This window comes from Kribbella steppae (assembly GCF_004342025.1).
Taxonomy (GTDB): Bacteria; Actinomycetota; Actinomycetes; order Propionibacteriales; family Kribbellaceae; genus Kribbella; species Kribbella steppae.
The window spans coordinates 1-57,671 of record NZ_SLWN01000011.1 but is presented as its reverse complement, the minus strand read 5'-3'; the positions used below and the strand labels follow the sequence as shown (position 1 = coordinate 57,671).

General features: G+C 68.0%; 50 protein-coding genes (1 of these 50 running past the window's edge). 34 read left to right on the top strand and 16 right to left on the bottom strand.

The genetic code is table 11. The features are described 5' to 3' along the window. Positions 1 to 305, bottom strand: the start of a protein-coding gene (locus tag EV652_RS29455) for an amidohydrolase family protein (protein ID WP_132212534.1). The gene continues 1,210 nt to the left of window position 1, outside the view; 305 of the gene's 1,515 nt are visible here — the first part of the coding sequence; the start codon lies at positions 303 to 305; the stop codon falls past the left edge of the window. A 101-nt stretch (positions 306 to 406) separates the two neighbouring features. Between EV652_RS29455 and miaB the strand changes: the two genes are divergently transcribed. Together miaB and EV652_RS29445 are read left to right on the top strand one after the other, a co-directional pair. Then, positions 407 to 1,879, top strand: a complete 1,473-nt coding sequence (gene miaB / locus EV652_RS29450) for a tRNA (N6-isopentenyl adenosine(37)-C2)-methylthiotransferase MiaB (protein WP_132212533.1) — start codon at positions 407 to 409, stop codon at positions 1,877 to 1,879. Further along, on the top strand, positions 1,876 to 2,568 hold the full coding sequence (locus EV652_RS29445) for a phosphotransferase (RefSeq protein WP_132212532.1): 693 nt from the start codon (positions 1,876 to 1,878) through the stop codon (positions 2,566 to 2,568). Before miaB ends, EV652_RS29445 begins: the two co-directional genes overlap by 4 nt. A gap of 108 nt (positions 2,569 to 2,676) precedes the next feature. On the opposite strand, the gene EV652_RS29440 is transcribed toward EV652_RS29445, so the two are convergent. Continuing rightward, on the bottom strand, positions 2,677 to 4,521 hold the full coding sequence (locus tag EV652_RS29440; protein WP_242002084.1) for a LamG-like jellyroll fold domain-containing protein: 1,845 nt from the start codon (positions 4,519 to 4,521) through the stop codon (positions 2,677 to 2,679). A 76-nt stretch (positions 4,522 to 4,597) separates the two neighbouring features. After that, positions 4,598 to 5,047 carry an NUDIX hydrolase gene (locus tag EV652_RS29435; RefSeq protein WP_132212531.1) on the bottom strand — a complete coding sequence of 150 codons (450 nt, stop codon included), beginning with the start codon at positions 5,045 to 5,047 and terminating at the stop codon, positions 4,598 to 4,600. Between the two features lie 144 nt (positions 5,048 to 5,191). Between EV652_RS29435 and EV652_RS29430 the strand changes: the two genes are divergently transcribed. Both EV652_RS29430 and EV652_RS29425 read left to right on the top strand, forming a co-directional pair. Beyond that, positions 5,192 to 5,773, top strand: a complete 582-nt coding sequence (locus EV652_RS29430; protein WP_132212530.1) for a dihydrofolate reductase family protein — start codon at positions 5,192 to 5,194, stop codon at positions 5,771 to 5,773. A gap of 50 nt (positions 5,774 to 5,823) precedes the next feature. Continuing rightward, the gene (locus tag EV652_RS29425) at positions 5,824 to 6,627 is read left to right on the top strand and encodes a hypothetical protein (RefSeq protein WP_132212529.1); all 804 of its coding nucleotides are present in this window, start codon (positions 5,824 to 5,826) and stop codon (positions 6,625 to 6,627) included. Positions 6,628 to 6,843: 216 nt separating this feature from the next. Here EV652_RS29425 and EV652_RS29420 read toward each other — a convergent pair whose 3' ends face one another. Both EV652_RS29420 and EV652_RS29415 read right to left on the bottom strand, forming a co-directional pair. Further along, positions 6,844 to 7,089 carry an antitoxin gene (locus EV652_RS29420; protein WP_132212528.1) on the bottom strand — a complete coding sequence of 82 codons (246 nt, stop codon included), beginning with the start codon at positions 7,087 to 7,089 and terminating at the stop codon, positions 6,844 to 6,846. A 107-nt stretch (positions 7,090 to 7,196) separates the two neighbouring features. Next, positions 7,197 to 7,436 carry a hypothetical protein gene (locus tag EV652_RS29415; RefSeq protein ID WP_132212527.1) on the bottom strand — a complete coding sequence of 80 codons (240 nt, stop codon included), beginning with the start codon at positions 7,434 to 7,436 and terminating at the stop codon, positions 7,197 to 7,199. 124 nt (positions 7,437 to 7,560) lie between these two features. On the opposite strand from EV652_RS29415, the gene miaA reads away from it, so the two are divergent. The 4 genes from miaA (at position 7,561) to ggt (ending at position 11,682) form a co-directional block, all read left to right on the top strand. Further along, complete coding sequence (gene miaA, locus EV652_RS29410) at positions 7,561 to 8,544, top strand: tRNA (adenosine(37)-N6)-dimethylallyltransferase MiaA (protein ID WP_132212526.1); 984 nt, start codon at positions 7,561 to 7,563, stop codon at positions 8,542 to 8,544. After that, the gene (locus tag EV652_RS29405; RefSeq protein ID WP_132212525.1) at positions 8,531 to 9,046 is read left to right on the top strand and encodes a sigma-70 family RNA polymerase sigma factor; all 516 of its coding nucleotides are present in this window, start codon (positions 8,531 to 8,533) and stop codon (positions 9,044 to 9,046) included. Before miaA ends, EV652_RS29405 begins: the two co-directional genes overlap by 14 nt. Positions 9,047 to 9,048: 2 nt before the next feature. Further along, positions 9,049 to 9,765 (top strand): hypothetical protein, encoded by a 717-nt coding sequence (locus tag EV652_RS29400; protein ID WP_132212524.1) that lies wholly within the window; start codon positions 9,049 to 9,051, stop codon positions 9,763 to 9,765. A 93-nt stretch (positions 9,766 to 9,858) separates the two neighbouring features. Further along, positions 9,859 to 11,682, top strand: a complete 1,824-nt coding sequence (ggt, locus tag EV652_RS29395) for a gamma-glutamyltransferase (RefSeq protein ID WP_132212523.1) — start codon at positions 9,859 to 9,861, stop codon at positions 11,680 to 11,682. Here the strand turns inward: ggt and EV652_RS29390 are convergent. Further along, positions 11,679 to 12,776, bottom strand: coding sequence for a M20/M25/M40 family metallo-hydrolase (locus EV652_RS29390; protein WP_132212522.1), 1,098 nt, complete (start codon positions 12,774 to 12,776; stop codon positions 11,679 to 11,681). The two genes, ggt and EV652_RS29390, sit on opposite strands and share 4 nt — an antisense overlap. A 106-nt stretch (positions 12,777 to 12,882) precedes the next feature. Between EV652_RS29390 and EV652_RS29385 the strand changes: the two genes are divergently transcribed. Genes EV652_RS29385 through EV652_RS29370 form a run of 4 tightly spaced genes read left to right on the top strand, consistent with a single transcriptional unit; the run spans position 12,883 to position 16,941 of the window. Beyond that, entirely contained in the window at positions 12,883 to 13,602 is a 720-nt protein-coding gene (locus tag EV652_RS29385) for a GNAT family N-acetyltransferase (RefSeq protein ID WP_132212521.1), read from the top strand. Then, positions 13,595 to 14,245: a MurR/RpiR family transcriptional regulator gene (locus EV652_RS29380; RefSeq protein WP_132212520.1), complete on the top strand. Its 651-nt coding sequence runs from the start codon at positions 13,595 to 13,597 to the stop codon at positions 14,243 to 14,245. Before EV652_RS29385 ends, EV652_RS29380 begins: the two co-directional genes overlap by 8 nt. Continuing rightward, complete coding sequence (gene menC, locus EV652_RS29375) at positions 14,235 to 15,356, top strand: o-succinylbenzoate synthase (RefSeq protein ID WP_132212519.1); 1,122 nt, start codon at positions 14,235 to 14,237, stop codon at positions 15,354 to 15,356. The genes EV652_RS29380 and menC overlap by 11 nt, the downstream gene beginning before the upstream one ends. Positions 15,357 to 15,375: 19 nt before the next feature. Beyond that, complete coding sequence (locus EV652_RS29370) at positions 15,376 to 16,941, top strand: N-acyl-D-amino-acid deacylase family protein (RefSeq protein WP_132212518.1); 1,566 nt, start codon at positions 15,376 to 15,378, stop codon at positions 16,939 to 16,941. On the opposite strand, the gene EV652_RS29365 is transcribed toward EV652_RS29370, so the two are convergent. Further along, positions 16,928 to 17,191: a hypothetical protein gene (locus EV652_RS29365; RefSeq protein ID WP_132212517.1), complete on the bottom strand. Its 264-nt coding sequence runs from the start codon at positions 17,189 to 17,191 to the stop codon at positions 16,928 to 16,930. The genes EV652_RS29370 and EV652_RS29365 overlap by 14 nt on opposite strands. Before the next feature lie 22 nt (positions 17,192 to 17,213). On the opposite strand from EV652_RS29365, the gene dapF reads away from it, so the two are divergent. Continuing rightward, positions 17,214 to 18,062 (top strand): diaminopimelate epimerase, encoded by an 849-nt coding sequence (gene dapF / locus EV652_RS29360; RefSeq protein ID WP_132212516.1) that lies wholly within the window; start codon positions 17,214 to 17,216, stop codon positions 18,060 to 18,062. Positions 18,063 to 18,145: 83 nt separating this feature from the next. Further along, positions 18,146 to 19,639, top strand: coding sequence for a GTPase HflX (gene hflX, locus EV652_RS29355; RefSeq protein ID WP_132212515.1), 1,494 nt, complete (start codon positions 18,146 to 18,148; stop codon positions 19,637 to 19,639). 170 nt (positions 19,640 to 19,809) lie between these two features. Here the strand turns inward: hflX and EV652_RS29350 are convergent, their stop codons facing one another. Continuing rightward, a complete protein-coding gene (locus EV652_RS29350) occupies positions 19,810 to 22,176 on the bottom strand; it encodes an immune inhibitor A domain-containing protein (protein ID WP_132212514.1) in 2,367 nt (788 codons plus the stop codon). Between the two features lie 207 nt (positions 22,177 to 22,383). Between EV652_RS29350 and macS the strand changes: the two genes are divergently transcribed. Together macS and EV652_RS29340 are read left to right on the top strand one after the other, a co-directional pair. Continuing rightward, positions 22,384 to 23,508, top strand: coding sequence for a MacS family sensor histidine kinase (macS, locus tag EV652_RS29345; RefSeq protein WP_132212513.1), 1,125 nt, complete (start codon positions 22,384 to 22,386; stop codon positions 23,506 to 23,508). A gap of 43 nt (positions 23,509 to 23,551) precedes the next feature. Beyond that, positions 23,552 to 24,190, top strand: coding sequence for a response regulator (locus tag EV652_RS29340; RefSeq protein WP_132212512.1), 639 nt, complete (start codon positions 23,552 to 23,554; stop codon positions 24,188 to 24,190). Between the two features lie 24 nt (positions 24,191 to 24,214). Here EV652_RS29340 and EV652_RS29335 read toward each other — a convergent pair whose 3' ends face one another. Continuing rightward, positions 24,215 to 25,408, bottom strand: coding sequence for a S8 family peptidase (locus EV652_RS29335; protein ID WP_242002083.1), 1,194 nt, complete (start codon positions 25,406 to 25,408; stop codon positions 24,215 to 24,217). A gap of 262 nt (positions 25,409 to 25,670) precedes the next feature. Between EV652_RS29335 and secD the strand changes: the two genes are divergently transcribed. The 3 genes from secD (at position 25,671) to ligD (ending at position 31,009) form a co-directional block, all read left to right on the top strand. After that, positions 25,671 to 27,971: a protein translocase subunit SecD gene (gene secD, locus EV652_RS29330; RefSeq protein WP_132212511.1), complete on the top strand. Its 2,301-nt coding sequence runs from the start codon at positions 25,671 to 25,673 to the stop codon at positions 27,969 to 27,971. Between the two features lie 63 nt (positions 27,972 to 28,034). Continuing rightward, positions 28,035 to 30,032, top strand: coding sequence for an ATP-dependent DNA helicase (locus EV652_RS29325; RefSeq protein ID WP_132212510.1), 1,998 nt, complete (start codon positions 28,035 to 28,037; stop codon positions 30,030 to 30,032). Then, positions 30,029 to 31,009 (top strand): non-homologous end-joining DNA ligase, encoded by a 981-nt coding sequence (gene ligD / locus EV652_RS29320; protein WP_132212509.1) that lies wholly within the window; start codon positions 30,029 to 30,031, stop codon positions 31,007 to 31,009. Before EV652_RS29325 ends, ligD begins: the two co-directional genes overlap by 4 nt. 232 nt (positions 31,010 to 31,241) lie before the next feature. Here the strand turns inward: ligD and EV652_RS29315 are convergent, their stop codons facing one another. Then, entirely contained in the window at positions 31,242 to 31,751 is a 510-nt protein-coding gene (locus tag EV652_RS29315; RefSeq protein WP_132212508.1) for a glutathione peroxidase, read from the bottom strand. A 48-nt stretch (positions 31,752 to 31,799) separates the two neighbouring features. After that, entirely contained in the window at positions 31,800 to 32,591 is a 792-nt protein-coding gene (gene lexA, locus EV652_RS29310) for a transcriptional repressor LexA (protein WP_132212507.1), read from the bottom strand. A 391-nt stretch (positions 32,592 to 32,982) separates the two neighbouring features. Here lexA and EV652_RS29305 point away from each other — a divergent pair, with 391 nt between their 5' ends. Beyond that, positions 32,983 to 33,492: a LysM peptidoglycan-binding domain-containing protein gene (locus EV652_RS29305; protein WP_132212506.1), complete on the top strand. Its 510-nt coding sequence runs from the start codon at positions 32,983 to 32,985 to the stop codon at positions 33,490 to 33,492. A 12-nt stretch (positions 33,493 to 33,504) separates the two neighbouring features. Here the strand turns inward: EV652_RS29305 and ubiG are convergent, their stop codons facing one another. Both ubiG and EV652_RS29295 read right to left on the bottom strand, forming a co-directional pair. Further along, positions 33,505 to 34,281, bottom strand: a complete 777-nt coding sequence (gene ubiG / locus EV652_RS29300) for a bifunctional 2-polyprenyl-6-hydroxyphenol methylase/3-demethylubiquinol 3-O-methyltransferase UbiG (RefSeq protein WP_132212505.1) — start codon at positions 34,279 to 34,281, stop codon at positions 33,505 to 33,507. Positions 34,282 to 34,315: 34 nt separating this feature from the next. Continuing rightward, positions 34,316 to 34,885 carry a GNAT family N-acetyltransferase gene (locus EV652_RS29295; protein ID WP_242002082.1) on the bottom strand — a complete coding sequence of 190 codons (570 nt, stop codon included), beginning with the start codon at positions 34,883 to 34,885 and terminating at the stop codon, positions 34,316 to 34,318. 83 nt (positions 34,886 to 34,968) lie between these two features. Here EV652_RS29295 and EV652_RS29290 point away from each other — a divergent pair, with 83 nt between their 5' ends. Beyond that, positions 34,969 to 35,580: a TetR/AcrR family transcriptional regulator gene (locus tag EV652_RS29290; protein ID WP_132212503.1), complete on the top strand. Its 612-nt coding sequence runs from the start codon at positions 34,969 to 34,971 to the stop codon at positions 35,578 to 35,580. On the opposite strand, the gene EV652_RS29285 is transcribed toward EV652_RS29290, so the two are convergent. Beyond that, positions 35,573 to 36,523: a nucleoside hydrolase gene (locus tag EV652_RS29285; protein ID WP_132212502.1), complete on the bottom strand. Its 951-nt coding sequence runs from the start codon at positions 36,521 to 36,523 to the stop codon at positions 35,573 to 35,575. The two genes, EV652_RS29290 and EV652_RS29285, sit on opposite strands and share 8 nt — an antisense overlap. Positions 36,524 to 36,635: 112 nt before the next feature. On the opposite strand from EV652_RS29285, the gene EV652_RS29280 reads away from it, so the two are divergent. Beyond that, a complete protein-coding gene (locus EV652_RS29280) occupies positions 36,636 to 38,507 on the top strand; it encodes a glycerophosphodiester phosphodiesterase (protein ID WP_242002081.1) in 1,872 nt (623 codons plus the stop codon). 140 nt (positions 38,508 to 38,647) lie between these two features. On the opposite strand, the gene EV652_RS29275 is transcribed toward EV652_RS29280, so the two are convergent. Further along, positions 38,648 to 39,331: a GntR family transcriptional regulator gene (locus EV652_RS29275; RefSeq protein WP_199238461.1), complete on the bottom strand. Its 684-nt coding sequence runs from the start codon at positions 39,329 to 39,331 to the stop codon at positions 38,648 to 38,650. A gap of 494 nt (positions 39,332 to 39,825) precedes the next feature. Here EV652_RS29275 and EV652_RS29270 point away from each other — a divergent pair, with 494 nt between their 5' ends. The 11 genes from EV652_RS29270 (at position 39,826) to EV652_RS29220 (ending at position 55,226) form a co-directional block, all read left to right on the top strand. Continuing rightward, a complete protein-coding gene (locus EV652_RS29270) occupies positions 39,826 to 40,986 on the top strand; it encodes an extracellular solute-binding protein (RefSeq protein WP_132212501.1) in 1,161 nt (386 codons plus the stop codon). Continuing rightward, positions 40,983 to 41,900, top strand: a complete 918-nt coding sequence (locus EV652_RS29265) for a carbohydrate ABC transporter permease (protein WP_132212500.1) — start codon at positions 40,983 to 40,985, stop codon at positions 41,898 to 41,900. Before EV652_RS29270 ends, EV652_RS29265 begins: the two co-directional genes overlap by 4 nt. An 88-nt stretch (positions 41,901 to 41,988) precedes the next feature. Next, on the top strand, positions 41,989 to 42,861 hold the full coding sequence (locus tag EV652_RS29260; protein WP_158441273.1) for a carbohydrate ABC transporter permease: 873 nt from the start codon (positions 41,989 to 41,991) through the stop codon (positions 42,859 to 42,861). Between the two features lies 1 nt (position 42,862). After that, complete coding sequence (locus tag EV652_RS29255) at positions 42,863 to 44,590, top strand: GH39 family glycosyl hydrolase (RefSeq protein ID WP_132212498.1); 1,728 nt, start codon at positions 42,863 to 42,865, stop codon at positions 44,588 to 44,590. Next, positions 44,590 to 45,975: an NAD-dependent succinate-semialdehyde dehydrogenase gene (locus tag EV652_RS29250; RefSeq protein ID WP_132212497.1), complete on the top strand. Its 1,386-nt coding sequence runs from the start codon at positions 44,590 to 44,592 to the stop codon at positions 45,973 to 45,975. Before EV652_RS29255 ends, EV652_RS29250 begins: the two co-directional genes overlap by 1 nt. After that, a complete protein-coding gene (locus EV652_RS29245) occupies positions 45,972 to 46,892 on the top strand; it encodes a dihydrodipicolinate synthase family protein (RefSeq protein WP_132212496.1) in 921 nt (306 codons plus the stop codon). The genes EV652_RS29250 and EV652_RS29245 overlap by 4 nt, the downstream gene beginning before the upstream one ends. Next, on the top strand, positions 46,889 to 48,574 hold the full coding sequence (locus tag EV652_RS29240) for a dihydroxy-acid dehydratase (RefSeq protein WP_132212495.1): 1,686 nt from the start codon (positions 46,889 to 46,891) through the stop codon (positions 48,572 to 48,574). The genes EV652_RS29245 and EV652_RS29240 overlap by 4 nt, the downstream gene beginning before the upstream one ends. A 269-nt stretch (positions 48,575 to 48,843) precedes the next feature. After that, entirely contained in the window at positions 48,844 to 49,338 is a 495-nt protein-coding gene (gene nrdR, locus EV652_RS29235; RefSeq protein ID WP_132212494.1) for a transcriptional regulator NrdR, read from the top strand. A 118-nt stretch (positions 49,339 to 49,456) separates the two neighbouring features. After that, complete coding sequence (locus EV652_RS29230; RefSeq protein WP_132212493.1) at positions 49,457 to 52,348, top strand: vitamin B12-dependent ribonucleotide reductase; 2,892 nt, start codon at positions 49,457 to 49,459, stop codon at positions 52,346 to 52,348. Between the two features lie 114 nt (positions 52,349 to 52,462). Then, positions 52,463 to 54,091 (top strand): response regulator transcription factor, encoded by a 1,629-nt coding sequence (locus tag EV652_RS29225; RefSeq protein ID WP_132212492.1) that lies wholly within the window; start codon positions 52,463 to 52,465, stop codon positions 54,089 to 54,091. A gap of 64 nt (positions 54,092 to 54,155) precedes the next feature. Beyond that, on the top strand, positions 54,156 to 55,226 hold the full coding sequence (locus tag EV652_RS29220) for a class I SAM-dependent methyltransferase (protein WP_132212491.1): 1,071 nt from the start codon (positions 54,156 to 54,158) through the stop codon (positions 55,224 to 55,226). Between the two features lie 626 nt (positions 55,227 to 55,852). Here EV652_RS29220 and EV652_RS29215 read toward each other — a convergent pair. Next, the gene (locus EV652_RS29215) at positions 55,853 to 56,824 is read right to left on the bottom strand and encodes a phosphotransferase (RefSeq protein WP_242002111.1); all 972 of its coding nucleotides are present in this window, start codon (positions 56,822 to 56,824) and stop codon (positions 55,853 to 55,855) included. 520 nt (positions 56,825 to 57,344) lie between these two features. On the opposite strand from EV652_RS29215, the gene EV652_RS45870 reads away from it, so the two are divergent. Beyond that, positions 57,345 to 57,467, top strand: coding sequence for a hypothetical protein (locus tag EV652_RS45870; RefSeq protein ID WP_255512644.1), 123 nt, complete (start codon positions 57,345 to 57,347; stop codon positions 57,465 to 57,467). Positions 57,468 to 57,671: the final 204 nt, after the last annotated feature.

Here is a 57,671-nt window from a genome sequence, read left to right as displayed (position 1 = left end):
TGGACGTGCATGTCGGAGAGACCGGGGATGACGAACTTCCCGGCCAGGTCGAGTTCGACGGCCCCGCGCGGGACCGGGAGGTGGCGGCCGACGCCGATGATCCGGTCGCCGCTGATCAGGACGGTCTGGTGGCGGTCCCGGCGGCCGGTCGCGACGTCGATGACGGTGACCTTGGTGAGCGCGGTGAGGGGTGTCGCACCGACGGCCGCGAGCGGCCTGACCAGGCCGGTGCTGACGGAGCCCCCGGCGATGACAGCGGCACCGGCGGCGGTACGGGCGAGGAACTGACGACGAGAACTGTTCATGCCCTTCACTATTCTCGTCGCGCCGCCGCGGGTCAGGGGGTGCAGGCCGCGCATCCCAGGTAGGGGAATGTCTACCGCGGCACGTACTCTAGGTGGCTGTCATGCGTACTTATGAGGTCCGCACCTACGGGTGCCAGATGAACGTCCACGACTCCGAGCGGCTGCGCGGGCTGCTGGAGGACGCGGGCTATGTCCGCGCGCCCGAGGGCGACCAGGCCGACGTGGTCGTCTTCAACACCTGCGCGGTCCGGGAGAACGCCGACAACAAGCTGTACGGCAACCTCGGCCACCTGGCGCCGGTGAAGGCCAAGAACCCCGGGATGCAGATCGCCGTCGGCGGCTGCCTGGCGCAGAAGGACAAGGCCAGCATCACCAAGAAGGCGCCCTGGGTGGACGTCGTCTTCGGGACCCACAACATCGGTTCGCTGCCGGTGCTGCTGGAGCGGGCCAGGGTGCAGAAGGAGTCGCAGGTCGAGATCCTCGAGTCGCTCGAGGTGTTCCCGTCCACGCTGCCGACCCGGCGCGAGTCGCCGTACTCGGCCTGGGTGTCGATCAGCGTCGGCTGCAACAACACCTGCACGTTCTGCATCGTCCCGGCGCTGCGCGGCCGCGAGAAGGACCGTCGGCCGGGCGACGTACTGGCCGAGGTCGAGGCACTGGTCGCCGAGGGCGTGCTCGAGGTGACCCTGCTCGGTCAGAACGTGAACTCGTACGGCGTCGAATTCGGCGACCGCTACGCCTTCGGCAAACTGCTCCGCGCCTGCGGCACGATCGACGGACTCGAGCGGGTCCGGTTCACCTCGCCGCACCCGCGGGACTTCACCGCGGACGTGATCGAGGCGATGGCCGAGACGCCGAACGTGATGCCCTCGCTGCACATGCCGCTGCAGTCCGGCTCAGACCGGATCTTGAAGTCGATGCGCCGGTCCTACCGCCGAGACCGCTACCTCAAGATCATCGAGGACGTCCGTACGGCGATGCCGGACGCGGCGATCACCACCGACATCATCGTCGGCTTCCCGGGGGAGACCGAGGAGGACTTCCAGGGCACGCTCGACGTGGTCCGGCAGGCGCGCTTCGCGGGTGCGTTCACCTTCCAGTACTCCAAGCGCCCGGGCACGCCGGCGGAGTCGATGGAGGAGCAGGTCCCGCGCCACGTCGTACAGGATCGGTACGAGCGGTTGGTCGCGTTGCAGGACGAGATGGCCTGGGAGGAGAACAAGAAGATCGTCGGGCGGTCGCTCGAGGTGCTCGTGGCCGAGGGGGAGGGGCGCAAGGACGCCGCCACCCACCGGCTGAGCGGGCGGGCTCGCGACAACCGGCTGGTCCACTTCGCCCTTCCCGAGGGGGTCGAGGCGCCGCGACCGGGTGACCTGGCAACGGTCGAGGTCACCTACGGCGCCCCGCACCACCTGGTCGCGGATGTCTTCGGGTCGGTACGGCGTACGCGCGCCGGCGACGCGTGGGAAGCGGCGCAGGGCCAACCGGCGTCGACGCCCGGCGTGATGCTCGGCATGCCCACCATCGGCGCCCAACCGCTCGAGCCGGCAGTCGGCGGCTGCCAGGTCGGGTGACCGACCGGCCGGCCGCTGAGCGCGCGCCTCTCCTTCCCCCTGACGCGCAGCCGTTCGCGGCGGGGCGGGATGCGGATGTTTACGCGCTCGACGACTCCTGGGTGCTGCGGCGCTACCGCAACGGGCACCCGGTGCGCGACGAGGCCGACTTCATGCGTCACGTCGCGAAGTTCGACTATCCCGTGCCGGCGGTGCGCGAGGTTTCCGGCCCGGACATGGTCATCCAGCGACTCGACGGGCCGACGCTCGGGGACGCCGCCATGGCCGGTGACCTCAACGCGACCGAGGTCGGCGAGATCCACGCCGATCTGCACCGCCGCCTGCAGGCGATCCCCGCGCCCAGCGGTACGCCGGGCCAGGTCGTCGTCCACGGCGATCTGCACCCGCTCAACGTGATCGCGACCGCCGACGGACCGGTCGTCATCGACTGGCGCAACGCCGAGGAAGGCACGCCGGAGTTCGACATCGCGATGACCGCGATCATCTTCGCCCAGGTCGCGCTCGACCCGTCGTTCGAAGCCCTGACTCCGCTTCTGCGCGAAGCCCTCGGTGCCTACCTCGCCAACTCCATCGACCCCACGCCGGGTCTCGCCGACGCCCTCGCCGTACGCGGGCGCAACGTCACCCTCACCCCCGAGGAGCTGGCCCTCCTGCCGGCGCAGGAAGACCTGATCCGCTCGTATCTCTGACGGTTGGGGGACCGAAGGACAGGAGGTCCTCGCCTCGCCGGACCGGAGCCAGGCCGGCCTGCGCTCAGGCTTGGCACGAAGGGGGCACTACCTCCTGTCCTTCGGTACCTAGGCGTTCAGGAACTGCGACGGTTTCAGGGCGCGCGTGACGATACGGAGTTCGCCGATGTGGCCGGCGAAGGCTTGCTCGATGACGTTGTCGTAGTGGTTGGCGGCGACTAGCCACGGTTTGCCGGCGGTCGCGAGTCCGTTGGACGGGGTCGCCGGGTTGCGGAGCAGCGGTGACGAGTCGACGTACAGGGTGGAGTGCCGTCCGTCGTTGACCACCGCGAGGTGGAACCACTGGCCGGCGACCCGCTCGTGGCCCCAGTTGGTGAAGGTGTCGTTGCGGTCCAGCGGATACACCGCCCACTGCAGTTGGCGGCCGCCGGAGAAGGCGAGGTTGACGACCGGCTCGGACGGGTCGCTGCCGGTCTTCCCCGCGTCCGCGCCGGTGCCCATCCGGCTGAGCAGTCCCTGCCAGGCGTGGTCGGCGCCGTCGTCGGTCAGCTTCACGAACGCCTCGATCGTGTAGCCCTTGCTGAATGTCATCGCGTTGAGCGGCGCGTTGTCCGCCGTACGCAGGTAGCCGCCACGGGCCGGCTTCTTGCCGCCGGCAAACAACCAGCTGGCGTGCCCAGGCTGGTCCGGGTGGTACTCCGCCGAGGCGCTGATCCCGTCCTCGGACAGCAGCACCCGCGTCAGGTGGTTGCCCTGACCCGAGTGATCGGTCACCTGGTCCGACAGCGGTCCGTCGAATCTCCAGTACGCCGCTGTGCCCGGAACGACGAGCTGCTTGGCCGGCCGGGCCGGGCGGACCGGGATCGGGGCGAACCCGGCGAACCGCTGATCGAAGTCGATCGGCACGCTGAACCGGTTGGTGTCGTCGGTCAGCTCGATCTCACCCTCGGCCAGCTCACTGCGCCGGGCCGGGTCCTGGTCGAGGATCCACGGTGCGATCGTCTCGACGTCGATCGTGTTCCGGGCCAGGTCGAAGTGGTAGAGCCGGATCATCGCCGATCCGCCGTAGTACCGGTCCTGGTAGTTGGTCAGGTGCAGGTGCACGTCGTTGCCGGCGGCATTCTTCCGGACCACCCGGCCGGGCGGCCAGAAGTGCCCGTTCAGGGTGAGGAAGATCTGGTCGTTGTCCTCCACCAACTGGTCCCAGACCCGGTTGCCGTGGTCGGTGAAGTACGCCACCGGGTTGCCGTGGTCGGCGTTCACGAGTTCGTGTGTGGTGAGGATGGCGGGCAGCCGCGGGTGGGCCGCGATCACCCCGCGGGCCCAGGCGAAACTCGCGTCGGACGGTCGCCAGTCCATTGCCAGTAGCAACCACTGTCGGCCGGCCGCGCGGAACACGTGGTAGCTGTTGTAGCCGTTCTGGGTGGAGCCGCCGTACGTCGACATCCGGCGGAACCGCTGCGGCCCGAAGGTCCGCAGGTACGCCGAGTCGCCGCGAGTGTCGTCCTTGGACGCGTCGACGTCGTGGTTGCCGGCCAGCACGCTGTACGGCATCCGGGCCCGGTCGAGGACCGTGAACACCGGGTCGGCCTGGGCGAACTCGGACGCCAGCGCGTTCTCCACCACGTCACCGAGATGCGCGGTGAAGACGATGTTCTCGGCCGACTGCTGGTCGATCAGGTACTCGAAGCTCGCGATCAAGGGCGTCGCATCACCACGATCCAGGTCGAACAGATATTGCGTGTCCGGTACGACGGCCAGCGTGAAGCGCGGGTGTTCGGTATCGGCTCGTGTTGTGGTGGCGGCCGCAGTCGAGTCCGCCGCGGCCTTCCCGGCACTCAGCACGCCTGGTGCGATCACCGCGCCGGCGCCGAGTGCGCCCGCTTGCAGCAGCCGCCGCCGACTCGTTCCGTCGTACCGCTCGTCCATCCCGCCTCCAGAGCTCGCTGACACAGCAGGAAACTCTAAAGCGGTTCAGCTCATCGGTCGATGAACCCGAGAAGAACCCTGGGCGGCGCGGGAGGGCTGGTCAGAAGCCGTGGGCGATCACGGCGGGAAGCCCACCGCCGTACAGCCCGGCCAGAACGCGCGCCTCATGCGGCACCACAGGATCAGGCAGTTTGTCGAGCGCGAACCAGTCGAGGGCATCAGCCTTCCCCGGCTCCATCAGCCGCGGCTCGCCACTCCACCTCGACGCGGTGAAGAAGAAGTCCACCCGCTCGTCGATCGGATCCCCGTTCCCACCGGTCCGATGCATCGCGGTGACCGGCACCAGGTCAGCCGGATCGATCTCCACCCCAACCTCTTCCCGCGCCTCCCGGATCGCCGCCCCGAACACCGACTCATCCTTCTCCACATGCCCCGCCGGCACCGCCCAGTGCCCGTCCATGTAGCCGGTGTTGGCCCGCAGCAACATCAACACCTCATCCCCCCGCCGCAACACCACGTATGCCGCCGGAACCACCCGAAACCGATCCATACAGGCACCCTAGTAACCCCCACCGACAACAGAAGGTCCTCGGGAGAAAACCGGGAGGCGGTGTCGGATCAGGGTCGAGGTGTTCGTAGCAGGGGTAAGGGGGCGCCCATGAGGGGGCGCCCCACCGTACGCAAGGAGGCCATCATGACCGCGACCTACACCTTCGACATCTTCTCCAGCCTCGACGGCTTCGGCTCGTACGACGGTGGCGACTGGGGCGGCTACTGGGGTAAAGCTGGGCCTGAGTTTCTCGACCGCCGCCTCGCCTTGTACGGGGAGGAGCAGCGGATGGTCCTCGGGGCCAACACCTATCGGCAATTCGTGCAGGTGCTCGGCCCGAGCGCCGCGGAGTCCAAGGTGGACGACCCGGTGAACACCCGGATGATGAGCCTGCCGACGACCGTGGTGTCGAGCACACTCGAAGGACCGCTCGACTGGTCGAACGCGACCCTCGCGAGCGGCGACGCCGTCGACATCGTCGCCCGGCTGAAGGAGGAGTCCGAGGTGCCGTTGCGCTCGCACGGCAGCCTGTCGCTGAACCGGGCGCTGATGGCCGCCGGTCTGGTCGACCGCGTCCAGGTGACGCTCTTCCCGGTGATCACCGGACAGACCGGAGTGGACCCGATCTTCCAGGGTGCGGCCGACTTCGACCTCGAGCTGATCGAGAGCCGCACGCTCGACGGCCACACCCAAGAGCTCATCTACCGGCCCACCCTGCACAGCTAAGGCGGGTACGGTTTGGGCAGCCAGGTCGACCGCTCGAGCGGAGGTGACTGATGGCGGCGGATGCGGTCAGGTTGACGACGCGGGAACTGTCGATGCGCACGTTTCCCGACTTCGAGCAGTTCTTCTCTCAGGTCCACGGTTGTGCCTGCACCCTCTACTTCTTCGGTCGGCATCTGACTCCGCTTGCGGGTACGGCGAAGGAGCGAGCTGATCGCCTGGGGGCTCCAGACCGATCCCAGAAGCAGTTCCCGCACCAGGAGTGGATGCGCGCCCAGCAGTTGAGCGCGGTCAAGGAACTGGTTCGGAGCTGGCAGGCGCACGGGATCCTGGTGTACGCCGACGGCGAGCCGGTCGGCTGGTGTCACTTCGGTCGCGCGGACGAAGTACCGCTTGAGTGCGATCACAAGATTCCGGAGCAGATGTTCGCCCGGCATCCCTCGTCGCAGTGGCGGATCACCTGCCTGACAACTCTGATGACGTACCGCAGACAGGGCGTGGCCGGCACGGGGTTGGCTGCGGCGGTCGCGGCGATCCGGAAACACGGCGGAGGCTGGATCGGGGCGACACCGATGGCCTTCCCGCACCACGATCCCATGGTGGGAAAGCTGCGCAAGACATTCGGCCACCGGTCGCCGGAAGTGCTGGATTACCTCCAGCAGAACTGGCCGAGCAAGGAGATCCCGGGCATCGGACGGGTCAACGCATGCCCGGCGACCACCCGCACGCTGGGACATATGGGGACGATGTCGATGTTCGAGAAGCTCGGCTTCAAGGCAACCGGCCGCGACGAACTCCGCAGCTCCGACGACCCGCGCAATCCGTGGGGCTTCGTCGTGATGCGCCTCAAGGTCTGAACCGCCGTACGGGTGATTCGTGGGCTAGAGGCTGGTGGTCGCGGGCAGCGTGTCCGGAGGCCGGCGCTCGGATCGGAACAGGCTGCGCAGTCGTTCGAGGTCCACTTCGGGCAGGTGAACGTCAACCAGGTCGTAGGTCTCTTCGACCAGGCTGCGGGCTGCCGGAACATGCTGAAGGGCCGCGAGCTGGTGCTCGCGGCCCTTCAGGTGTGGTGCTCAGGCGGGGCGGTTCGGGTTGTCCGGGATGTCGTCGTTCTGGCCGTCGAGGCCGTCCAGGCCCTGCTTGGCCTTGTCGACACCCTGGTCGATCTTGTCGCCGTACTTGCCGCCCGTCTTCTCGTCGACGAAGTCACCGGCCTTGTCCAGACCCTCGCCAACCTTGTCGCCGTGCTGGTCGACCAGGTCGCCGGCCTTGCCCTTCAGGTCCTCGGCCTTGCCCTTGAACTTGTCGAAGATGCCCATCTCGGGGCTCCCATTCCTGCGTAGTTGAGTGCTTACAGACAGCTAACGGTGATCTTCGCACCTGGTACGCCGAAACTGTGGGATCCCCGCCGTGCCATAGGACGGGCTCAGACGCCCGACCCTGGCTCGGACTCTACGTCCCCACCGGACTCGATGTCGCCACCCGACTCCACATCTCCACCGGACTCGACATCCCCGCCGGACTCCACGTCACCGCCGGACTCCACATCCCCACCGCTGCGCTCGACGTCCCCACCACTGCGCTTCACGGCCGCGATGTCCTCGTCCTGCCCCAGGCCGACAGCGTCCTTGGCCGCGTCGGAGCCTTCCTCGAACGGATTCGTCACTTGTTTCATCCTCCCGTATGAGTGTTGCGATCTGCAGCGTTCCTACCGAACATCCCGGGTCATCCACAAGGTCAGTGCCACCCTCTTGTCCGAGACTTCATGGGGAGCCTGCCAGACTGGAGCGATGGCCGAACCACTCGTCGTCGCGGTCGTCGGCCCGACCGCGGCCGGCAAATCCGACCTGTCCGTTGCCCTGTGCAAGCGCCTGAACGGCGAAGTGGTCAACGCCGACGCGATGCAGGTCTACCGCGGCATGGACATCGGTACGGCGAAGATCGGCACGGCTGAACGCCACGGCGTACCGCATCACCTGCTCGACATCCTCGACGTGACCGAGACGGCGACCGTGGCCGAGTTCCAGCAGTTGGCCAGAGCAGCGATCGACGACTGCATCGGCCGTCAGGTGGTCCCGGTCCTTGCCGGCGGTTCGGCGCTGTACGTCCGGGCCATCCTCGACGACTTCGTCTTTCCCGGCACCGACGCGAAAGTCCGGGAGCGGCTCGAGAACGAACTCGAGGAGATCGGGTCCGGGGCCTTGCACCAGAAGCTGGCCGAGGTTGATCCGGCCGCGGCCGCGCAGATCCTGCCGAGCAACGGGCGGCGGATCGTCCGGGCGCTGGAGGTCATCGAGATCACCGGTGGTCCGTATGTCGCGACCCTGCCCGAGCATCACTACGTCTACCCGGGTGCGGTGCAGATCGGTCTCGACGTACCGCGGCCGGAGCTGGACGAGCGGATCGGCCGCCGGGTGGACCGGATGTTCGACGCGGGTTTCGTCGCCGAGGTGCGAGATCTGCTGAACAAGGGTTTGCTTGAGGGGAAGACGGCCAACCGTGCCCTCGGCTACTCGCAGGTGATCGCGTTGCTCGACGGTGAGATCAGTGAGCAGGAGGCGCGGGAGCGGACCGCGCAGTCCACCCGCCGCTTCGCTCGGCGGCAGGACTCGTGGTTCCGTAAGGACCAACGCATCACTTGGCTGCAGTACGACGACCCCGATCTGGTGGAGAAGGCACTTTCAGTGATAGCCGAAGGCAACCGACGGGGGATCGGTGGCGTAGTCGGGGTGGAAGAAGGCGTAGGCCTGGGGGCCGTCGATGCGAGGGGGTGACCGTGAGGCCGAGTTCCGCGAGTACCTGCTCGCGGACCGAACCCGACTGATGAGGACGGCACTGCTGCTCACCGCGGGTGACGCGCACACCGCGGAGGACCTGGTTCAGATCGCCTGCACCCGGGTGTACGTGCACTGGCACCGGATCCGCCACGAGGGCGCCGGGCCGTATGCGCACCGCATCCTGGTCAACGCGTTCCTGGACGAGCGCCGCCGGGCCGGCCGCCATCCGGAGGTGGTGACCGCGGAGACGCTTGAGCCGAGGCTCACCGACGAGGTGGACCCGGTCGACACCCTCGCGGTCCGGCGGGCCCTGCTGGAGCTCGCGCCGCGGCAGCGCGCCGTACTCGTCCTGCGGTACTTCCAGGATCTCGACGTGGCCAGTTGCGCGCGGATCCTGGAGTGCACCGAGGGCACCGTGAAGAGCCAGACCGCCAAGGCCTTGAAACGACTGAAGGATCTGATGAGCGAGGAAGCGGATCCTGCGACGGGGAGTAGCTAGAAGTGGACGAGGTTAGGAAGCTGCTGGAGGGGTTCGCCGACCAGGCGGCCGACGGACTCCCGGCTGCGGACATCGACGCGGATGTCGCCCGCGGCCGGCGTGCCCTGCGCCGGATCAAGCGGCGCCGCCGGGTGACCGGTGTGCTGTGCGTCGCCGCGGTGTCGGCCGCCGTACTCGCGATCGGCGACCAGGTGAAGTGGTGGAACAACGGCAGCAGCGAGGTCGCGTCCGGCGAGGGTGAGAAGACCGCGGCGACGACCACGGCCGAGTCTGCGGTGCCGACCACGGCCGAGTCCGCGGTGCCGACGCCGATGATCGCCGAGGGCAGCGAGCCGACCTCGACCTACGCCGGCATGCTGGTCGAGCTGGTGTCGAACCGGCAGCCGTGGAACACTATCGGCTGCTCACTCACCCCGAAGGGCTGGACCGCGGAGACCCCGATCGCCGAGGACCGCGTGGTGCTGTCCAGACCGACGGTGCGGACGGCGGACGTGGCCACCAAGGTGGTGCTGCAGGCGGCGCCGGCAGCGAAGAGCCTGCGGGCGGTCCGGGTCACCGACGCGGGCGGCAAGGCGTTCCACATCGGCACGTTGAACGGCCGCCTCGCAGGTCAGGTGAAGCTCGAGGACCAGTGGCTCCTGGTCGAGCTCCCGGCCGGCACCCTGGACTGGAACGACGGACTTCTGCAGCGCTTCATGGCGTCCTGCACCGTCAACTAGCCGCGCCAGAACTGGCATAACGGCCGACTTCGGGATAGGCAAGGGCATAGACACCACCTAGTCCCTGTACGTCGACGCCCGCGGGAGTATCCGGTGACACCGAAGAAGCTGGTCGCATCCCTGTCTGCTGGTGCGCTTGTCCTGTCCGCCCTGACGGCGAGTACGGCGGCCGCGCATCCATCACAGCCGCCGGTCAAGACTTCGACCTCGATCGGGTTCGGCGGCGCCGTCTCCTCGGTCGACCCGGAGGCGACGAAGGTCGGTTTGGACGTCCTGCGACGTGGCGGCAACGCGGTCGACGCCGCGGTGGCCACCGCGGCCGCGCTCGGGGTGACCGAGCCGTACTCCGCGGGGATCGGTGGCGGCGGGTACTTCGTCTACTACGACGCCAAGAAGCGCAAGGTGTCCACGCTCGACGGTCGCGAGACCGCGCCCGCGGGGATGCGGATCGACTCGTTCGTCGACCCTGCGACCGGCCAGCCCTATCCCTTCGCGCAGTTGGTGACGTCCGGGCTGTCGGTCGGCGTACCGGGAACGCTGGCGACGTGGGACTCTGCGCTGCGGCGGTGGGGTTCGCTGTCACTCGGGAAGGCCCTCAAGCCGGCCGCGGAGCTGGCTGATCGTGGGTTCGTGGTCGACCAGACCTTCCGACTTCAGACGCTCGACAACAAGGCCCGGTTCGCCCAGATCGTGCCGACCGCCAAGCTGTTCCTGCCCAATGGCGACGCGCCGCTGGTCGGCTCGGTGTTCAAGAACCCTGAGCTCGCCGATACCTACCAACTGATCGGGAAGAAGGGCCCGTCGGTGTTCTACGACGGACCGCTCGCGGCGGAGATGGCGGCGACGGCGCAGAACCCGCCCAAGACGGCGAACGCCGTGCTGCCGGTGTTCCCCGGTCTCCTCACCACCAGCGATCTGGCGAAGTACAAGGTGATCAAGCGGGATCCGACCAAGGTCCGGTACGACGGTCTGGACGTCTACGGCATGGCGCCGTCGTCGTCGGGTGGGACCACGGTCGGGGAGGCGCTGAACATCCTCACGCCGCAGCACATCGGGCAGATGACGACTCCGCAGGCACTGCACACCTACCTCGAGGCGTCGGCCCTGGCCTTCGCCGATCGCGGTGCGTACGTCGGGGACCCGGCGTTCGTGAATGTCCCGACGAAGGAACTGCTGTCGCCCGGCTTCGGCGCCGAGCGCTCCTGCCTGATCAAGCCCACCACGGTTCTGACCAAACCGGTGCTGGCGGGCTCGCCGGACGGGTCGTACTCAGCTTGTCCGCCGGGCGTAGCGACCGCCGAGCGGCCGGACAGCGAGGGTCTGTCGACGACGCACCTGGTCGCGGCGGACAAGTGGGGCAACGTCGTGTCCTACACACTGACGATCGAGCAGACCGGCGGCAGCGGCATCACGGTCCCCGGCCGTGGCTTCCTGCTGAACAACGAGCTGACCGACTTCACCGCGGCTCCCAACCCCAACGACCCGAACCGGATCGAGGCGGGCAAGCGGCCGCGGTCGTCGATGTCGCCGACGATCGTGCTGCGCGGCGGCAAGCCGTTCCTGGCCCTCGGTTCGCCGGGTGGCTCGACCATCATCACCACCGTCCTGCAGACGCTGACGAACCGGCTCGACCGCGGCATGACCCTGCCTGAGGCAGTTGCCGCGCCGCGCGCCTCCCAGCGCAACACGCCGGCCGTGACGGCCGAGCAGGCTTTCATCGATACGCCGGCCGCAGCCGAGCTGACGGTGCTGGGACATACCTTCGTTGCAGCGGGCGCGCCAGGCACTTCGGCCGCCGAGATCGGTGCGGTCGCGGCCCTGGAGTTCCTGCCCGGCGGAGCGATCCTGGCAGCGGCCGAGCCGACGCGTCGAGGCGGTGGATCCGCAGGAACTGTGAAGCAGGTCTACCCGCGCTAGAGCGTGGTGATGATCGCGGCGACCAGGGCTGCCCGTTCGGCCAGGCTCGCCGCGATCACCTGCTCGTGGACAGCGTGGGCGCCCTTGCCCCGCGGTCCTAAACCATCGAGGGTCGGGACGCCCAGCCAGCCGGTCAGATTGGTGTCGGCGGCACCTGACGCCGCCGCACCGCCGACCTCGTGACCCACAGAACGACCGGCCTCTGCGACCTTGGCCAGCAGCAGGTCGGCAGCCTCGGACGGTTGCCAGGCCGGCCGATTCGACATCACGGACACCTCCAGTACGGCGTCACGTCGTACCGGCTGGAGGCCTTTCACGGCATCGAGCACGGCCCGTTCCGTTTCCGGATCGACGAACCGGAAGCCGAGGTCGGCCGACGCATTCCCGGGTACGACGTTCGTCCGCCCGCCACCCGTGATCGTGCCGACGTTGCACAGCACGTCGTCGTACTCCGAGACCAGTGCGCGAACGGCGATCAGTTGATCGAGGAGTTCGTCGATCGCGGAGACGCCGGTGCCGGGGTCGAGGGCCGCATGCGCCTCGCGGCCGGTGACCTCGATCCGGACCCGGCTGCTGCCGCGGCGGGACGTCTTCAGGTCGCCGTTCGGATGCGGCGGCTCCAGACCGAACGCGGCGACCACGCCGGCCGACTCGGCCGTCACGAGCTCACGCGCTGACGGGGAACCGACCTCCTCGTCAGCAACGACAACAACCCGCACCGGACGGTGGTCGAGGCCGGCGACCTGCTCGAGGGCCGTCTCCAGGACGACGAGGCCGCCCTTCATGTCGAAGACGCCGGGGCCGTGGATCACGCCGTCCTGTTCGCGCCACGGCATCGCGTCCTGCAGTTGGCCGATCGGCCAAACCGTGTCATGGTGCGCAAGGAAGAGCAGTGGTGCCTCGGCGGCGCGTGGACCGCGGCCGGGGAAGTCGGCGACGACGTGGTCGCCGGTCGGCGCCGGTACGCGTCGGGCGGTGCCGCCGAGCTCGCCGTACCGGCTGAGGAGGCGGTCGGCGAAGGCGTTCAGCGCGTCCACCGCACCCGTCGGGGTCTCGTCCTCGACGTATTCACGCAGCCGATCGATCATTCTCATGGATAGTCAACGTATCATCATCTGGTCGTCGATTGACTGCCTCTGTCCACGAGGGATTTACTCGACACAGCATCAAGATCCGTTACGTATCTTTGAGGGGTTTGCCGTGAGGTTCCGTCCTGTCACGCTCACCACCGCGGAGCGGTTCGCGGAGGCAGCCGTGCTGTATCGCACGGTGTTCGGCTACCAGGACCCGGACTACGCCCTGAACCCGCGGCTGCTCGGCGCTCTGGTGAGCAACGGCGGCTCGGTCGTCGGCGTCCTGGACGAGGACGATCGGCTCGTCGCCTTCGCGTACGGCTTCTGCGGCACCGACCGGCGCGGCTATTACCACTACTCGCAGTCGGCCGTGGTCGCCGCGGATCAACAGGGTCACGGACTGGGGCGTCTGCTCAAGCAGACCCAGCGCGAGGTGGCGCTCAGTCACGGCATGACCCGGATGCGCTGGACCTACGATCCGTTCCAGATCCGCAACGGGCATTTCAACCTCGACGTGCTCGGCGCGCGCGGCCGGTGGTACGCGCCGGACATGTACGGACCGGGCGGCGACCGGCTGATTGTCGAATGGGACCTGCGTGCCGAGCCGCCGGAGCACGAGGACGTCGAGCTGGACCTGTCCGAGGCGGACTGGGGAGTCCTCGGTGGCGCAGGTGACCGTCCGTGGCTGGCTCTGCCGTCCGATCCCACCGCCGTCACGACCGAGGTCGCCGAGCGGGTACGCCAGGGGTTCGCCGATCTGCTCGGCAAAGGGCTGGCTGCCGAGTCGTGCCGCCGGTTGCCGAACGGGACGGCGGTCTACCTCTTCGGGACGGTGGGCGATGTCTGAGGACCTGACGGTCCGCAACCGCGAGCTGGCCAGTCCGCACGAGCGGTACGACGCCCGCCTGCAGCGACGCTCGTCGACGCTGTTGCAGCGCCGCGTGGTCGAGCAGGAGCGGGCCTCGATCGAGGCGGCCCTCGATCAGATCCTGGCCGACGACTCGATCGCCCAGGCGGCGGCCCGGATCGTGGCTGCCCGCCGGCGCTTCATCGCCGGCTCGGCCAAGTCGTTCTCGTACGCGTCGCTGCTCGCCTTCGATCTCAGCGCCGGCCTGTCCCACGTGACGCTGATCGACGGCACGGTGGTGCGCGGCGTCGACGTCCTGTCCGACGTCCGGTCGAGCGACCTGATGGTGGCGTTCTCGCTGCGCCGGTACCGCCGCGACACGGTCGAGCTCGCCCGCCGGTTCGTCGAGGCCGGCGGCGAACTGGTCGCGGTCACCGACTTCGAGGACGCGCCGTTGGCGAAGATCGCGGACCAGTGCATCTACGTCGCGACCGGCAGCGCGTCGTACGTCGACTCGCCGACCGTGGTGGCCTCCGTGCTGCACGTACTGGCGACCCTGACCACGGCGAGTGCCAAGGGCGCCCGCCGGCGGCTCGGCGAGCGCGACCGGTTGAACACGGAGCTGGGACTGTATGTCAACTGAGCTGAAGGTCACCGCCGCCCGGTTGCATCGGGTCAGACTGCCGCTCGTGCACGCTTTCCGCACCAGCTCGCACCAAAAGACGGAGCTGGACCACATCCTCGTCGAGTTGGAGGACGCGTCCGGAGCGATCGGCTGGGGCGAGATCGCGTCGCCGTCCAATCCGTACTACGCGCCGGAGACAGTCGAGACGTGCTGGCACATTGCCGAGCGCTACCTCCTTCCAGCCGTGATCGGGAAGACATGGGAGCGGCCGGAGCAGGTGTCGCAGTTCTGGGCCAAGGTCCGCGGCAACCAGTTCGCCAAAGCCGGCGTGGATGTGGCCGCCTGGGTGCTGTGGGCTTCTGTTCACGGACTCCCGCTCGCGGAGGCACTCGGTGGGACCCGGGCCGAGGTCGTCGCCGGAGTGTCGCTGGGGATCGAGCCGACCATCCGCGACCTGCTCGCCGAGGTACATCGTCAGGTGGCCGCGGGCTATCCACGGGTCAAGCTGAAGATCGCGCCGGGGTGGGATGTCGAACCGGTGCGCGCCGTCCGGGCCGATTTTCCCGACCTGGACCTGCATGTCGATGCCAACGGCATCTACACCGAGTCGGTCGAGCACCTGACCGCACTGCGCGCACTCGACGAGTACGAGCTGACCATGATCGAGCAGCCGTTCGCCCCGCGGAATCTGCTCGCCCACGCTCGTCTGCAGCCGCACCTGGTGACGCCCATCTGCCTGGACGAGAGCGTGGAGACGCTCGACGACCTGGAGACAGCGCTGTCGATCGAAGCTCTACGGGTGCTGAACATCAAGGTGTCGCGGATGGGCGGTCTCACGGCCGCTCGGGCCGCCCACGACCGCGCTCAGCAGGCCGGCGTCCGGGTCTGGTGCGGTGGCATGCACGAGTTCGGTATCGGCCGCGCCGCCAACGTCGCCATCTCCAGCCTGCCCGGGTTCACCCTCCCATCGGATGTGTCCGCCTCGGAGAAGTACTACGCCCGGGACCTGATCAACCCACCCGTCAGCGCCGAGCACGGCGTCGTACAGGTGCCCAAGACAACGGGTCTCGGACATACCGTCGACACTGAGCTGATCGCGGCGAACACCGTCGCCACGCTGTCCCTCTGACCAGAACAGGAGCGGTTCCATGCGCACGGCTTTGACCGGCGGGCAGGTGGTGGACGGCACCGGCGCGGAGCCGGTGGCCGCGACGGTACTGATCGAGGGCGGGCGGATCGCCGACGTGCTGCCACCCGGTGCCGACCTGTCCGGGGTTGAGGTGATCGATGCTACTGGCAACATTGTGGCACCGGGGTTCATCGACCTGCACTCGCATGCCGACTTCACCGCGCAGACCTCGCCGGAGGCGACCACGCAGCTGTATCAAGGCGTCACCACGCTGGTCACCGGGAACTGTGGCTGGTCGCCGTTCCCGATCACGGATCTCGAGCAGATGAAGGCCGGTACGGCGTTCCTGACGCCCGAGCACGACTGGTCGTGGCGCGACACGAAGGGCTTCGCCGATGCGGTCGAGCGCGACGGGCTCGCCGTGAACCTGGCCCTGCAGGTCGGCCATTCGGCACTCCGGCTCGCGGTCATGGGTGGTGCCGAACGGGCGCCGTCACCGGACGAGTTGCGGCAGATGCAAGACCTGCTGCGCGAGGCCGCCGACCACGGAGCGGTCGGGTTCTCGACCGGGCTGATCTACGCGCCGGGCACGTTCGCCGATCCGGCCGAAGTGGCTGCGTTGGTGGCGACGGCGGGGGAGTGCGGCCTGCTGTACTCGACGCACATCCGCAACGAGGGCGCCCGCCTGCTCGAAGCGCTCGACGAGGCGATCACGGCCGCGCGAGCCGGTGGGGCACGTTTAGAGGTCTCCCACCTGAAGGCCGCCGGCCGAGCGAACCACGGCCTGATCACCGCTGCACTCGAACGTCTCGACCAGGCGCGGGCCGATGGGTTGGACGTTGCCTGGGACATCTATCCGTACACGGCCTCCAGCACGACATTGACTGTCTGGCTGCCCACCTGGGCGATGGGCGGCGGCACTGCATCCCTGTTGGCCCGCCTTGCGGACCCGGTCGAACGGGAGCGGATCGCTGCGGAGATGCGCACCGCGGGCCAGTTCGACCCTCGAGCCCTGGTGATCGCGTCCCTACCGCCCGGACGGTACGAGGACTGCCGAGGCCTCAACGTTGCCGAGATCGCATCGCGCGATGAGGTGGATGCCGCCGAGGCCATGCTCCGGGTGCTCGAACATCACCAGGCCGCGGTCAGTGTGGTGAACCACTCGATGAGCGAGGACGACGTCGTGACGGCTTTGCGGCATCCCTGCACCAGCGTCGCGAGCGACGGCTGGATCCTCAGCGCCACTGGCTCAAGCCACCCGCATCCACGCAATTTCGGGACCTTCCCTCGCGTCCTCGGCCGGTACGCCCGGGACCTCGGCGTACTCACGTTGCCCGAGGCAATCCGTCGGATGACGTCACTGCCCGCGTCGCGGCTGGGCTTCGACGACCGTGGTGTGGTGAAGGCGGGTGCGGTCGCGGATCTTGTCGTACTCGATCCCGAGCAGGTCGCGGATCGGTCGACGTACAACGATCCGTGGCAGCTGTCGGTCGGGATCGAGCACATGCTCGTCGCGGGCGAGCCAGTGTTGGCGGACGGCGTACCCACGGGGCGTCGGCCCGGTCGCGTACTCAGGTCCGCTTGAAGCGCTTAGGTCCGGACGGCAGCGGGGGAGGGGCGGACGCCGGCTCGTCCACGGTCGTTTCCAGCCATCCGTCGTACTCGGTCAGGAGCTCGTCCAGTACGGCGTGATCCACGTCCTGGAGTACGACGAGCCACGGGTGGTCCTCGTCGTCGTCCTCACCGTGGAACCGTCCACGTCGTACGACGCCGTCCAGCCGGGCAGCCACCGCGTCGGCGTCCTCCTGCTCCCAGAAGTAGGCGATCAGCTCCATGGGCACACCGTACGATCTACGCATGAGCGCTGGCACGTTTCCCTGGTTGAAGGGGCATGGCACGGAGAACGACTTCGTGTTGCTGCCCGACCCTGACGGATCGATCCACGGGGAGCTGGATGCGAGCCTGGTGCGGTTCCTCTGCGACCGGCACGCCGGGATCGGGGCGGATGGCGTACTGCGGGTGATCGAGGGCAGCAAGCAGTCGTACGTCGAGGACGGCGGCGACTGGTTCATGGACTACCGGAACTCCGACGGCTCGGTCGCGGAGATGTGCGGCAACGGCATCCGGGTGTTCGTCCGGTACCTGGTGGACGCCGGGCTCGCCGGGGACAAGCCGGTCCGGGTCGGGACCCGAGCCGGGATCAAAGAGGTCGTGCTGAACGACGACGGCACACTGACCGTGGACATGGGCGAGCCCGTGCTGCCAGGTCCGGTGGGCATCGTGGTCGAGGCGAACGGTCACCAGTGGCCGGCCCAGCACGTCGACATGGGGAATCCGCATGCCGTTGCCTTCGTCGACGATCTGAGCGAGCCCGGTCATCTGATCGACCAGCCGGCCTGGTCACCGGAGGAAGCGTTCCCATCAGGTGTGAATGTGGAGTTCGTCGTACGCACGGGACCGAACGACGTCTCGATGCGGGTGCATGAGCGTGGCGCGGGGGAAACGCGGTCCTGCGGGACGGGTACGTGTGCCGTCGCGGTGGCCTCGGCCCGGCAGGCTCGGCAGGAGCGGCCGGTTACTTACCGTGTCGGCGTACTAGGTGGTTCTGTGACCGTGACGTGGCGGGAAGACAACCACCTCGAGATGACCGGACCGGCCGTGGTGCACGCCCGTGGGGACTTCGATCGGGCCTGGTTGCCCGCCTGAACGGGAATTCAGCTGGGGCGTGGGGCGTTGACGTCTGAAATCGGGTCGCTTGTACTGGTGGCCCGTGCCACGATGGAAGGTATATGACGACCCATTCGAACTTTTACGACGAGACCACCGACGTCGAACTCGACCTGGTCCAGGGCGATGACTCCGGCGATTCGTTGACGGGTCACGACTCGGAGCTGAGCCCGGAACCGGGCACCGAGGGCCTGGAACTCGAGGAACGCCAGGCGCTCCGCCGCGTCGCCGGCATGTCGACCGAGCTGACCGACATCAGCGAGGTCGAGTACCGCAAGCTGCTGCTCGAGCGGGTGCTGCTGGTCGGCGTCTGGACCGAGGGCAGCGCCGTGGACGCGGAGAACTCGCTGGCCGAGCTCAAGCTGCTCGCCGAGACGGCCGGCTCCGAGGTGCTGGACGGCGTGATCCAGCGGCGGAAGAAGCCGGACCCGGCGACCTTCATCGGTTCCGGCAAGGTGGCCGACCTGCGCAACCTGGTCGCGTCGCTCGGCGCGGACACGGTGATCGCCGACGGCGAGCTGGCTCCCGCGCAGCTGCGCAACCTGGAGGACAAGCTCAAGGTCAAGGTGGTCGACCGGACCGCGCTGATCCTGGACATCTTCGCCCAGCACGCGAAGAGCAAGGAAGGCAAGGCCCAGGTCGAGCTGGCCCAGCTGCAGTACATGAAGCAGCGGCTGCGTGGTTGGGGTGGCAACCTGTCCCGCCAGGCCGGTGGACGTGTCGGCGCGGCCGGCGGCGGTATCGGCGGCCGTGGTCCCGGTGAGACCAAGATCGAGACCGACCGGCGCCGGATCAACACCAAGATCTCCAAGCTCCGCCGCGAGCTGAAGGACATGAAGGGCACCCGCTCGACGCTGCGGCAGGAGCGCCGCCGCAACTCGATCCCGTCGGTCGCGATCGCGGGCTACACCAACGCGGGTAAGTCCTCGCTGCTGAACAAGATCACCGGTGCGGGCGTGCTGGTCGAGAACGCGCTGTTCGCGACCCTCGACCCGACCACCCGCCGGACGACGACGTCCGACGGCCGGGTGTACACGTTCACCGACACCGTCGGGTTCGTCCGGCACCTGCCGCACGACATCGTCGAGGCGTTCCGGTCGACGCTGGAGGAGGTCGCGGACGCAGACCTGCTGCTGCACGTGGTGGACGGTTCGCACCCGGACCCGCTGGCGCAGATCCAGGCGGTCCGCGAGGTGCTGCACGAGATCGGCGCCGACAACGTCCCGGAGATCATCGTGATCAACAAGGGCGACATCGCCGACCCGATCGCGCTGGCGCCGATCCTGCACCGTGAGTCGCGTGCTCTGGTGGTGTCGGCGCACACCGGCGAGGGCATCGACAAGCTGCGCTCCCTGGTCGAGGCGTCGCTGCCTCAGCCGGACGTGGCAGTCGACCTGCTGCTGCCGTACGAGCGCGGCGACCTGGTCTCCCGGATCCACTCCGAGGGGTCGGTCGACCAGCTCGAACACACCGCCCACGGCACTCGGGTCACCGCTCGGGTCCATCCGAATCTGGCCGGCGACCTCACGCCGTACGAGGTCACCAAGACCGGCTGACAGGCCCTACACGTCCCGGCGGAGCAGGGCGGATCGGGGCTCAACATGCGGTCCAGCCTCGCGGAGGCGGGCGCTGCGCGGATCGGCCCACGGGGCGAGATCTCGCGTCTGCCCGGAGGCAGAGAAACGGCCCCGGGGATCCCGGGGCCGCTCCTTTGGTGCTCAGGACATCAGCTGCGCTTGGAGACCTTGACCGTCATGGTCGTGCCGTTGCGTTCGACGACCTTGATGTTGACGCCGTTGTTCGGCACCTTGACGCCGGCACTCGGCTGCTCCTTGTACCAGTACGTCTTGCTGTCGTTGAAGGTGGACACACCGTTCTGGCCACGGATGTAGCTCGGTGCGCCGTTGATGTGCAGTGTGAACGAATCCGCCTTCTCCAGACCGAACGGAGCGTCGTACCCGCTGACCCGCGGCCGCCAGAGCTGACCGTCGAGCCGGTTGATCGGGACGGGGTGCGAGTCGATCGGCAGGATCAGACCCGAACCCGGGTGCTCGTTGGTGTTGTTGTCGTCCACCGAGGTGTCCCAGTACGAGACCAGCAGGCCGTCCTGGTACGGGAAGTGCTCGACCCAGTCCGGCTTGGTGTTGGCGAAGCCGAAGTTGTACGGCCCCGTCTTCAGGTGCTGGTCGTAGGACACGTAGTTGAGGTGGGACGCCAGATAGTAGTTGTCGTGCATGCTGATGAAGCTCGCGCCCATCGCGCTGAAGCCGTTCAGCGTCCAGCCCTCGGGCGATGCCTCCGCACCGGACGTGAAGAGCGTGGTCGCGCCGTTGGCCACCTTGATCTCGTCGGCGAAGAAGCCCTTGCCACCCGCCGCCGGGTCGGTGCTGTAGCGGAACTGCAGGCCGACCGTCTTGCCCTGGTACGCCGACAGGTCGAAGGTCGCGTCGACCCAGCCGGGGCTGGTGCCGTCGATCCCGTTGCCCTCGGTGGCCTTGGTGATGTTTCCGGCGATCGGCTTGTAGCCGGTGCCGTCGTTCACCTCGACGTAGGCGTAGTCACACGCCGTCGTACCGCAGTCCTCGATGTCCCAGTTGGCCTTGAAGGTCAGCGTCGTGGTGCCCGCCGGGATCGCGACCTGCCGGCTCATCGTGTTGTTGAGCATGTGGCCGCGTCCGCTCCACCAGGACTTGGTGCCGGCGGCGGGTGCGACGAGTTCATTGACCCGTTCCTTCAGCGGCAGCGTGACCACCAGGCCCTGGGCCCGCGTCGAGTTGTACTCGTGTGGACCGAGCTCGAGGGTGCGGTTCTGGCCTGCTGCGACGATCTCGTAGTCCAGCCAGCCGAGCTGCAGCTTCTCCCAGGCACCGAAGTCGGCCGCCTGCTCGCCGATACCGCCGTCGCTGGGCTTGCCGACCCGGCTCTGCGCCATGATCGACCACCAGTTCACGCCGTTCTCGACCGGCGGGCCGGAGGTGTCGTACAGGTCCGGCAGACCGAGGTCGTGGCCGTACTCGTGGGCGAAGACGCTGATGCCGCCGTTCTCCGGCTGGATCGTGTAGTCGCCGACCCACAGCCCGGTGTCGCCGAGCTGGGTGCCGCCGGCCGGGTTGTTGGTCGGGCCACCGGCCAGACCGACGTACCAGCGGTGTGACCAGATCGCGTCCTCACCCTGCCACGGGTCGCCGTCGGCCTGGTCGCCGCCGGAGTGGACGATCTGGAAGTGGTCGATGTAGCCGTCGGCCTCGTTGAAGTTGCCGTCGCCGTCGAAGTCGTAGCGGTCCCACTGGTCGAACGTCTTCAGCTCGGCGGTGATCTCCGCGGTGGTGCGGCCGGCGGCCTTCTGGTCGGCGACCCACTGGTTCACCGCGTCCCGGACCAGTGCCCAGGTGTTGTTGCAGACGTTGCCGGTGCACGGGTACCCGTTGGACCGGCCGTAGCGGGCCTCGTTGTACTGGACCTTGACCCAGTCGGTGACGGTGCCGGAGACGCTGTAGCGGCCGGACGACTGCTTCTCGTAGTACTTCTTCACCGAGTTGCCGGTGCCGAAGTACATGTCCTGGAACCAGTTGCGGTTGTAGTCCGGGTGCCAGACGGTGGAGTTGTCGACCGAGCGGTCCGGCTCCGGGATCGCGTTGTGCAGCGGTCCCTCGAAGGTGGCCGGGCCTGGGAAGTTCGGCGAGGTGTCCTGGTCGGGGTAGTTCGGGTGCCGCTCGTTGCCGAACTCGGCCAGCACCACGAAGATCCGGTCGGTCTTCTCCCGGCCCAGCTCGACGTACTGGTCGACCCGTCCCTTGGCGTTCTTGGTGCCCGTCGCACCGACCTGCTTGGCGCCGAGGTTGACCACGGTGCTGGCACCGCGCTTCTCGACCTTGGCCGAACCGTTGAGCACCTTGGTCAGGGCTTCCTGGCGCAGCTCGCGACGCTTGTCCTCGAGCGGGCTCGACAACTCGTCGGACGTCTGGGCCGGCTCACTGGCACCGGTGGCTGCGGGAGCCCCTTGAGGCGGAGCAGCGGCGCCGGACGAGGCAAAGCTCAGTCCGATCGTCGCCGCAAGGGCCAGGCTGAACAGCCCGGCGGGTAGCTTGCGCACGATTCCCCTCCGTACATTCGTCGACACCCGCCGCGCATGGTGACGCGGCGTGTTCAAAGCTCCCCCGAGCGTGTTTCGCGCGACAGTACGGGGAAATTCGCGAATCCTGAAGTGGTAGCCGGAAAATTCGGGAAAGGTGCGGGGAATCCTGCGTGATCGGTGGAACTACTCAGGCGTGCGGGCCGGTCCGTTGGCAGACTGTCTCGCGTGGAGCGTGACTCGGTCGACCTGCTGCAACCGCTGTGGCGCGCCCTGGTCGTGTTCCGGCTGATCACCTGGGTGTTCGCGTGTTTCGGGGTCTGGTCGCGGTGGGACGGGATCGTCCGGCCGTCCGGGGCCGTGCTGCAGCTGGCGATCATGGGTATCTGGACGGTGATCTCCTCGATCGGCTACAGCCGGCGATGGGGGCGGCGGAACACCCGGCTCGCGTTCGCTGACCTGATCGTCACCGTCGGCTGCATGTATGCCACCCTGCTCGCGCAGCCCCTGGTCGACATTCGCGGCGGCGCCTCCGTGTTGACCTCGGTGTGGGCGGCCGGGCCGGTGATCGCGCTGGCGATCTCCCGCGGCCGCGACGGCGGCCTGCTCGGCGCCGCGACGATCAGCCTGGTGCTGCTGTCACTGCGGGGTGTCGAGAACGCCTCGAAGATTCTCGCCAACGTGCAGCTGCTGCTCGTGGCCGGTCTGGTCGTCGGGTACGCCGCGTCCACCCTGCGTCAGGCGGGAGCCCGGCTGCGGGAGGCGATCGCGGCCGAGAGCGCGACCGCCGAGCGGCTGCGGCTCAGCCGGTCGATCCACGACGGCGTACTGCAGGTGCTGGCCCAGGTGCAGCGCCGTGGCACCGCGATCGGCGGCGAGGCGGTCGAGCTGGCCCAGCTGGCCGCCGAGCAGGAAGTTGCCCTGCGCACCTTGATGTCGACCCGGCCTGTCGTTGCCGAGGGTGACCGGATCGACCTCTGCGGACTGTTGTTGCCGCTGGCCACCACGCGCGTGGACGTCGTCGTACCCGCGGGGCAGGTGCTCCTTCCCGCGGCCGTTGCCGGGGAACTGGTTGCCGCGGTCAAGGAAGCGCTGAGCAACGTGGACAAGCACGCCGGCTCGCAGGCCCGGTCCTGGGTGGTGGTCGAGGACCTCGGTGACGAGGTGCTGGTGTCGATCCGCGACGATGGAACCGGTACGACGCCCGCCCGGCTGGAACAGGCCCGGGTCGACGGGCACCTCGGAGTCAGCCAGTCGATCCGCGGCCGGATCGCCGACCTGGGCGGATCGGTCATGGTCCGCACCGCCCCAGGTGAAGGAACCGAATGGGAACTGAAAGTGAGTACGGCATGACTGTATTGATGCCGCGCCCCCGGCGCGGCGGGTCATGGGTCCCATGACCAGGGTGATGATCGTCGACGACCATCCGATGTGGCGCGAGGGCGTGGCTCGGGATCTGGGCAGCCGCGGGTACGACGTCTGCGCGACAGCATCCGACGTGTCGGGTGCGGTGAAGATCGCCCTGGCGACCCGGCCGGACGTAGTGGTGATGGACCTGCAGCTGGGCGACGGCTCTGGTGTCGACGCGACCCGGGAGATCACCACAGAGCTGCCGGACACGCGGGTGCTGGTGTTGTCGGCCAGCGCCGAGCAGGACGACGTACTGGCCGCGGTGAAGAACGGGGCGTCGGGGTATCTGGTGAAGTCGGCGTCGCTGGACGAGTTCGACGACGCCGTACGACGTACTGCGGAAGGCGACGCCGTGTTCAGCGCCGGACTGGCCGGACTGTTGCTGGGGGAGTACCGGCGCCTCGGGTCCGGGCCTGAGGTGCCGAAGCTGACTGACCGGGAGACAGAGGTGCTCCGGCTCGTCGCACGCGGGCTGACCGCCCGGCAGATCGCTACCCGGTTGGTGCTGTCGCACCGGACGGTCGAGAACCACGTACAGAACACACTGCGGAAGCTGCAGCTGCACAACCGGGCCGAGCTGGTCCGGTACGCGATCGAGCACGGGATCGACGACGCCCCCGAGTAGACCCCGGGGGCGTCGTCCCGTGAACTACAGGCCGTTCGAGTAGAGCAGGCGGTTCACAGTGCTGCCGGTCGAGCCACCGCTGATCACGTTGGGCGTGGCGTTGGACTCGATGTACGACTTCACCGTGGCCGGGCTCGCAGACGGGCTCGTCTGCAGGTAGAGAGCCGCGACACCCGCTACGTGCGGCGTGGCCATCGACGTGCCGTTGTAGGACCCGGTGGTGTTACCGGGCAGCGTGGACACGATCGCCGAGCCCGGTGCGTAGATGTCCACGCAGGACCCGGTGCTGGAGTACGACGCCCGTGCGTCGGTGCTCGTGGAGGCAGCGACAACCAGTGCGGTCGAGATCTTGCGCGGCAGCCGGTCACACGAGTTGGCGCCGGTGTTGCCGGCCGACGCGGCCAGGAACACGCCGGAGTTGATCATGGCACGCAGCGAGTTCTCCAGCGTGGTGTTCGCGCTGAAGTTCCACGACGCGTTGGCCACTGCGGGCTTCACCGCGTTGCGAGTCACCCAGTCGACCGCTGCGATCGCGGACGACGCCGTACCGCCGCCGCTGCAGTTCAGCCACTTCACACCGTGCAGCCGGGCGCTCTTGGCAATGCCGTACGACGTGGAGCCGATGGTGCCGGCCACGTGGGTGCCGTGACCGTTGCAGTCGGTGTTGTTGGAGTCGATGCCGTTGAAGTCGAAGCTGGCCCGGCCGCCGAAGTTCGGGTGCGACGGGTCGACGCCGGAGTCGATGATGTACGCGTGCACGCCGGAGCCGGTCCGGGTGTAGGTGAACGAGTTCGACAGCGGCAGGTTGCGCTCGTCGATCCGGTCGATCCCCCATGACGGCGGGTTGGTCTGGGTCGTGTCGAGCACGTTCTGCACGTAGACGTCCTGCGAGATCGCGACCACGTCCGGGCTCTTCTGCAGGTCGGCGAGCTGGGCCGGGGTGAGCTTGGCGCTGAACCCGTTGACCGCCGTACTGAACTGGCGCTGCGGCGCGATGCCGAGCCCGCTCTTCAGCCGGATGCCCTTCTTCAGTTCGACGATATAGGTGTCCTTGACCGCGCTCACGCCGGTCTCGGCCTTGGCGAGCTGGACCGGGACGATCCGCGCCGACGGTTCGGGGACGGGCGCGGCGCCGGCACTGCCGGCGGCGGCCAGGGCTAAGGCCGGCACGATGGCGGCGGCGAGGGCCAGACTGATGCGGCGTCTGATTACGGGCACTGTTCCTCCTCAGGGAACTCATCACCCACCGGGGCGGAAGGGGTGATCACCGTCGGTCCGCAGGCGACTACGGAACGCGGGTGCTGAGAAGTTAGGGCGTGCTCACCTGACGCGTCAATCAGTTCGGTTGCGACCTGATGCCATGGCACTCCCTTGCCGCCGTGGTGCGCTTGAATGGCTTCATACACTGTGCGTTCCACGTCGAGCGTGGTGTGCTCTTATCACGACGCCCGTACGTCGGGTGCCCAGCTCCGGAGGCTTTGTGAACCGGTCGTCCCTCGTCCGTGCGCTGCTCGCGCTCGTCGTCCTGGCCCTGTCGACGTACGTCGTCCTGACGGCCTCGCCCAAGCTCGGGCTCGACTTGCGCGGCGGGACGCAGATCGTGCTGGAGGCGAAGGACTCCCCGACGGTCAAGGCGAACAAGGAGACCACCGACCAGGCGACCACCGTGCTGCACCGCCGGATCGACGCCCTCGGCGTGAGCGAGCCGACCGTGACCCGCCAGGGCGAGAACCGGATCATCGTCGAACTGCCCGGCGTCCAGGACCCGCGCGAGGCCGCGAAGGTGATCGGCAAGACCGCGCAACTCACCTTCCACGAGGTGCTCGACCAGGTCGCCGCGAAGCCGGCCAAACCGGCCGCCGGCGAGCTGTACCTGCCGCCCGAGGACGGCCAGGGGTTCCTGCGGCTGGCCAAGCCGGCCATGACCGGCGAGATGATCGGTAGCGCCGAGGGCAGGCTCGACCCGCAGCAGGTCGCCCAGGGCTGGTTCGTCGAGCTGAACTTCAAGGGTGACGGCGGCAAGATCTGGTCGAACATCACCGGCAAGGCCGCCTGCCAGCCGGTCAACACCCCGCCGCGGATGATCGCGATCGTGCTCGACAACGAGGTGATCAGCGCCCCGCAAGTGGACCCGAACGGCGGCAACCAGCTCTGCAACGTCGGCCTGACCGGCGGCAGCAGCACGATCAGCGGCACCTTCACCGAGGCTGAGGCCAAGGACTTGGCCGCGCTGATCGAGGGCGGTTCGCTCCCGGTCCCGGTCGAGGTGATCGACCAGCGCACCGTCGGCCCGTCGCTCGGCAAGGACGCCATCCAGGCCAGTGCAACGGCCGCGATCATCGGCCTGTCGCTGACCGCACTGTTCATCATCCTGGTCTACCGCCTGGTCGGCCTGACGGCCGTCCTCGGCCTGATCGCCTACTCCGGTATGTCGTACGCCGCTCTGACCGCACTCGGAGCGACACTCACCCTGCCCGGTCTGGCCGGTTTCGTGCTCGCCATCGGTATGGCGGTCGATGCGAACGTCCTGGTCTTCGAACGAGCCCGCGAGGACTACCTCGAAGGCCGCACGGACGGATTGGCGCGATCACTGCGCAGCGGCTTCCAGAACGCGCTGTCCGCGATCGCCGACTCGAACATCACCACCCTGCTGGCCGCCGGTCTGCTGTTCTTCCTGGCCGCCGGGCCGGTCCGCGGCTTCGGCGTCACGTTGAGCATCGGTGTCATCGCGTCGATGCTGTCCGCCCTGGTGGTGACCCGCGTCCTGGCGGAGTTCGTCGTCTCCCGCAAGTTCGTCATGAAGCGTCCGGGGATCAGCGGTATCGCCGGCCACGGCCGGGTCCGGACCTGGCTGGAGGCGCGGCGGCCCAGTCTGATGCAGCACAGCCGTCGCTGGCTGCTGATCACCGCCGTGGCGATCGTCATCGCCCTCGCGGGTGTCTTCGTGCGCGGGTTGAACCTCGGAATCGAGTTCACCGGTGGGCGGTTGCTCGAGGTGAGCACCGCGCAGCAGATCACGCCGGACCAGGCCCGCGCCGCGGTCGCCGAGGCCGGGTACCCGAACGCGGTGGTCCAGGCCTCCGGCGCCGACGACATCACCGTGCGGACCGGGACGATCACCGACGACGAGGCGGAGAAGATCCGCGAGTCGATCTCCCGGATCGGCGGCGGGACCGAACTGATCCGGAACGAGAGCATCGGTCCGTCGCTGGGCAGCGAGCTGCGCAACAAGGGTCTGATCGCGCTCGGCATCGCCCTGCTGGCACAGCTGCTCTACCTGGCCGCGCGATTCCGGTGGACCTTCGGTGCGGGCGCCGTACTTGCCCTGCTGCAGAACGTCGCGGTCGTGATCGGCGTGTTCGCCTGGACCGGCAAACCGATCGACGGCATCTTCCTGGCCGCGATTCTGACGATCATCGGTTACACGGTGAACGACTCCGTCGTGGTCTTCGACCGGATCCGGGAGACGCGCAGTGCGCGCTCGACCGAGAACCTCGGCCCGGTCATCGACACCGCGATCGTGAACGTGTTGCCGCGAACCATCAACACCGGTATCTCGACGCTGTTCATCCTGGGCGCGTTGCTGTTCCTCGGTGGCGACTCGCTGGCCGACTTCGCGCTCGCACTGTTGCTGGGCATCCTGGTCGGCACCTACTCGTCGAACCTCACCGCGGCCCCGCTGCTGCTCGAGTTGGAGCGCCGCTACCCGGCGCCGCCACCGCGTCCGAAGCGTCCGCAGGTGGACCGGGACGCGCAGCCGGACCGCGGCGCCGTGGTCTGAGCCCAGCGGTTATCCACACCCTGCCTGCCGGACCGGAAAACTGTCGTCCGCGCGGGCTAGGGTGTGGCGGTGGGAGTCGACGTACGCGAACTGCTCGAAGCCGCTGTTTCCGGTATCAACGGTCAGACCCGGCCTGGTCAGGTGGAGATGGCCGAGGCCGTCAACACCTCCATGCACGACGGTTCTCACCTCCTCGTCCAGGCGGGCACCGGCACCGGTAAGTCGCTCGGCTACCTCGTTCCCGCGCTCGTGCATGCGATCGAGGACCGACGCGTCGTCGTCTCCACCGCGACGCTGGCGCTCCAGTCTCAGCTAGTCGATCGCGACGTACCCGCGCTGCTGGATGCAACGGAGAAGTTGCTGCCGCGCAGACCGACGTACGCGATCCAGAAGGGCCGCAACAACTACGCCTGCCTGCACCGCATCCGTGAGGGCGCGCCGGACGACGACGGCATGCTCATCGACGTGCCGCCACCCGGCCAGATCGGCCAGCAGGTGCTGGAGCTGCGCGACTGGGCCGAGCAGCAGTTGCTCGACGGCGAGGCCGGCGACCGCGACCACGCGCCCTCGCATCAGTACCAGGCCTGGCAGCAGGTCGCGATCGCGGCCCGCGAGTGCCTCGGCGCGCAGAAGTGCCCGTACGGCGAGGAATGCTTCGCCGAGAAGGCCAAGGAGCAGGCCCGCAAGTCCGACATCGTCATCACGAACCACGCGCTGCTGTCGATCGACGCCTTCGAGAACCGCACGGTCCTGCCGGAGCACGACGTGATCATCGTCGACGAGGCGCACGAGCTACCGGCCCGGGTGACCGGCGCCGCGGGTGACGAGCTCTCGCCGCAGATGGTCGAGCGGGCCGCGAAGCGGACTCGCCGGTTCGTCGACGACGACAAAGCCGACGACCTGATCGACGCCTCGGACGCGCTGCGTGCCGCGCTGGACGGGACGCGAGAAGGGCGGATCGAGGCCTCGAACGGTCCGGTGCTCGAGGCGGCCGCGCTGGTCCGCGACGCCGCCCGCTCGCTGTACTCCGACCTCAACAAGAAGACCGATGACAAGGACGACGACCCGGACGGCGCCAAACGGCAGTCGAAGGGTGCGGTCAAGGAGATCTTCGACGTATCCGAACGCGTCGCCGCGCTGAGCGACGCCGACGTCGTCTGGATGGTCGACCGCGACCGCTTCGGTCGCGAGCTCCGGATCGCCCCGCTGACAGTGGCCGGCCTGCTGCGCGAGCTCGTGCTGAAGGACCGGACGGCCATACTGACCTCCGCGACGCTCAGCCTCGGCGGTGACTTCGACTCGATCGCCCGGCAGGTGGGTCTGCGGCCGTCGGACAAACTCGCCGACGACGACGAGATGCCGGACGTCGATTCCTCGTCGGAGACCGGGCCGCTGCCGTGGCGTGGCCTCGACGTCGGCTCACCGTTCGAGTACGAGAAGCAGGCCATCCTGTACGTCGCCAAGCATCTGCCGCCGCCGCATCGCGATGGACTGGGGCAGAAGCAGTTCGACGAGATCATCGATCTGGTGACCGCCGCGGGCGGCCGGACGCTGGGGTTGTTCTCGTCCCGCCGGGCGGCCGAGGCGGCGACGGCCGCGGTGCGGGAGGCGACCGATCTGAAGGTGCTGTGCCAGGGCGATGCGCAACTGGGGGAGTTGGCCCGCGAGTTCGTCGACGAGCCCGAGACGTCGCTGTTCGGCACGCTTTCGCTGTGGCAAGGCATCGACGTACCGGGCTCGACCTGCAACCTGGTGATCATCGACCGGGTTCCGTTCCCGCGTCCGGACGAGCCGTTGATGGCCGCCCGTCAGCGCGCCGTCGACGAGGCCGGCGGGAACGGATTCATGGCGGTCGCCGCGACCCACGCCGCGCTGCTGCTCGCCCAGGGGACCGGCCGGTTGATCCGCCGCAGTAGCGACCGCGGCGTGGTCGCCATCCTCGACCCCCGCATCGTCACCCAGCGGTACGGCGCCTTCCTGCGCGCCTCCTTGCCCCCGATGTGGCCCACCGCCGATCGTGAAAAGGTGCTCGGCGCCCTCAAGCGGTTGCAGTCGTCATGAGTCCGGCGACCAGTCCACCGGTGCTGCCGATGATGGCCGCGCTGGGCGAGATGCCGTCGGGGGCGGGCTGGTCGTACGAGATGAAGTGGGACGGCATCCGGGTCATCGCCGAGGTGGACGACGGCGTCTGCCGACTGTGGTCGCGCAACAGTCGCGATGTGTCCGGCGGCTATCCCGAGCTGATCGGTCTGGCCGAAGCGCCGGGTCTGCGGCTGCCCGCCGTACTGGACGGGGAGATCGTTACCCTGGACGAGGACGGGGCGCCGTCATTCGGCCTCCTACAGCGGCGGATGCATGTGCGCGATCCGCGCCAGCTGCGTCACCTGATCACCGAGGTGCCTGTCTCCGTACGGCTTTTCGACCTGCTCCGCTTCGACGGCAAGTGGTTGCTGGAGGCAACGTACGACGAGCGCCGCGGGCTGCTCGACTCGCTGGAGATCGGCGACCCGTTCTGGGAGACACCACCCGCGTACGACGACGGTGACGCGGCGCTGGAGTTGTCCGCGTCGACCGGGCTCGAGGGTGTGGTCGCGAAACGCCGGAAGTCGCGGTATCTGGCCGGCCGTCGTAGCGCCGACTGGATCAAGGTCAAGCCGGTGAAGACGCGTGATGTGATCCTGTGCGGCTGGCATCCGGGGGAGGGCAACCGGACCGGGAAGATCGGCTCCTTCTACTGCGGCGCCTACACCGAGCCAGGTGGCGAACTCGTCCTGATCGGCAAGGTCGGCTCCGGCCTCGACTTCGCCACCCTCGACCTGCTCAGCGCCGAACTGGCCGGTCTGGAGATCGACCAGCCACCCTTCGACCCCTCGACCATCCCCACCTCCGACCGCCGCCGGGCCCACTGGCTCGATCCCGCTCTGGTCGCCGAGGTCACCTACTCCGGTTGGGCCGCCGACGCCCGCCTCCGCCACCCCGTCTGGCGCGGCCTCCGCCTCGACGTCAACCCGGAAGCAGTCCTCGTCGACCGCGACTGATCGGACGCCTGTGCGAATGCACGGGAATGTTCTCGTGCGCCTGGAGAAAGGACAGACACGGTCGGCGCGGCGAATGTTCGGAATGCGGGGCGAATGGTGCGGCGCTGCGACGGATGATGTTCAGGTGTCTCATTTCAGCGCGGATTTCAGGCAACGCCGAGATGAACTCTGGTGCTTCTCACGTCAGTAACTGCCTCGTGCGGAATCGCCGGCATCGAATCCGCGGGGTGAGTCAGTCGTTCGCTTCCCGCGATGGTGCGGGAATCGCGAGCGCCGCCTCGATCTTGTCGGCCAATTTCTCGGGGGAATGGGTCGGCGCGTACCGTGCGATCACCCCGCCATCCCGCCCGATCAGGAACTTGGTGAAGTTCCACTTGATCCGTCCGCCCAGCAGGCCGCCCTGCTCACGCTTCAGCCAGTTGTACAGCGGAAGCGCCTTCGACCCGTTGACATCGATCTTGGCGAACATCGGGAACGTGACGTGATAGATCGTCGAGCAGAAGTTCGCGATCTCGTTCTCGTCACCAGGCTCCTGGTGGCCGAACTGGTCGCAGGGGAAGCCAAGCACCGAGAAGCCCTGCCGGCGATATGCCTTGTAGAGCTTCTGTAGTCCGGTGTACTGCGGAGTTTGGCTACACTGTGACGCGGTGTTCACCACCAGGAGCACCTGGTCGCGGAAATCGGCAAGAGACTGTTCATTGCCTTCGATCCGCCGGGCGCTGAAGTCATAGACAGTCGTCATGACTCAATGCTGACACGACACGCCCGACTTCGCGCGTCGTCTGAGATGTCAGACTCGGCGCAGAACTGTTACGACCTTTCCGAGAATGATGGCGTCCTTGCCGTCGATCGGCTCGAACGCCGGGTTATGTGGTAGCAGCAGGATCTCGGTCTTGGTCTTCTTGAACGTCTTCACCGTCGCGTCGCCGTCGATCATCGCAGCGACGATGTCACCGTTCTCCGCGGTCGGCTGCTGCCGCACCACGACCCAGTCGCCGTCGCAGATCGCCGCCTCGATCATCGACTCACCCTTGACCCGGAGCATGAACAGCGTGCCCTCGCCGACCATGGCCTTCGGCAGCGGGAAGACCTCTTCGATCTCCTGCTCGGCCAGGATCGGCCCACCGGCGGCGATCCGGCCGACCACCGGCACGTACGCCGCGGCCGCGTGCACATCGCCCGCACCGGTTTCGTCGTACGTCGTCTGTCGCACCGAACCGAGCGCGGCCCGGCGTGCCGCGGCGTCGACCTCGCCCGGGTAGCGGACCTCGATCGCGCGCGGGCGGTTCGGGTCGCGGCGGAGCAGGCCCTTCTGCTCCAGCACGCGGAGCTGGTGCGACACCGACGACGAGCTGGTCAGGCCGACCCGCTCACCGATCTCGCGCATCGACGGCGGGTAGCCGCGGCGGTCCACCGAATCGCGGATGACGTCCAGGACCCGGCGTTGGCGCGGCGTCAGGCCGGTCGCGTCGGCCGGACCGTCGGGCAGCTCGGTCACGGTCTGATCCGTGGCGGTCTGGTCCGTGACAGTGCTGTCCGTGGTCGGGTCGTCCTTGCTGGAACCGCTCGGCGTCCTGGCCATCGGTGGTTGCTCCTCGGGTCGGGCCGGCGGTTCCCGCACCGGCCAAGCTTGCTCGACTGACACGACCGTAGACCGAATCCTGAGATTCTTCAAACATCTGTTCGAAGGCGTGTCGGTTCGCACGCTTGTTCGTGTGTCGGGTTATAAGGCCCACGCGGTTCGGGAATTTCGTGGGCGTGTCGTGGTTGGAGATGGTTGCGCCGGAGGTGCCGATCGGTTAATCATTCGTACAGGCGTTCGATCGAACAGGTGTTCGGGCCGGTCGCCGGGGGTTGCTTTCAGAACCCGACCGGGGCTGGTGGGGTGGGACAGGAGAAAAACTGTCGGAGGCGGCCGGTAGACAGGGGATCGACACCGCAGGACGAGGTCTGAACGAGGTCTGGAGGATCCGATGAGCACAGCGGCTCTCGCGGCAGACGCACTGGTGGCACGCCAGGCACCCGAGGCGGTGCCCGACGCCCGCCCGCGCCGTCGGCCCAGGATCGCGGGGACGACGACCGAGCGCCTTCCGGTCCGCGCCTGCTCCGGTGACGACCTTGGCCGTCGGGTTGCCGACGGCCACGGCGCGCGGGTGCGACGCCAAGCGGCGGCCGAAGCGCCGGCGCTGCGGCTGACTCGGCGCGGCCGGATGTTGTTGACCGCTCTGTCCGTGATCGTGTTCGGCTCGGCGATCGTCGTACTGGGCCTGCGCGTCACCGGCGTGCTCGAGCCCGGTCCGAACTTCACCCACACGGTGCCGGTCCAGGTCGCGCCCGGCGAGACGCTGTGGTCGATTGCCCAGGACACGAATCCGACCCAGGATCCCGCCATCGTCGTCGAGCGGATCGCCGACCTCAACAAGCTCGCGACCCCGGCCGACGTGATCCCGGGTCAGACCCTCCAGATCCCGATCGCCCGCTGATCCTCGCTGTGGTCAGGCTGCCTTGACGGCGTAGCCCATGTAGGAGACGGCCGTGTCCTTGACCTGACCGACGTCCATCAGGCGGCTCAGTTGGCCGAAGGTGATCCGGCCGCGCCGGGCCTGGAAGAAGTTCCACAGCAGCGACGCCTTGTTCGACCGCGGTCCGAGGCCGGTGACCTCGCCGAGCCGCAGCGCGTGCCGGCGCAACGTTTCCTCGAGTTCCGTCGGCTTGACGAACATCTCCCAGGAGTGCAACTGGGTGTCGACGATCCTGGTCAACCGCCAGTCCTGCATCACTTTGATCGCAAGCACCTTGCTCGCCGTGGTCCGGTTGATCGTGTCGAACAGATAGATCCCGCCGGGCTTGAGGACGCGGGCCGTCTCCTTGATGACGAGGTCCAGATTCGACACGTGTTCGAGCACGTCACAGCAGTACGCGATGTCGAAGCTCTCGTTGTCCAACGGCAGCCGCTCACCGGTGGCGACGGCGTACTTGATCGGCAGCGCGGAGGCATCGGCATGCTGCCGGGCGGTCTTGATCGACACCGGTGACGGATCGATCCCGACCACCCGGCACCCGAGTCGGGCGAACTCCTCCGCCATGAACCCGCCGCCACATCCGATGTCGAGGGCCCGCAGTCCGGCCGGATCCGGTCCGGTCCGCTCGAGTACGGCGCGGAAGTAGGCGAACCGCCCGGGCGTGAAACTGCCCTGCAGCATGTTCAGCGGGTTGGCCTCGTCCCACCAACTCTCGCCGAGCCGGTTGTAGATCTGGTTGTCGATCCCCATCGCAACCCCTCCCCGAGCCCAGTAAAGCAGCGGGTCAGGCTGAGGTGGTGCGCCATTCGTCCTCGCGCAGGGCGTAGATGTACTCGTTCGCCCACTCGCCCTTGAAGAACGCGCACTCGAGGAGGTGTCCTTCGCGGCGCATGCCGAGGCGTTCGAGCAGGAGCGCCGACGGGCCGTTGCGGTCGTCGAGGATGGCGCAGATCCGATGCAGTCCGAGGTCCTCGAACCCGAGCCGGAGAATCTCGCGCGCCGCCTCGAAGGCGTACCCCTTGCCCTGGTAGTCGGTGTGGAGTGCGTACCCGATCTCGCCTTGGCGGTCGGCCTCGCCGGCCCACTTGAGCAGGACCTCGCCGATCACCGTGCCGGTCTCGCGCAACTCGATCGCGAGCACGAGCCACTGGCCCGGCTCGGTCAGGGCGTCCTGGGCGAGCTTGGCCTCGAGCGCTGTGCGCGTCTGTTCGCGATCGCGCACCGGCCATGGCGTGTAGCGCACCACCTCCGGCCGCGAGTGGAACGCGTACAGGTCGTCCAGGTCGTCCATCCGGTGCGGCCGTAGGTCGAGTCGCTCGGTTCGCAACGGATAGTTCGGGCGCAATCCAGGCACGGGTGCCGTCCTCGGGTTAGGCTGTCTAATGTTGTTAGACAGCAACCTAGCTGTGCCCGCACCGCGCCGACAATGAGGTTTCCGTGAGCAGACGCGATCCGTCATCACATACGGCGGCCGGGATCTCGGCGAGCACGATCGCCGACGCCGCGCTCGCGATCATCCGTGCCGACGGAGTCGCCGGCCTGACCATGCGGTCGGTCGCGGAGCGCCTAGAGGTCCGCGCGCCGTCGCTCTACCACCACGTCCACAACAAGGATGAGCTTCTCGAGCTCGTTGCGCGGAACGCGTTCGACCAGTTCGCCGCGGACCTCACGGCGTACGACGAGATCCACACTGTCGACGACTGGATCGCGGTCACCACTGCCGGCTCGCTCGAGCTGCGCGACTTCTACGCCGACCATCCCGGTCTGGCCGGCCTGATCCAGGCGAAGGCGACGCCCGATCGCGACCAGGGCGAGGGATCGCGCGCGGAACTCGTCCGCGCGCAGATCCGCTCGCTCGTGGACCTCGGCGTACCCGAGCCGCAGGCCCGTGCCATCTTCGAGTCCAGCGCGCACTGGACGCTTGCCGCCGTGGTGGCCGAGCCGATCAGGTCCGACCGGTTCAAAGACGGGCCCGACCGGTTCAGCGACGGGCTCGACCTGTTCATGGACGGCGTACGCGCCCGCCTGAACGAGCTCGTGGCTACTTGACCGTGCTCAGCCAGAGGTCGGCGTACCGCGCGCCGTCCACAGCCGTTGCCACCTGTACGACGGTCGACGAAGGGCCATGCGGGTCGCTGCTGAGGTCGGCGGACCAGTCGCGCGTGTCGACGATCGTCCGGCCGCGCGACCAGGTGCCGGAAAGCTCGACGCGCAGCGGGAACGACTGTGTCGTGAGCCCGGCCGGCTCGATCACCGCGCACACTGCGCCGCCGTCGCCGATGCTCGCGCCGTCGGACTGGTAGAGCTCGCTCCGCTTCTCGATCAGCTTCCGCGCCAGCTCGGCCGACGGTGAACCACCCAGCGACCGTGCCTGATCCAGCGAGATCTCCACGTCGTAGAACACGTCCAGGCCGTACATCGTCACCGGTACGCCAAGCTCCGCGGCAGCATTGAGCGCGATCGCAGCCGCCTCCGGATCGGTCCAGATATTGAACTCCGCCGACGCGGTCGCGTTCCCGATGCCAGCCGCGCCACCCATGAACACGATCTCCCGCAGACCGGCCGCGACGTCAGGGTAGGTCCGGAGCAGCAGTGCGATGTTCGTCATCGGTGCCAGCGGGATCAGCGTCACCAGCTCACCTGACGCAGCGGCTGCCCGCAGTACGTCGCGGAGTAGGTCGACCGCGTGGCCGGCACCCGCCGTACGCGTAGAGCGGGGCCAGTCGAGGTTGCCGAGTCCGTCGGCGCCGTGCACGTGGGGAGCGGCGCGGACAGGTTGGAGCAGCGGTACGGCGGCACCGGCCGCGACCGGCACGTCAGAACGCCCCGCCGCCTCCAGCACCGTCAGTGTGTTGACCACAACGTCGTCCAGCCCGACGTTGCCGCCGACACAGGTCACAGCCTTCAGATCGAGCTCTGGGTGGCGGGCGGCGAGCAGCAGTGCACAGGCGTCGTCCAGCCCGGTGTCGACATCAAGAATCACCGGCTTCATACCGCCATCCTCACGCATCAGCCCGTACCCATCGGCGGAGCCACCCTGCGTTGGCAGTCAATTCATCACATGCTCTGGCGCTGTTGGTGTCGGTTTCCTACGGTCGTTGGCCATGATGCTCATGTCACGCCGCCCCCGTGCAGTACTGGCCGCTCTCGCTACTGGAGCCACCATTACCGCCTTCCTGACCACACCGTTGCCGGTCGCAGTCGCTGAGCCCGCTCTTGGGTCGGCGACTGCACCCACACCGACGGTCAACGAGACCTTCGACGGTACGACGTTGCCGGCCGGCTGGTCGGCTGTCGACGGCACGTGGAAAGTGCAAGGCGGCCGGCTGATCGGTACGTCGGCCAGTGCCAGCCAGCTGAGCCGCATCACGTTCGGCAGTCCGCTGACCGACTTCCGGATCGAGAGCCACCTGCGCTTCGACTCCGCGCTCGACGGCGCCCGCTGGGTCGCGTTCGGGCTCGACCTCGCCCCGAGCGGCGCCGTCCCGTGGTCGATCGCGACGCTGCGGAACGGTTCCACCGCCACGAACGGCCTCGAGTTCGCCCAGCGCACGCCGGCCAACACGTGGAACGTCACCGACACCGCCGCCGCGCCCATCCAGGTCGGCGTCGGCAAGGAGGTCGCCGTCGCGGTGGAGGTCCGCGGCACCCGCGCCACCTGGTACGTCGACGGCCGTGAGTCGCTGCGCACCACGATGGTGAGCCGCAGTACGACGGGCGTGCAGGGGCTGCTCGTCAACGGGGCGACCGTCTCGTTCGACGACCTGAAGGTCACGCCGCTCGATCAGGAGTCGTTCATCCGCAAGCCGGGTGCGCCGCTGCGGGTATGGGCGCACCGAGGTGGTTCGTCGGCCGCACCGGAGAACACGGCTGCGTCTGACGAGGTCGCCCGTCGCGGGCGCGCCGAGTGGATCGAGAACGACGTACAGCCGACGAAGGACGGCGTACCGATCATCCTCCACGACACCACCGTCGACCGCACCACTGACGGCACCGGCGCGGTCCGGTCGTTGACGGCGGCTCAGGTGGCTGGGCTGGATGCCGGGTCGTGGTTCGCACCTGCGTACGTCGGTCAGCGTGTGCCGACCCTGGCATCGCAGCTCGACGGGCTCAAGACGCGCGGCGGCAACCTGCTGCTCGAGGTCAAGGGTGAGCACACGCGCGCGTCGGTCGAGCGGATCGTGCAGGAGATCCACAGCCGTGGGATGAGCAGCCGGGTGTTCGTGCAGAGCTTCGAGCCGCAGCACCTGCGGTGGATCCGTGAGCTTGCGCCGGAGTTGCCGCTCGGTCTGTTGCGGTCGACCCTCGACCCGGATCCGGTCGCGATCGCCAAGGACCTTGAGTTGTCGGCGTACAACCCGTCGGACGCCGCGTTCCAGACCCGCCCGGGCATCGTCGCCGAACTGCACGCGGCCGGAGTCGCGGTGAACGTGTGGACCGTTGACGACGCGACCCGCTGGAACGCCTTGGAGAAGGCCGGCGTGGACGGCATCATCACGAACCGGCCGGCCGAGCTGACGGGCTGGAATACCGCCTTCGCGCAGCGGGTCAAGCCGGCCGCGACCATCCTCAGCCCGGCTGCGGGGGAGCGGATCGACCGGGCCCAGGTGCTTCGTGTTGCTGTTGGCAACAATTCGGCCGAGCCGGTCGCGCTCACGCTCGACGGAGTGGCGATTGTCAACGGGTCGATTGTCGACACCACCGCCCTGGCGGCCGGGAAGCACGTCCTGACGGCAACCGTCGCCGGCTCGACCGTCGAGAGCAGCTTCGACGTCATCGCCACTCCGACGGGTCTTGCCAACCTCGTGCTGACCTCTGGTGCGACGCCGTCGACGGTTTCGACGATGACGACACTGCTCGGTCAGAAGCAGTACGCCGTACTCGCGACCTACGCCAACACCCCGGCCGCCCGTGGCCTGACCGCCGTACGCCGGCAGCAGATCGTCGCCGAGGCCAACGCTCTCGCCGCGCGCTGAAGTCCGCACTTTGTGCACCGCTCAGCCACGACACGCTGAGGCGTGGTGCTCGAGCGGTGCACAAAGTCGAGCGGTCAGCTGTCGTGACGCGCGGCGAAGTCGAGCGGTCAGCTGTCGTGACGCGCGGCGAAGTCGAGCGGTCAGCTGTCGTGGCGGGCGGCGATGAGGCGGTGGTAGGCGCCGGTGAGGTGGTTGTCGATGGCCTCGACGGCGGCTGCGGCGTCGCCGCCCGCGATGATGTCGCGGATCGCCTTGTGCCCGGCGTACGCGATCTCGTGGAAGTCCGGCCGGGCGACGTGACGTGAGTACAGGAACATGGCGACCTGGCTGCGGATCTGCTGCCAGGCGCGGTCGAGGCGAGCATGGGCGGCGGCCTGGTACAGCACGTCATGGAACGCGAAGTCCAGGTCCAGCGCGGTCTGCGGCTCGTAGTCCGGCTCGAGCGCCCGCATCTTCTCGAGTACGTCGTCCATCGTCGACAGATGGACGTCGGTCAACCGGGGGAGTGCCCGCTTGATCGCCAGTTGCTCCAGGCTCAGCCGGAGCGTGTAGATCTCCTCGACGTCCTCGTCGGTCAGTGCGATCACCTGAGCACCGCGGTGCCGGCGCAGGACGACGAGCCCCTCCCGCTCGAGCTCGATCAGCGCCTCGCGGATCGGGCCGCGGCTCATGTCGAGCGCGGTCGCCAGTTCGCCCTCGGGGAGGTGCTGGCCGGGGGCCAGGGCGCCGCTGACGATCATCTGACGAATCGCGGGTACGACGGTCGCCCACAGCGCGGGGCTGCGCTCGGTCTGCCGGGCGAGTTGATCCAGCGGTCCGGCCACGGCCGTCCTCCATCGGTGTAAATCGTCGATTGTTAACCATTGACTTTTGACAAGGCCGAGACCAGGCTAACTGGTAGACCCCCAGACGGCGAGCCCCCGGAGCCGGCGATCCCGGCACCGCGCTCACCGCAAGCCCGGCCCGGCTGCCCGGCCCGCAATCCGCTCGACCTCCACTCGCCCCGAGGGAGAACTCCGTGCCGCCCACCCCGCCCGCAAATCCCCGCCCCCACCCATCACCCACCCCTCCCACCCACCCCGCCGCCGCACCCCTCCCGCCCAGCGCCGCGCCTGCCAGACTCGCCGCCCCACCCCTCCCATCCGCGGCGCTGCGACGTCCAGCTGGTGTGAGCGGCTCGCGCGCCAGTGGTGGACCGCCAGGTCGGCCGGCCACCGGCTTGTCCCGGCGCAAACTGCTTGCACTGGGAGCAGGTAGTGCTGCGGCTCTCGCCGGTTGTTCCTCGCCGTTCGACGACACCACTCGCGGTGGTGGGCGGGTGCTGGAGTTCACCACCTTCTACACCGGTCCCGACGGCGCCTTGATGCAGACGATTGTTGATCGATACAACAGCTCACAGGACGACGTCGTCGTACGGTTCACGGCACCGGCGTACGGCGGTGACTACCTAACCAAGATCCTGACGGCCTCGCTGGCCGGCGCCCCGCCCGCGATCATCGCGCTGCACAGCTACGAGATCCCGCCGCTGCGCCGCTTCCTGCACACGATCGACTTCAACGACCTCGGCTTCAGCCAGGACGACTTCATCGACGGCACCTGGCAGCTCGCCAACATCGAGGGCCGCCAGTACGGCGTGACGATGAGCACCGGACCCGCGGCCCTCGGGTACAACCGCGCCCTGTTCGAGAAGGCCGGCCTGGACCCGGACCGCCCGCCGACCACCGGCGCCGAGTTCGTCGCGGCCGCTCAGGCCCTGAAGAAGTCCGGCCCGTGGGGCTTCATCCGCGAGACCGGCACCTTCAACCCCTGGCTCACCCTCAACTGGCAGGCTGGCGGCGATCTGATCGACGCCGACAGCCGCGCACTGTTCGCCGAACCGCCGGGGATCGAGGCCGGCCAGTTCGAACGCGACCTCGTCCACCGCTACCAGGTCGAGCCGGCCCAGCTCGCCGGACCGCAGCTCGGCGCGCTGTTCCGCAACCAGAAGGTCGGCATGGTCTTCACCTTTCCCTGGGTGCTGTCCCAGCTGATGAAGACCAACGCCCAGCGGGGCACCCAGCTCGATGTCGCCCCGCTGCCGCAGTTCTTCGACGGACCGCGCTCGGTGGTCGCGACCTCGCACATCTACTGCATCCCGAAACAGCGTAAGAACAACGAGTGGATCCAGGCCGAGGCGCAGAAGTTCATCGCCTGGCTGGTCCGCGAGGGCAGTGTCGACTGGGCCGGTGCGCAGGCACCGGCGAGCGCGGCCGCAGCCGCGGCCATTGCCAAGAGCAACGACCCGGTGGTGCGCAAGATGGGTCTGTTCATCGACGAGGCCAAGCACGCCCGGTTCGCGCCGTACGCCTATCGCTGGACCCAAGGGTTCCAGTACCTGAACGACGCGCTCGACGACGTCGTCTACCAGGGCGCGGACGTGGCGACCGAGCTTCGCCGGGCCACGGCCCGCGCGACCGAGAGCATGCGGGAGCCGAAATGAGTGTTCTCACCTCCCGTATCCCATTGAGCCGTACGGCGTCCAAGCGCGAGAAGCCGCGCTCGTGGTCGGCGGTGATCTTCCTGGCTCCGTTCGGACTCCTGTTCCTCTTCCTCTGGGCGGTCCCGATCATCCGGGGCTTCTACCTGAGCCTGACCGACGTCAACGTTGCCGAGGGCACCGGTGGGTTCGTCGGCCTGGCGAACTACACCAACCTCTTCGGCGACGGCGACTTCCAGGCGGCACTCGGTCACACTGTCCTGTTCGTCGTACTCAACGTCCCGGTCCTGGTGGCCGCCGGTCTGATCCTCGCCCTGGTCCTCAACCGCGACCTGTCCGGCCGCAACATGCTCCGCGCGGCCTTCGTCGGTCCATACCTTCTGCCGGGCGCGGCCGTCGCTCTGATCTGGACCCTCGTCCTCGACCCGGTCGACGGCTCACTCAACACCATCCTGAAAGCCGTCGGCCTCCCAGTGCAGCAGTGGTTGACCGAGCCCGGTCAGGCGATGGGCGCGGTCGTCCTGCTGACGCTCTGGTGGCGCGTCGGCTTCCCGCTGCTCATCCTGCTCGCCGCACTGCAGGACATCCCGAAGCAGTTGTACGAATCAGCCCGGATCGACGGCGCCGGCAGGTGGCAGCAGTTTGTGTATGTCACGTCGCCTGGTATTGCACCTGTACTTGGCTTGGTTGTGCTGTTGCGACTCATCGACTCGTTCAAGGTGTTCGAGCAGGTCTACCTGTTGACCCAGGGCGGTCCGAGCGGCAGCACTCGCGTCGTACTGCAGATGCTCTACGAGACCGGCTTCCGCGACTTCCGGACCGGGTACGCCGCCGCGATCGGCTGGCTGCTCGCACTCATCATCCTCGTGGTCACGGTCGTCCATCAGGTCGTCAGCCGACGGAGCGTGAAGTCATGACGGTATTGATGCCACGCCTCCGGCGCGGCGGGTCATGGGGCTTTGGCTCCGGGCTCCCTGCGCTCCTCAGTCCAGGGCGGGAGGCCCCATGACCGGCACCGCGCAAGTACCTCGTGTCACGACAACCGTCCGTGCCCAACGCCGCCGTGCCCGCTGGCTCGCAACAGCCGCGGCCCTCGTCTTCGCGATCCTCTGGGGACTGCCGCTGCTCTGGACGCTCTCGTCGTCCTTCGAAGGCTCGACCACACCGGGCAGCCGGCTGTTGCCGAGCGATCCGACGCTGGCCAACTGGGAGATGCTCGTCGATCCCGGCGGCCGTGCCGTCAACATCTTCATCGCCTTCTTCAACAGCACGGTCGTCGCCGTGGTCTCCACGGTTCTCGCCTTGCTGGTCTGCTCGATGGCCGGCTACGCCCTGGCCAAGCTCCCGTTCCGCGGCAACGCCGTCGTCTTCGGGTTGCTCCTGGCCACGATGCTGATTCCGGGCGAGGTCGTCCTCGTGCCGCTCTTCCAGCAGTTCCGCGAACTCGGCCTGCTCAACACGTATGGCGCGTTGGCTTTGCCACACATCGTGTCATTGCTGGGAGTTGTACTTGTCAGACAGTTCGTCGTGAATCTCCCGCCTGACCTGATCGACGCGGCCAAGGCCGACGGTGCGAATGCCTGGCAGATCTACCGGTACGTCGTCGTACCGCTGATCCGCCCGGCCCTGGCGACCCTCGGGATCCTGGTGTTCCTGGGAAGTTGGAACGACTTCCTCTGGCCGCTCATCTCCACCAGTTCGCCGAGTATGCAGACCCTCCCGCTGGCCCTCGTCACGTTCCGATCGGCGTACGGCGACGTCGACTACGGCGTCGTGATGGCCTCGGCCGCACTCGCGATCACTCCTCCGCTTCTCGTCTTCCTCTTCGCCCAGCGATTCATCATCGCCGGCATCAGCACGACCGGACTGAAAGGCTGATATGACCCAGGATCAGACTCAGAACGCCTCTCCCAGCGACGTTCAACGACTGCCCTATGCACCTTCCGACCCGGATGCCGTCCCGATCCGTGCGGCCCGCGTCACCGTCGACGCCGGCGGCGACCTCGGCGTACTCGATCGCCCGTGGGCGAGCCTCGGGTACGACGAGATCAACTGGACCTACACACCCCAGGGCCGCCGGACCCTGCAGACGATCGGTGGGTTCGCGGAGACGCCGTACCACGTCCGCCCGCACAACATCTTCAACAGCGGCACCGGGCTCGGCCTGCCGCACTGGGGGAGCGGCAACGTCTATCACGAGGACGCGGACGGCAAGCCGTTCTACGACTTCACCATCGCCGACCTCACGTACGACGCAATCGTCGGCTCCGGCCACCATCCACTGGTCGAGCTCGCCTTCACCCCGCTCGCCCTCGTCCCGGACGAAGCGAAAGACGAGTTCCCGTTCGAGAACAGCCCCAGCCAGTACAGCGCCTACGAGGCCGGCTGGTGGTCATACCCGCCCAAGGACTATGCAAAGTGGGGTGGTCTGGTAGCGGCACTTGTCGAACATGTACTCGAGCGATACGGCGTCGACGAGGTGCAGCACTGGCTCTGGGAACTCTGGAACGAGCCGGACATCTCCTACTGGCGCGGTACCCCGGAGCAGTTCCACGATCTGTACGACGTGACGGTCAAGGCGATCCGCGACGTCTACCCGGCGGCGAAGGTCGGCGGACCCGCGGTCACGGGTGGCGACAAGGGCGCAGTGTTCCTGCATGGCTTCCTGCAGGCCTGCGCCGACCGTGACTTACCCGTCGACTTCGTCTCCTTCCACACCAAGGGCTCGCACTTCACGCCGTGGCGCACGTACGGCCCGATCGGCGCACCAGCGCCAGTGAAGGAGTCGCCGTCGACCCCGAAGATGCTCCGCGAGATCGACCGCGCGCTCGCCGTCATCGAGCAGTTCCCGCAGTACGTCGGTGCGCCGGTGATCGTGGACGAGTGCGACGCCTCGGTGCCCGCGCACTGGGGGATCTACGACAACGCGAACTTCGCCTACCGCAACAACGAGTACTACCCGGTGTTCCAGGCGAAGCTGATGAAGAAGGTGCTCGATCTCAACGCACAGCACACCGCGAAGGTGCACGAGGCAACCACCTGGAGCTTCTCGATGGAGGGTGAACGCTACTTCGAGGGCACCAGAAGCTTCGTCACCGCGTCCGGGATCGAGAAGCCGCTGATGAACGCCTACCGGGCCTTCGCGCATCTCGGCGACCGACGCCTCGCCGCAACCTCGGACCAGTCCGCCGACATCTCCGACATCAGTGCCCTGGGCAACGGACTGCCGGAGGAGGTCGACGTCATCGCGAGCCGCAACTCGACCAACGGCAGCGTCGCGATCCTGGTCTGGCGGCACCGGGACGATCAGTATGCCGAGGACCCGGACCCGACTCGGGTTGACGTCGAGGTCAACGGACTCGACACCGGTGAGTGGACCGTGCGGCACTACCGGATCGACGCCGGCCACAGCAACAGCCACACCGTCTGGCAGGACCAGGGCGCGCCGCAGGATCCGACCCCGGAGCAGCTGGCCGCGATAACCGCCCGCCAAGGTCTCGAGAAGTTCGCGGACGACACACAGGCTCAGGTCGACGGCGGGTTCAACCTCCAGCTCGAGCTGCCCCTGCCCTCGCTGAGTTTGGTCGTCCTGACCAAGGTGGCCTGATGTTCATCGGTGGTGCCTGGCGGGAAGCCTCGGACGGCCGGACGATCGATGTCCTGAATCCGGTCACCGAGGAGGTCGTCGCCCAGGTCCCCAACGCGTCCGACGCGGACCTGGACGATGCCCTCGCCGCAGCCGCGGCCGGCTTCGCGATCTGGCGTCGTACGGCGCCTGCCGAACGAGCGGAGGTACTCGACCGGGCCGGCCGGCTCCTGCTCGACAGATTGTCAGACATCGCCACAGTCCTGACCGAGGACCAAGGCAAACCAATTGCTGAAGCCGAGGCAGAGGTCAGGCAGTCAGCGGAGTACTTCAGCTGGTTCGCCGGCGAGGCGGTCCGGTCCTACGGCCGGTTGTTGCCGTCCGCACCGGGCCGCCGCTCCTGGGTCGAGCGGCGGCCGATCGGACCGGTCGCCGCCTTCACGGCCTGGAACTTCCCGGCGTCCCTGCCGGCCCGCAAGCTCGCACCGGCGGTCGCGTACGGCTGCAGCATCATCGTCTGCCCGGCAATCGAAGCACCGCGTACGGCGGCCGCACTCGTACGAGCCCTGGCGGACGCGGGCGTGCCGGACGGCGTGGTCAACCTGATCACGGGCGACCCGCCGCGGGTGAGCGAGCGGCTGATCGGCTCCGACGTGATCGCGAAGATCACGCTGACCGGCTCGGTGCCGGTCGGTCAGACGTTGGTGCGGCTGTCCGCCGAGCGGCTGCAGCCGTTGACGCTCGAGCTCGGCGGTCATGCGCCCGTACTGATCTTCGACGATCTCGACGAAGATCAGCTCCGCCGTGCCGCCGACACCCTGGTCCGGGCGAAGTTCCGCAACGCCGGTCAGGTGTGCATCTCGCCCAGCCGGGTCTTCGTCCAACGATCCGTCTTCGACCGCTTCGTCGAGCTGGTGGTCGACCGGGCCCAGGGATTAGAGATCGGACCGCTGGCGAACGCCCGCCGGCGGGAGGCAGTGGCGGCGCTTGTCGCCGGCAGCGATGCGAAGATCCACTGCGGCGGTGTGAAGCCCGAGGGACGCGGGTACTTCTATCCGCCGACTGTGCTGACGGACATCCCGGCCGGTGCGGCGGTGCTCCGGGACGAGCCGTTCGGGCCGATCATGCCGATCCTGCCGTTCGGCGAGATCGAGGACGGGCTGGCTCAGGCGAATGCGGTGCCGTACGGCTTGGCGGCGTACGTGTTCACCACTGACCTGGAACGCGCCGACACCGCGGTTGCACTGCTGGAAGCGGGCATGATCGGTGTCAACGAGGTGGCGCTGGCAGCCGCGGCCTCGCCGTTCGGCGGGGTGAAACTATCCGGGTACGGCAGGGAGGGTGGCACCGAGAGCCTGGAGGCGTACACGGTGGCCACGGCGGTGACGACGAGAGGAGCCCCATGACGTTGGATCCCGGGGTGTGGGGCGTGCTGGCGACGCCGCTCACGGCCGACGGCTCGGCTGTCGACACCGAGTCGCTGGCACGGCAGGTCAGGCACTACGAGACGATCGGCGCGACCGGACTGACCGTGCTCGGCGTCTTCGGTGAGGCGGCCCGGCTGACCCCCGCGGAACGTCGTACCGTCGTGCAGACGGTCGTTGCCGCTGCCGACCTTCCGCTCGTGATCGGCATCAGTGCCCTTGACCTCGACGAGGTCTGCACGGAGGCTGCGAACGTCCTGCCAGTAGTCGGATCGCGTCTCGCCGGGCTGATGGTTCAAGTGAACTCCAGCGATCCGGTGGCCCTGAGCAAGCATCTGAACGAGGTTGCCGACCGCACTGAACGACCGCTCGTGGTGCAGGACTACCCGGTGATCAGCGGAGTCCCGATCGCCACCGCCGACCTGGTCGCCGCCACCCGCAATGTGCCCTCAGTCGTCGCGGTGAAGTCCGAGTCGTCGCCGAGCCCGCCCGCGGTCGCTGAGCTGGTGGCCGGACTCGACGTACCGATCTTCGGCGGCCTCGGCGGTACCTGCCTGCTCGACGAACTGGCTGTCGGCGCGGCCGGTGCTATGACCGGCTTCTCCGTCCCCGAAGGTCTCCTCGCGTGCGTTGGGGCCTTCCGGGAAGGCGGGTTCGAGGCGGCACGCGAGGTCTGGCGCGACTACCTCCCGCTGGTGAACTTCGAGTTCCAGGCCGGGATCGCGCTCGGTCTGCGCAAACGCAGTCTGGTGTTGCGCGGCTTGATCTCGTACGACGCGGTTCGCCCGCCGGCCGCCGTACCGCCGGAGAGCATGTATCGGCTGTTGAACGAGCACCTCCGTCGGACGCCGGATGTCTCACTACCCCCACCCCCCGAGCGAAGCGAGGGTTTGCTTTGAGTGGGATTTATCGCGGTCTGGTCAGCTACGGCGACCGGGACTTCTCGCGCTTTCTGCGGCGCGCGTTCCTGCACGCGAGCGGCCGGTCACCGGAGTCGCTGGACCGGCCGGTGATCGGTATCTCCACGTCCACCAGTGACTTCAACCCTTGCCACCGGCAACAGCCGGAACTCGTCAAGTCCGTTGCCCGCGGCATCATCGCGGCCGGCGGGCTGCCGATGGAGTTCCCCACCATCTCGCTGGGGGAGAGCTTCCTCGAACCGACCGCGATGGTCTACCGCAACCTGATGGCGATGGACGTCGAGGAGCTCGTCCGGGCCCAGCCGATGGACGCCGTCGTCCTGGTCGGCGGCTGCGACAAGACCGTGCCGGCGCAGCTGATGGGCGCGTTCTCGGCCGGCCGCCCGGCGATCCAGCTCGTCACCGGCCCGATGTCGACCGGCCGGTACCAGGGCGAGCGGCTCGGCGCGTGCACCGACTGCCGGCGGTTCTGGGCGCGCTACCGGGCAGGAGACGTCTCTGAGACCGAGATCGGCGAGGTAGAGCGCAACCTGGCCACCACTGCGGGGACGTGTGCGGTGATGGGGACCGCTTCCACGATGGCCTGCATCGTGGAAGCACTCGGCATGGCGCTACCGGACAGCGCTGCCGCGCCAGCCGTGCACGCAGACCGGTTGCGGCTCGGTGAGGCGACAGGTGCCGCGGCTGTGTCGATCGCGGTGGCAGGGCGTACGCCGGACCAGGTCGTCACGGCGGCGTCTGTCCGCAACGCGTTGCGGGTGCTGCTGGCCATTGGCGGGTCGACCAATGCGCTGATCCACCTGACCGCGATGGCTGGACGGCTGGGGCTGGCAATCGATCCAGATGAGCTGAACGAGCTGAGTGACACCACACCGGTGCTGGTGGAGCTCAAGCCCACCGGTGCGCACTACATGGAGGATCTGCATGCGTCTGGCGGCCTCCCCGCCGTACTGCATGAGTTGAGGGACCTGCTGGACCTGTCTGCGCTCACGGTGACCGGGGAGACGCTGGGAGAGCGGTTGGGTGATGGGCCTGCCTGGGTGGACCGGGAGGTCGTGCGACCCCTGAGCGAACCGAGCCGGGAGAAGGGCGGGCTGGTGTGGCTGCGTGGCTCGCTGGCGCCGTCCGGTGCGTTGATCAAGCGATCCGCGGCTGATCCGGCACTGTTCGAGACGACTGGGCGCGCTGTCGTGTTCAGCTCGCTGGAGGACCTGGCTGCGCGCATCGACGACCCGGATCTGGATGTGGAGGCGTCCGACGTACTGGTGCTGCAGAATGCCGGGCCGTTGGGAGCGGGCATGCCGGAGGCGGGCTATCTGCCGATCCCGGCCAAGCTGGCGCGGGCCGGCGTACGCGACATGGTCCGCATCTCGGACGCCCGGATGAGCGGTACGGCGTACGGCACGATCGTGCTCCATGTGACGCCGGAAGCCGCGCTCGGCGGGCCGCTGGCGCTGGTCCGGACCGGCGACCAGATCCGTCTGTCCGTCTCCGAAGCTCGCCTGGATCTGCTCGTCGCACCCGAGGAACTGGAGAAACGCCGGGCCGACCTGCCTGAGCCCGCCACGGAGCGGCTCACCGGCTACCGAAAGTTGTTCCGCGACCACGTTCTGGGAGCGGATCTGGGCTGCGATTTCGACTTCTGCCTGCCCGCCCCCTGACCCCCTCGGCGGGCCATAGTTTGCGCCCGTCGGGGTCCGTTCCGGCGGCGCCACGCGGGACTACACCGGCCTGCGCGGGTGTTGGAACAAAGAGACGCGCGCGGGATCCGGACGTTCTTGCAAACTGTCGGAGCAGCGATCTAGGATCCCTAGATGTAGTGGTTACACGGGTGTAATTTTCCACAGGTAGTGGTCAGTTACACACAAGTTGTCCCCAGGCTGGTCCACAGGAAGCCCTCGCGGCGACCTCACGGGAGGAGTGATTCGTCGTGCACTGTCCGTATTGTCGGCACGTCGATTCCCGTGTGGTCGACAGCAGGGTCGCCGAGGACGGCGGAGCGATCCGCCGGCGTCGGCAGTGCCCGGTGTGCGAGAAGCGGTTCACCACCGTCGAGCAGATGCAGCTCACGGTCGTGAAGCGCTCCGGCGCGACCGAGCCGTTCAGCCGGGAGAAGGTCATCAACGGGGTCGGCAAGGCCTGCAAGGGCCGGCCGGTGGACGTCGACGCACTGGCCCGGCTGGGCCAGCAGGTCGAGGACGCGCTCAAGGCGAGCGGCTCGCCGGAGGTGCCCGCGCACGAGGTCGGACTCGCGATCCTCGGGCCGCTGCGGGAGCTCGACGAGGTCGCCTACCTGCGATTCGCGAGCGTGTACCGGCAGTTCGAGTCCGCCGACGACTTCGAGACGGAGATCGCGCTGCTGCGGGCGGAGAAGGAGCCGGAAGGCACCGAGCCGCGCCCGCTGAAGCCGACCCAGCAGACATAAATCGGGGAACCCAGTAACACGCAAGACAGGCGGTTGAGCAGTCACGCAGTACCGGCACGAACCTAACGGGGCGGTCCCGACAGACCGCGGCAGTGCAGACACAGGGCGAGGAGCAACCATGACAGAGACGGTGACCGGCCACTCGGGGTCGACCAAGAGGTCGGCGGCCGGGTTCCGCGGGCGGAAGAACGCGCCCACGGGACTCACCATCGAGCGCATCTTCACGACCGAGGGAGTACATCCGTACGACGAGGTGACGTGGGAGCGCCGCGACGTCGTCCAGCAGAACTGGAAGACCGGTGAGACGGTCTTCGAGCAGCGCGGGGTCGAGTTCCCCGACTACTGGAGCGTGAACGCGTCCACCATCGTCACCACGAAGTACTTCCGTGGCGCGGTCGGGCACGACAACCGCGAGTGGAGCCTCAAGCAGCTGCTCGACCGGGTGGTCAAGACGTACCGCAAGGCGGGCGAGGACTACGGCTACTTCGCCGGTCCGGCCGACGCCGAGGTGTTCGAGCACGAGCTCACCTGGATGCTGCTGCACCAGTACTTCAGCTTCAACTCGCCGGTCTGGTTCAACGTCGGGACGTCCTCGCCGCAGCAGGTGTCGGCCTGCTTCATCCTCGCCGTGGACGACTCGATGGACTCGATCCTGAACTGGTACAAGGAAGAGGGCCTCATCTTCAAGGGCGGCTCCGGTGCCGGCCTGAACCTGTCCCGGATCCGTTCCTCCAAGGAGCTGCTGCAGTCCTCCGGCGGTACGGCGTCCGGTCCGGTCTCGTTCATGCGCGGTGCGGACGCGAGCGCCGGGACGATCAAGTCAGGCGGCGCCACCCGGCGGGCGGCCAAGATGGTCGTGCTCGACGTCGACCACCCCGACATCGAGGAGTTCGTCGAGACCAAGATGCGCGAGGAGGAGAAGATCCGCGTCCTCCGCGACGCCGGGTTCGACATGGACCTCGGCGGCCGCGACATCACCTCGGTGCAGTACCAGAACGCCAACAACTCGGTCCGGGTCACCGACGAGTTCATGCGCTCGGTCGAGGAGAAGGGCGAGTTCGGGCTGCGGGCGCGGCTGGACAACTCGGTGATCGAGACCGTCGACGCGCGTGAGCTGTTCGACAAGATCTCGCAGGCCGCGTGGGCCTGCGCCGACCCCGGCCTGCAGTACGACGACACCATCAACGACTGGCACACCACGCCGGAGACGGGCCGGATCACCGCGTCCAACCCGTGCTCGGAGTACATGCACCTGGACAACTCGTCCTGCAACCTGGCGTCGCTGAATCTGATGAAGTTCCTCCGCGACGACGACCTGTTCGACTCGGAGAAGTTCGTCAAGGCCGTCGAGCTGATCATCACCGCGATGGACATCTCGATCTGCTTCGCCGACTTCCCGACCGAGGCGATCGGCGACACCACTCGCGCCTACCGCCAGCTGGGCATCGGGTACGCGAACCTCGGTGCGCTGCTGATGGCGACCGGCCACGCGTACGACTCCGACGGTGGTCGCGCACTGGCGGGCGCTATCACCTCGCTGATGACCGGTACGTCGTACAAGCGCTCGGCCGAGCTGGCCGGCGTCGTCGGCCCGTACGACGGTTTCGAGCGGAACAAGGACGCGCACACCCGGGTGATGCGCAAGCACGCCGCGGCCAACGACGCGATCCGGACCATCCACGAGATCGACAAGGACGTCCAGAAGCACGCCACCGCGGCGTGGGAGGGCGTGCTGAAGGTCGGTGCGAAGAACGGCTGGCGCAACGCGCAGGCCTCGGTGCTCGCACCGACCGGCACCATCGGCTTCATGATGGACTGCGACACCACCGGGATCGAGCCGGACTTCTCGCTGGTCAAGTTCAAGAAGCTGGTCGGCGGCGGCTCGATGCAGATCGTCAACCAGACGGTGCCGCGGGCGCTGCGGCAGTACAGCTACACCGAGGAGACGATCGAGGCGATCGTCGAGTACATCGCCGAGCACGGTCACGTGGTCGACGCACCGGGCCTGAAGCCGGAGCACTACGAGATCTTCGACACCGCGATGGGCGAGCGGGCGATCAAGCCGATGGGTCACGTGCGGATGATGGCGGCCGCGCAGCCGTTCCTGTCCGGCGCGATCTCGAAGACGGTGAACCTGCCGGAGACCGCGACGGTCGAGGAGATCGCCGACGTCTACTTCCAGGGCTGGAAGCTCGGCCTGAAGGCACTGGCCGTCTACCGCGACAACTGCAAGGTCGGTCAGCCGCTGGCGGACGCGAAGGCGAAGAAGGCCTCCGAGGCTGTTGCGGCCGAGGCCGCGGTCGCCGAGAAGATCGTCGAGAAGGTGATCGAGTACCGGCCGACCCGCAAGCGCCTGCCGAAGTCGCGGCCGTCGCGGACCACGTCGTTCAGCGTCGGCGGGGCCGAGGGCTACATGACCGCCGGCTCCTACCCGGACGACGGTCTGGGCGAGGTCTTCCTGAAGATGGGCAAGCAGGGTTCGACCCTGGCCGGGGTGATGGACGCCTTCTCGATCGCGATCTCGATCGCGCTGCAGCACGGCGTACCGCTGGAGACCTACGTCCAGAAGTTCACCAACCTGAAGTTCGAGCCGGCCGGTCTGACCGACGACCCGGACGTCCGGATGGCGCAGTCGATCATGGACTACATCTTCCGCCGGCTGGCCCTGGACTACCTGCCCTTCGACGAGCGGGCCGCCCTGGGCATCTACTCCGCGGACGAGCGGTCCCGGCAGCTCGACACCGGCTCCTACGAGCCGGCCCCGGTCGAGGTCTCCGAGGCCGAGTCGCTGAAGTCCGTCGAGCCGGCGCCGGAGAAGTCGGCTCCCGTCGAGGCGGCCGCTGCCAAGCCGATCGACACCTCCGAGGTCCGCACCACCGCCGAGATGTTCGAACTCATCACCGGCACCTCGGTCGACGCACCACTGTGCTTCACCTGCGGCACCAAGATGCGCCCCAGCGGCTCCTGCTACGTCTGCGAAGGCTGCGGCAGCACCTCCGGCTGCAGCTGACCTAGCTGACCGGCCGCAGCCGACATCGGGTTGCGGCCGACCAGACTGAAAGCGCCACGGCCCCCGGGAACTTCCCACTTTCCCCGGGGGCCGCAGCGCGTCTACCGTCGAGGGGTGGAGGAGATCGGCGGTCTCCTTGCGGCCGGGGAGAAGGCGCTCGGCGACGGGGACTGGGTGGCGGCGCGAGCTGCGTTTGGCTCCGACGGTGTGAAGGACACCGCCGCGGGTCTCGCCGGGCTGGGCAACGCGCAGTGGTGGCTCGGCGACACGCGGGCCGCCTTCTCGTGCTGGGAGCGTGCCTATCCGTTGTTCCGCCGCTCCGACCCGGCTGAGGCCGTCTTCACGGCCCTCGGCCTCAGCCTGCTGTACGACGCCAACTTCGGCGACCATGCTGCGGCAAAGGGGTGGGCCTCCCGGGCAGTCCGGGTGGCTGCCGATGTCGGTGACCCCGTCGTGTCGGCGTGGGCCTCGCTTGCCCGAGCTGGAACCGCGGACGACGCGGCAGACGCTGCTGCCTGGTCCGAGGCGGCGTACGGCGTTGCAGCCGAAGTGGGGGACCGGGACCTCGAGCTGTGCGCACTCAGCTTGTGGGGCTCGGCTCTTATCAACCTGGGGCAGGTCATCGAGGGCACTGCCTTGCTGGACGAGGCTCTGGCCGGTGCACTCGGTGGTGAGGGCGCCCGGCCTGACACTGTCGTCTTAACCAGCTGCCTGCTGATGCGTTCGTGTGTGCGTGGTGCCGACTTCCTGCGGGTAGTGCAGTGGACCCGCTCGCTCGACGGCTTCATCGAGCGCTACGGCAGCCCGTACCTCCACGCGACGTGCCGTGCGTCGTACGGCGCCGTACTGATCTCCACTGGTGACTGGCCGCGAGCCGAGCTCGAGCTGACCGCGGCAGCGGAGTTGGCGCGTGATGCGTTGCCAGCGGTTCAGGCGGAGGCGGCTGCCTTCCTTGCCGACCTCCGACTCGGTCAGGGCCGAGTGGGCGAGGCACGTCGTCTTCTCACCGGTTTCGAGGACCGCACCGTCGTACTGCCTGTCCTGGCGGCTGCCAACCTGGCTGCGGGGGAGGTGGCGATGGCTGTCTCGCTCGTACGACGCCAGCTCGACGACACGACGCCTCTGGAGGAGGCCCGACTGCGTGAGGTGCTTGGCGCCGCCTGTCTGGCGACCGGTGACGTTGCCGGGGCGGTCGCGGAGGCAGAGCGGTTGTCTGCCCTCTGTACGACGACCGACAGCGGGCTGATCGCAGCACGCGCTGCCCGTCTCTGTGGACGAGCCCTTCTGGCACAGGGGAAGTCTCGTGAGTCAGCGGCCCGGCTGACGGCGGCGCAGACCTGGTTCGGCCTGTTGGAGATGCCTCTCGAGGTTGCGCGTACTCGGATGCTGCTCGCGCACGCCCTGTGCTCCTACGATCCTGCTCCTGCCGTTGCCGAGGCCCGGATCGCTCTCGCCGTATTCGAGGACCTGGGCGCGGCTGCTGATGCCGACGCGGCTGCTGCCTGGCTTCGAGCCGCTGGAGCGACTGCTGCTCGTCTCGGTCCACGGGGGCTCGGGCTGCTGACCAAGCGGGAACTCGACGTCCTCGCCGTACTGGCCGAGGGTCTGCCCAATCCGGAGATCGCGGCCCGGCTGTACATCAGTCGCCGTACCGTCGAGCACCACGTGGCCAGCATCCTGTCCAAGCTCGGCGTACGGAATCGCACCGAGGCAGCCGCCTACCTCACCCGGGCGCACGAATAGGCGAATTCACCGATGCTCGGGTCGCCCTCCCGGTGCGACGCTGCGAAGGTGAAAGGAGCTCATCATGAGCCAAACACTGCTGGACACCAATCGCATCGAGGCCTTCGGGCAACAGATGGGCGACGTACTCAACCACGGGACCCTTGCGTTGCTGATGAGCATCGGCCACCAGGTCGGCCTCTACGACACGCTCGCGGAGCTGCCGCCGGCCACCAGCCACGAGATCGCCGGCGCCGCCGGCCTGCAGGAGCGGTACGTGCGCGAGTGGCTCGGCGCGATGACCGTCGCCCGTGTCGTTGAGTACGACGCTGGCGACCGCACGTATTGGTTGCCGCGCGAACACGCCGCGTTCCTGACCCGCGCTGCCGGACCGGACAACCTCGCGGGAGCAACCCAGTTCCTCGCGCTGCTGGCCGGTGTCGAGTCGTCTCTGGTTGAGTGCTTCCGCCGGGGCGGTGGCGTTCCGTACTCGGAGTACACCGAGTTCCATCGCCTGATGGCCGAGGACAGCGGCGCGGTCTTCGATGCCGCACTGATCGACGCCGTACTTCCGCTCGTGCCCGGGCTGCCTTCGCGGCTCGAGGATGGCATCGATGTCGCCGACGTCGGCTGCGGTAGCGGGCACGCGACCAACCTGATCGCCGCCGCCTACCCACGCAGCCGATGCGTCGGCTACGACTTCTCCGCCGAAGGCATCGCCGCCGGTCAGGCCGAGGCCGCCGCGCTGGGATTGACGAACGCGGAGTTCGTCGTACGCGATGCCGCTTCGTTGGGGGAGCACTCTCGCTTCGACTTCGTGACTGCCTTCGACGCGATCCACGACCAGGCGCATCCGGCGCAGGTGCTCGCCGGAATCGCGGCGTCCTTGCGGCCCGGCGGCGTCTTCCTGATGGTCGACATCCAGGCGTCGAGCAACCTCGAGGACAACCTGGACAACCCGTTCGCCACCTTCCTGTATGGCGTCTCGACCATGCACTGCATGACGGTCTCGCTGTCCCTCGGCGGCGACGGACTCGGCACGGTCTGGGGCGAGCAGAAGGCCCGGCAGATGCTGGCCGACGCCGGCTTCTCCTCGGTCGAGGTCGCTCACGTCGAGGCCGACGCGTTCAACGCGTACTACATAGCCCGTCGCTAGCGCTGGGCTGGAAGCGCTCCCAGTTTTGATCGCTCACCAACCTCATACCGAGGGACAGCGGATGATCCTGGTCTTCTGTTCCGTAGGCCGCTGAAGATCGGCCAGCCGCGTCCATGGTCGTCCAGATCGCGCGTGGAGTCCGAGCGCCGCGAGCCCAGATCGTCGGTAGACGTCCAGGGTTGTCCAGACCTCGTGTTAGCAACCGCGTTAGCAGGATCCGCTGATTAAGAGGATCTGGCGCGTTGATCTGGCACGGTTCGGTCGCGAGGCCTGGACGGCCTTGACGAACGTGGTGAGCCGGCCGCGACAACGTGTGGCTACGCGGCTACAACCCCCTGGTCGCAACATTGTCGACGCCGCTGTCCGGCACGACCGCACCCGAGCCGTCGTTCCGGGGCACTTCAGGTCGGAGCGATACCGGATGGGTCTCGAGCCCGTCCAAGCCCGGGTCCGAAACGCTCGGAAACGGCACTTATGCGGCTGCTGGCCGGGGTGGGAGGCTAAGGCACGCCCGAGGGTACGCTCCTCCACGCTTCGTCGCAGAGGTTGGTTAGCGCGACATGCCAGCCGCTTCAGTGGAGTCGGAGCTCGGCCGAGAACTCCAGTCCCCGAGCGCGGCCGCCGGACTACGACGAGAGTTCAGCCCGGCGCGACCACCAGGCCTCGGCGGCGGTCATGGCGCTCTCGGCCTCGTGGATGCCGTCGCCCACGAGCCCTGCGGTGGCAGCCCAGTGCAAGGGTATAAGGGCTAGAGCCCCGGGGAGCCAACGGTGCTCGTCGCGAGTCAGCGGTTCCGGAGCGGTGCCTTCGTAGGCGGCGAGCAGTCGTCGCGGCTCCAGCAATTCGCCGTCCTGTGCGACGTGGTGCAGGCTGGCCGCGATGTCGTACACCCGCTCCCTGACCCTCGCAAAATCCAGGTCGAAGGTGGCCCATGAGCCGTCTGACAGTTCTCCCGCGTTGCCCAATTTGTAGTCCCCATGAATCGGAGTGCATGGCAGTTCGACCTCCTTCCGGAGCTTGGAGAGCTCGCCGGTCAGTTGGCGCATCCGATGCACGACCGGCTCGCTGCGGGGTCCGAACCTGCGGCGTGTGAAGCCGACCGAGTAACGCAGTTGGCCGAAGGTTCTGTGGTCGTCGAGGGGTTCGGGCGGACTGGGCTCCCAGACTGCTTTGAGCGCAGTGTGAAGGCGTCCGAGCTCCTCGAATAGTCGGACGTAGGAGTCCTCGTCCGCCCGTGGCTGGACATGATCGATGAACTCCTCAATCTCAGCCCAACGATCAGCGACCCTCAGGAGGTCGCAGCCGGGAATCCGAATCGGCCGAGCGACGCGGACTTGGGTCCGCTGGAGCCGCTCCCGCAGGCGCCGCAGTCCCGCTACCCGGCCGCGGCGGACCCAGGGCCTATGAACCCGGAGGACAACCGGCGGCTCAGCGTCTATCCGCACGTTGAGGTTGAACCCACCGCCGATGTCTGCCCATCCGGCCCCTCGCGCGACGCGGGCGATCAGGGCCGAGACGGCCGGGTCATCTGGGCTGGCTCTGGGTCCGAACCAGCCCGGCAAGGGAGGGGGAGAGGTCGAAGCTTCGATTCCGGTCATGGCAATGGCCCACCAGCGCACCCGAGGAAGGGTCCGCCGGCGAGCATGGCGCAATCTTGCCGCGACGCAATGACGGCCGGCACCCCGCCAGCCCTTTCAGCTCGCCTGATCACCATCGTGGAGACAGTAGCTGGTCGGTCGAGCCACTGGGCACTAGCCAGTCGATAATGCCGGCTACATCGCTCCCGTGACAGCAGTCGCACCGTCCGGTATCGCTCCGGGCGGCGCCACCGATTCGGCGATCTGGACCGCCGCCACGCGCCCATAACAACGGACACCAGCGCTACGTCAGGTAGCGCAGATCCGGCGATCGCGCGCACCACGCGAGCAGGTCCCGTACGCCCAACATCCGCGGCGGAGATGGCGACCGTTGTGTCCTTCTGATCCGTAGAGGCAGGCAACTCGATCGCGACCTGCTCGTCCGCGCTCCGGAGGTCGTCGCCCAGGTGCTCATCGTCGCGCGGCGTTTGGTCGTTGGGGTCGCGCTGGGGTCAGTCCTGCGTGCGACGAGAGCCCCAGCTTGGAAGGCTGGTCGTTCTGCAACTTCGCCGTCACCGACGGAACCCTGGTCCGCATCCGCCTCTGGTCCCAGAAGGACGGCGTCGAGTCCTACGCCGTCGTCACCGGCTCCTTCACCACCTGAGCCCTTTGTGCTGGTACGACGTATACCCGTTTAGCCGGCGTACGTCGTACCAGCCTTGGCTGCTGATCGGCCCCGGTTGCCCTCCGCCGTCTTCTGCGTTCCCGGCCGTCTAGCTTTCGCGCCGCGAGTCAAGGTTGAGTTTGGGCAGGTGTGAGTGACGCCGGGCGTTTGTTGTGAACGTTCGGCGTGGCTCGCGACGAAGGA

Excerpts from the sequence above, each read along its gene's own strand:
- EV652_RS29230 (WP_132212493.1), top strand. The coding sequence starts at position 49,457 with ATGACAGAGACGGTGACCGGCCACTCGGGGTCGACCAAGAGGTCGGCG.
- EV652_RS29255 (WP_132212498.1), top strand. The coding sequence starts at position 42,863 with ATGACCCAGGATCAGACTCAGAACGCCTCTCCCAGCGACGTTCAACGA.
- ubiG (WP_132212505.1), bottom strand. The coding sequence starts at position 34,281 with ATGGGGATCGACAACCAGATCTACAACCGGCTCGGCGAGAGTTGGTGG.
- EV652_RS29430 (WP_132212530.1), top strand. The coding sequence starts at position 5,192 with ATGACCGCGACCTACACCTTCGACATCTTCTCCAGCCTCGACGGCTTC.
- EV652_RS29380 (WP_132212520.1), top strand. The coding sequence starts at position 13,595 with ATGTCTGAGGACCTGACGGTCCGCAACCGCGAGCTGGCCAGTCCGCAC.
- EV652_RS29340 (WP_132212512.1), top strand. The coding sequence starts at position 23,552 with ATGACCAGGGTGATGATCGTCGACGACCATCCGATGTGGCGCGAGGGC.
- EV652_RS29435 (WP_132212531.1), bottom strand. The coding sequence starts at position 5,047 with ATGGATCGGTTTCGGGTGGTTCCGGCGGCATACGTGGTGTTGCGGCGG.
- EV652_RS29370 (WP_132212518.1), top strand. The coding sequence starts at position 15,376 with ATGCGCACGGCTTTGACCGGCGGGCAGGTGGTGGACGGCACCGGCGCG.
- EV652_RS29365 (WP_132212517.1), bottom strand. The coding sequence starts at position 17,191 with ATGGAGCTGATCGCCTACTTCTGGGAGCAGGAGGACGCCGACGCGGTG.
- EV652_RS29405 (WP_132212525.1), top strand. The coding sequence starts at position 8,531 with ATGCGAGGGGGTGACCGTGAGGCCGAGTTCCGCGAGTACCTGCTCGCG.
- EV652_RS29420 (WP_132212528.1), bottom strand. The coding sequence starts at position 7,089 with ATGGGCATCTTCGACAAGTTCAAGGGCAAGGCCGAGGACCTGAAGGGC.
- hflX (WP_132212515.1), top strand. The coding sequence starts at position 18,146 with ATGACGACCCATTCGAACTTTTACGACGAGACCACCGACGTCGAACTC.
- EV652_RS29425 (WP_132212529.1), top strand. The coding sequence starts at position 5,824 with ATGGCGGCGGATGCGGTCAGGTTGACGACGCGGGAACTGTCGATGCGC.
- EV652_RS29390 (WP_132212522.1), bottom strand. The coding sequence starts at position 12,776 with ATGAGAATGATCGATCGGCTGCGTGAATACGTCGAGGACGAGACCCCG.
- EV652_RS29215 (WP_242002111.1), bottom strand. The coding sequence starts at position 56,824 with ATGACCGGAATCGAAGCTTCGACCTCTCCCCCTCCCTTGCCGGGCTGG.
- lexA (WP_132212507.1), bottom strand. The coding sequence starts at position 32,591 with ATGGCCAGGACGCCGAGCGGTTCCAGCAAGGACGACCCGACCACGGAC.
- dapF (WP_132212516.1), top strand. The coding sequence starts at position 17,214 with ATGAGCGCTGGCACGTTTCCCTGGTTGAAGGGGCATGGCACGGAGAAC.
- menC (WP_132212519.1), top strand. The coding sequence starts at position 14,235 with ATGTCAACTGAGCTGAAGGTCACCGCCGCCCGGTTGCATCGGGTCAGA.
- EV652_RS29260 (WP_158441273.1), top strand. The coding sequence starts at position 41,989 with ATGACCGGCACCGCGCAAGTACCTCGTGTCACGACAACCGTCCGTGCC.
- EV652_RS29220 (WP_132212491.1), top strand. The coding sequence starts at position 54,156 with ATGAGCCAAACACTGCTGGACACCAATCGCATCGAGGCCTTCGGGCAA.
- EV652_RS29280 (WP_242002081.1), top strand. The coding sequence starts at position 36,636 with ATGATGCTCATGTCACGCCGCCCCCGTGCAGTACTGGCCGCTCTCGCT.
- EV652_RS29305 (WP_132212506.1), top strand. The coding sequence starts at position 32,983 with ATGAGCACAGCGGCTCTCGCGGCAGACGCACTGGTGGCACGCCAGGCA.
- EV652_RS29250 (WP_132212497.1), top strand. The coding sequence starts at position 44,590 with ATGTTCATCGGTGGTGCCTGGCGGGAAGCCTCGGACGGCCGGACGATC.
- EV652_RS29315 (WP_132212508.1), bottom strand. The coding sequence starts at position 31,751 with ATGACGACTGTCTATGACTTCAGCGCCCGGCGGATCGAAGGCAATGAA.
- ligD (WP_132212509.1), top strand. The coding sequence starts at position 30,029 with ATGAGTCCGGCGACCAGTCCACCGGTGCTGCCGATGATGGCCGCGCTG.
- miaA (WP_132212526.1), top strand. The coding sequence starts at position 7,561 with ATGGCCGAACCACTCGTCGTCGCGGTCGTCGGCCCGACCGCGGCCGGC.
- EV652_RS29285 (WP_132212502.1), bottom strand. The coding sequence starts at position 36,523 with ATGAAGCCGGTGATTCTTGATGTCGACACCGGGCTGGACGACGCCTGT.
- EV652_RS29245 (WP_132212496.1), top strand. The coding sequence starts at position 45,972 with ATGACGTTGGATCCCGGGGTGTGGGGCGTGCTGGCGACGCCGCTCACG.
- miaB (WP_132212533.1), top strand. The coding sequence starts at position 407 with ATGCGTACTTATGAGGTCCGCACCTACGGGTGCCAGATGAACGTCCAC.
- EV652_RS29265 (WP_132212500.1), top strand. The coding sequence starts at position 40,983 with ATGAGTGTTCTCACCTCCCGTATCCCATTGAGCCGTACGGCGTCCAAG.